Annotated in this window: 47 protein-coding genes (1 of these 47 running past the window's edge); 19 read left to right on the top strand and 28 right to left on the bottom strand. The window is 48.6% G+C overall.

What is annotated here, in order from left to right; all coding sequences use genetic code 11:
* Together BGO59_RS16425 and BGO59_RS16420 are read right to left on the bottom strand one after the other, a co-directional pair.
* A protein-coding gene (locus tag BGO59_RS16425; protein WP_293684715.1) for a xanthine dehydrogenase family protein molybdopterin-binding subunit crosses the window boundary here: on the bottom strand, positions 1 to 2025 show its 5' portion. Its footprint begins 138 nt before the window's first position; 2025 of the gene's 2163 nt are visible here — the first part of the coding sequence; the start codon lies at positions 2023 to 2025; the stop codon falls past the left edge of the window.
* Entirely contained in the window at positions 2022 to 2498 is a 477-nt protein-coding gene (locus BGO59_RS16420) for a (2Fe-2S)-binding protein (protein WP_293684714.1), read from the bottom strand. The genes BGO59_RS16425 and BGO59_RS16420 overlap by 4 nt, the downstream gene beginning before the upstream one ends.
* Before the next feature lie 260 nt (positions 2499 to 2758).
* On the opposite strand from BGO59_RS16420, the gene BGO59_RS16415 reads away from it, so the two are divergent.
* Positions 2759 to 3877, top strand: a complete 1119-nt coding sequence (locus BGO59_RS16415; protein ID WP_293684713.1) for a sensor histidine kinase — start codon at positions 2759 to 2761, stop codon at positions 3875 to 3877.
* Between the two features lie 2 nt (positions 3878 to 3879).
* Entirely contained in the window at positions 3880 to 4599 is a 720-nt protein-coding gene (locus tag BGO59_RS16410; RefSeq protein WP_293684712.1) for a LytTR family DNA-binding domain-containing protein, read from the top strand.
* Positions 4600 to 4646: 47 nt separating this feature from the next.
* On the opposite strand, the gene BGO59_RS16405 is transcribed toward BGO59_RS16410, so the two are convergent.
* The gene (locus tag BGO59_RS16405; RefSeq protein WP_293684711.1) at positions 4647 to 5012 is read right to left on the bottom strand and encodes a DoxX family protein; all 366 of its coding nucleotides are present in this window, start codon (positions 5010 to 5012) and stop codon (positions 4647 to 4649) included.
* Positions 5013 to 5165: 153 nt separating this feature from the next.
* Between BGO59_RS16405 and BGO59_RS16400 the strand changes: the two genes are divergently transcribed.
* Positions 5166 to 5549 carry a helix-turn-helix domain-containing protein gene (locus BGO59_RS16400; RefSeq protein WP_293684710.1) on the top strand — a complete coding sequence of 128 codons (384 nt, stop codon included), beginning with the start codon at positions 5166 to 5168 and terminating at the stop codon, positions 5547 to 5549.
* A gap of 69 nt (positions 5550 to 5618) precedes the next feature.
* Here BGO59_RS16400 and fbp read toward each other — a convergent pair whose 3' ends face one another.
* From fbp to BGO59_RS16365, 7 genes are all read right to left on the bottom strand, one after another.
* On the bottom strand, positions 5619 to 6620 hold the full coding sequence (fbp, locus tag BGO59_RS16395; protein WP_293684844.1) for a class 1 fructose-bisphosphatase: 1002 nt from the start codon (positions 6618 to 6620) through the stop codon (positions 5619 to 5621).
* 215 nt (positions 6621 to 6835) lie between these two features.
* Positions 6836 to 8155, bottom strand: coding sequence for an MFS transporter (locus tag BGO59_RS16390; RefSeq protein ID WP_293684709.1), 1320 nt, complete (start codon positions 8153 to 8155; stop codon positions 6836 to 6838).
* Complete coding sequence (locus BGO59_RS16385) at positions 8152 to 8811, bottom strand: bifunctional 4-hydroxy-2-oxoglutarate aldolase/2-dehydro-3-deoxy-phosphogluconate aldolase (RefSeq protein ID WP_293684708.1); 660 nt, start codon at positions 8809 to 8811, stop codon at positions 8152 to 8154. The genes BGO59_RS16390 and BGO59_RS16385 overlap by 4 nt, the downstream gene beginning before the upstream one ends.
* Positions 8812 to 8941: 130 nt before the next feature.
* Positions 8942 to 9964: a sugar kinase gene (locus BGO59_RS16380; protein ID WP_293684707.1), complete on the bottom strand. Its 1023-nt coding sequence runs from the start codon at positions 9962 to 9964 to the stop codon at positions 8942 to 8944.
* A gap of 119 nt (positions 9965 to 10083) precedes the next feature.
* Positions 10084 to 11514: a glucuronate isomerase gene (uxaC, locus tag BGO59_RS16375; protein ID WP_293684706.1), complete on the bottom strand. Its 1431-nt coding sequence runs from the start codon at positions 11512 to 11514 to the stop codon at positions 10084 to 10086.
* 87 nt (positions 11515 to 11601) lie between these two features.
* A complete protein-coding gene (locus tag BGO59_RS16370) occupies positions 11602 to 13257 on the bottom strand; it encodes a UxaA family hydrolase (RefSeq protein ID WP_293684705.1) in 1656 nt (551 codons plus the stop codon).
* Positions 13254 to 14783 (bottom strand): tagaturonate reductase, encoded by a 1530-nt coding sequence (locus BGO59_RS16365; RefSeq protein ID WP_293684704.1) that lies wholly within the window; start codon positions 14781 to 14783, stop codon positions 13254 to 13256. Before BGO59_RS16365 ends, BGO59_RS16370 begins: the two co-directional genes overlap by 4 nt.
* A gap of 294 nt (positions 14784 to 15077) precedes the next feature.
* On the opposite strand from BGO59_RS16365, the gene BGO59_RS16360 reads away from it, so the two are divergent.
* Positions 15078 to 16088, top strand: a complete 1011-nt coding sequence (locus tag BGO59_RS16360; RefSeq protein WP_293684703.1) for a LacI family DNA-binding transcriptional regulator — start codon at positions 15078 to 15080, stop codon at positions 16086 to 16088.
* 51 nt (positions 16089 to 16139) lie between these two features.
* Here the strand turns inward: BGO59_RS16360 and BGO59_RS16355 are convergent, their stop codons facing one another.
* The 9 genes from BGO59_RS16355 to BGO59_RS16315 all read right to left on the bottom strand — a co-directional run bounded on the left by BGO59_RS16355 (position 16140) and on the right by BGO59_RS16315 (position 24875).
* On the bottom strand, positions 16140 to 16841 hold the full coding sequence (locus tag BGO59_RS16355) for a hypothetical protein (protein ID WP_293684702.1): 702 nt from the start codon (positions 16839 to 16841) through the stop codon (positions 16140 to 16142).
* A gap of 361 nt (positions 16842 to 17202) precedes the next feature.
* Positions 17203 to 17976 (bottom strand): LytTR family DNA-binding domain-containing protein, encoded by a 774-nt coding sequence (locus BGO59_RS16350; protein ID WP_293684701.1) that lies wholly within the window; start codon positions 17974 to 17976, stop codon positions 17203 to 17205.
* A gap of 79 nt (positions 17977 to 18055) precedes the next feature.
* Entirely contained in the window at positions 18056 to 19240 is a 1185-nt protein-coding gene (locus BGO59_RS16345) for a sensor histidine kinase (protein ID WP_293684700.1), read from the bottom strand.
* Between the two features lie 193 nt (positions 19241 to 19433).
* Complete coding sequence (locus tag BGO59_RS16340; RefSeq protein ID WP_293684699.1) at positions 19434 to 20189, bottom strand: SDR family NAD(P)-dependent oxidoreductase; 756 nt, start codon at positions 20187 to 20189, stop codon at positions 19434 to 19436.
* Between the two features lie 131 nt (positions 20190 to 20320).
* On the bottom strand, positions 20321 to 21487 hold the full coding sequence (locus BGO59_RS16335) for a heparan-alpha-glucosaminide N-acetyltransferase domain-containing protein (RefSeq protein ID WP_293684698.1): 1167 nt from the start codon (positions 21485 to 21487) through the stop codon (positions 20321 to 20323).
* Positions 21488 to 21517: 30 nt separating this feature from the next.
* A complete protein-coding gene (locus BGO59_RS16330; protein ID WP_293684697.1) occupies positions 21518 to 22414 on the bottom strand; it encodes a DUF1080 domain-containing protein in 897 nt (298 codons plus the stop codon).
* Positions 22415 to 22444: 30 nt separating this feature from the next.
* Entirely contained in the window at positions 22445 to 23407 is a 963-nt protein-coding gene (locus BGO59_RS16325) for a kelch repeat-containing protein (RefSeq protein WP_293684696.1), read from the bottom strand.
* 198 nt (positions 23408 to 23605) lie between these two features.
* Entirely contained in the window at positions 23606 to 24322 is a 717-nt protein-coding gene (locus BGO59_RS16320; RefSeq protein WP_293684695.1) for a DsbA family oxidoreductase, read from the bottom strand.
* Positions 24323 to 24413: 91 nt separating this feature from the next.
* Positions 24414 to 24875, bottom strand: coding sequence for an Lrp/AsnC family transcriptional regulator (locus BGO59_RS16315; RefSeq protein WP_293684694.1), 462 nt, complete (start codon positions 24873 to 24875; stop codon positions 24414 to 24416).
* Positions 24876 to 25047: 172 nt separating this feature from the next.
* Between BGO59_RS16315 and ald the strand changes: the two genes are divergently transcribed.
* Positions 25048 to 26181 carry an alanine dehydrogenase gene (gene ald / locus BGO59_RS16310; protein ID WP_293684693.1) on the top strand — a complete coding sequence of 378 codons (1134 nt, stop codon included), beginning with the start codon at positions 25048 to 25050 and terminating at the stop codon, positions 26179 to 26181.
* Positions 26182 to 26338: 157 nt separating this feature from the next.
* Positions 26339 to 26821, top strand: coding sequence for a group II truncated hemoglobin (locus tag BGO59_RS16305; RefSeq protein ID WP_293684692.1), 483 nt, complete (start codon positions 26339 to 26341; stop codon positions 26819 to 26821).
* Between the two features lie 19 nt (positions 26822 to 26840).
* Here the strand turns inward: BGO59_RS16305 and BGO59_RS16300 are convergent, their stop codons facing one another.
* Positions 26841 to 28379, bottom strand: a complete 1539-nt coding sequence (locus BGO59_RS16300) for a hypothetical protein (RefSeq protein ID WP_293684691.1) — start codon at positions 28377 to 28379, stop codon at positions 26841 to 26843.
* Between the two features lie 140 nt (positions 28380 to 28519).
* On the opposite strand from BGO59_RS16300, the gene BGO59_RS16295 reads away from it, so the two are divergent.
* Positions 28520 to 29956, top strand: a complete 1437-nt coding sequence (locus BGO59_RS16295) for a glycosyltransferase (RefSeq protein WP_293684690.1) — start codon at positions 28520 to 28522, stop codon at positions 29954 to 29956.
* 28 nt (positions 29957 to 29984) lie between these two features.
* On the opposite strand, the gene BGO59_RS16290 is transcribed toward BGO59_RS16295, so the two are convergent.
* The 6 genes from BGO59_RS16290 to BGO59_RS16265 all read right to left on the bottom strand — a co-directional run bounded on the left by BGO59_RS16290 (position 29985) and on the right by BGO59_RS16265 (position 35525).
* The gene (locus tag BGO59_RS16290) at positions 29985 to 30272 is read right to left on the bottom strand and encodes a hypothetical protein (protein ID WP_293684689.1); all 288 of its coding nucleotides are present in this window, start codon (positions 30270 to 30272) and stop codon (positions 29985 to 29987) included.
* The gene (locus BGO59_RS16285; RefSeq protein WP_293684688.1) at positions 30269 to 31807 is read right to left on the bottom strand and encodes a hypothetical protein; all 1539 of its coding nucleotides are present in this window, start codon (positions 31805 to 31807) and stop codon (positions 30269 to 30271) included. Before BGO59_RS16285 ends, BGO59_RS16290 begins: the two co-directional genes overlap by 4 nt.
* A gap of 141 nt (positions 31808 to 31948) precedes the next feature.
* Positions 31949 to 32749, bottom strand: coding sequence for a DUF3298 and DUF4163 domain-containing protein (locus BGO59_RS16280; RefSeq protein ID WP_293684687.1), 801 nt, complete (start codon positions 32747 to 32749; stop codon positions 31949 to 31951).
* A gap of 82 nt (positions 32750 to 32831) precedes the next feature.
* The gene (locus BGO59_RS16275) at positions 32832 to 33566 is read right to left on the bottom strand and encodes a response regulator (RefSeq protein ID WP_293684686.1); all 735 of its coding nucleotides are present in this window, start codon (positions 33564 to 33566) and stop codon (positions 32832 to 32834) included.
* 81 nt (positions 33567 to 33647) lie between these two features.
* Positions 33648 to 34736 carry a sensor histidine kinase gene (locus tag BGO59_RS16270; protein ID WP_293684685.1) on the bottom strand — a complete coding sequence of 363 codons (1089 nt, stop codon included), beginning with the start codon at positions 34734 to 34736 and terminating at the stop codon, positions 33648 to 33650.
* Between the two features lie 150 nt (positions 34737 to 34886).
* Positions 34887 to 35525 (bottom strand): histidine phosphatase family protein, encoded by a 639-nt coding sequence (locus BGO59_RS16265; protein WP_293684684.1) that lies wholly within the window; start codon positions 35523 to 35525, stop codon positions 34887 to 34889.
* Between the two features lie 142 nt (positions 35526 to 35667).
* Here BGO59_RS16265 and BGO59_RS16260 point away from each other — a divergent pair, with 142 nt between their 5' ends.
* From BGO59_RS16260 to BGO59_RS16205, 12 genes are all read left to right on the top strand, one after another.
* Entirely contained in the window at positions 35668 to 36084 is a 417-nt protein-coding gene (locus tag BGO59_RS16260; RefSeq protein ID WP_293684683.1) for a hotdog fold thioesterase, read from the top strand.
* A 192-nt stretch (positions 36085 to 36276) separates the two neighbouring features.
* Positions 36277 to 37308, top strand: coding sequence for a hypothetical protein (locus BGO59_RS16255; RefSeq protein WP_293684682.1), 1032 nt, complete (start codon positions 36277 to 36279; stop codon positions 37306 to 37308).
* Positions 37309 to 37382: 74 nt separating this feature from the next.
* Positions 37383 to 39650, top strand: coding sequence for an NADP-dependent malic enzyme (locus tag BGO59_RS16250; RefSeq protein WP_293684681.1), 2268 nt, complete (start codon positions 37383 to 37385; stop codon positions 39648 to 39650).
* Between the two features lie 108 nt (positions 39651 to 39758).
* Entirely contained in the window at positions 39759 to 40736 is a 978-nt protein-coding gene (trpS, locus tag BGO59_RS16245; protein WP_293684680.1) for a tryptophan--tRNA ligase, read from the top strand.
* 107 nt (positions 40737 to 40843) lie between these two features.
* Positions 40844 to 41062, top strand: a complete 219-nt coding sequence (locus BGO59_RS16240) for a LuxR C-terminal-related transcriptional regulator (protein ID WP_293684679.1) — start codon at positions 40844 to 40846, stop codon at positions 41060 to 41062.
* A gap of 507 nt (positions 41063 to 41569) precedes the next feature.
* Positions 41570 to 42181, top strand: coding sequence for a sigma-70 family RNA polymerase sigma factor (locus tag BGO59_RS16235; RefSeq protein WP_293684678.1), 612 nt, complete (start codon positions 41570 to 41572; stop codon positions 42179 to 42181).
* A 138-nt stretch (positions 42182 to 42319) separates the two neighbouring features.
* On the top strand, positions 42320 to 43426 hold the full coding sequence (locus BGO59_RS16230; RefSeq protein ID WP_293684677.1) for a FecR family protein: 1107 nt from the start codon (positions 42320 to 42322) through the stop codon (positions 43424 to 43426).
* 114 nt (positions 43427 to 43540) lie between these two features.
* Positions 43541 to 46936 carry a TonB-dependent receptor gene (locus BGO59_RS16225; protein ID WP_293684676.1) on the top strand — a complete coding sequence of 1132 codons (3396 nt, stop codon included), beginning with the start codon at positions 43541 to 43543 and terminating at the stop codon, positions 46934 to 46936.
* A gap of 14 nt (positions 46937 to 46950) precedes the next feature.
* Positions 46951 to 48393 carry a RagB/SusD family nutrient uptake outer membrane protein gene (locus tag BGO59_RS16220; protein ID WP_293684675.1) on the top strand — a complete coding sequence of 481 codons (1443 nt, stop codon included), beginning with the start codon at positions 46951 to 46953 and terminating at the stop codon, positions 48391 to 48393.
* 128 nt (positions 48394 to 48521) lie between these two features.
* Positions 48522 to 49811, top strand: coding sequence for a polysaccharide pyruvyl transferase family protein (locus BGO59_RS16215; protein ID WP_293684674.1), 1290 nt, complete (start codon positions 48522 to 48524; stop codon positions 49809 to 49811).
* 3 nt (positions 49812 to 49814) lie between these two features.
* On the top strand, positions 49815 to 51101 hold the full coding sequence (locus BGO59_RS16210) for a polysaccharide pyruvyl transferase family protein (protein ID WP_293684673.1): 1287 nt from the start codon (positions 49815 to 49817) through the stop codon (positions 51099 to 51101).
* Between the two features lie 212 nt (positions 51102 to 51313).
* Positions 51314 to 54289 carry a DUF2723 domain-containing protein gene (locus BGO59_RS16205; protein ID WP_293684672.1) on the top strand — a complete coding sequence of 992 codons (2976 nt, stop codon included), beginning with the start codon at positions 51314 to 51316 and terminating at the stop codon, positions 54287 to 54289.
* A gap of 671 nt (positions 54290 to 54960) precedes the next feature.
* Here the strand turns inward: BGO59_RS16205 and BGO59_RS16200 are convergent.
* Complete coding sequence (locus tag BGO59_RS16200) at positions 54961 to 55986, bottom strand: M48 family metalloprotease (protein ID WP_366937056.1); 1026 nt, start codon at positions 55984 to 55986, stop codon at positions 54961 to 54963.
* 929 nt (positions 55987 to 56915) lie between these two features.
* Positions 56916 to 57374 carry a hypothetical protein gene (locus BGO59_RS16195; RefSeq protein ID WP_293684671.1) on the bottom strand — a complete coding sequence of 153 codons (459 nt, stop codon included), beginning with the start codon at positions 57372 to 57374 and terminating at the stop codon, positions 56916 to 56918.
* Positions 57375 to 57671 lie beyond the last annotated feature (297 nt).

Below are 57671 nucleotides of genomic sequence, written 5' to 3'. Positions count from 1 at the left end.
ATGTACCTCAATCTCCGGCGTATCGGTTATGCGGGGCATTTCGTACGTATTGAAATTCTGATGTACCGCTTTCCCGTCTTTGAATGTGGTGGCATGTTTAATCGCAGCGCCAAGCCCCATAATAATACTACCTTCGACCTGGGCGCGGATGATATCTGGGTTGACATACCAGCCACAATCCATCAGGGCAATTACTTTATCGATCTTAAGTTTACCATCTGACTTACGTGAAACCTGTACGATATGACCGCAGATACCGCCAAAACATTCCGTAATGGCTACACCCCAGCCTGCTTTTTTACCTCTTGATTTCCAGTGGCTAACGGCTTCCAATTGATCAAGAAGAGCTTGATAGCGTTTGTCGGGTAAATGAGCCCTACGGAAATCAATCGGGTCCTGGCCGGACAGGTGGGCGAGTTCGTCTATGAAACTTTCGCCAGCAAAGCCGGCCGTACAAGCCCCTGGGGCACGCCACCACATGACCGGGATGGGCGAACGGGTACCCACTCCTCCAAAACTGTAATGCGGAATAGCTTTACAATAAGGGCCAGGCATCCCGTCCAGGTTTCCCTTGTTATACTCCAGTGGTTTCGGGTCAGGATAGGGGTTAGGACTCCAATCTTCCCAAAACCATTGACTAGCGGTTATCGTTTGAAAAGCGTGTATACGCCCCTCGGTATCAAGCCCGCCTTTACAGGCATAAAAGCCTCCTGGACGAAATGGCCCCACGCTCATGTCGTCTTCACGAGTCCACATGACCTGGACGGGTGCTTTCATGGCTTTTGAGATCAAGGCCGCTTCGTGTGGATAATCGGGAAATCCTTTGCGGCCAAATCCGCCCCCCAGAAAGGTCATATTGACGGTGACGTTTTCCTTAGGAACGCCCATTCGCTCACTCAAATCGGCCTGTATCCAGTTTGCTTCCTGAATCGGCCCCCAAATATCGATGCGGTTGTCCTGCACGTGAGCAATGCAGTTGAGCGGTTCCATGCAGCTATGCGACTGGTAGGGTGTCTCGTATACGGCTTCCAGTTTTTGGGTCGCGGTTTGAAAAGCGGCTTCGAATTGGGGAGATGCCCCCGGTTTTTTAAGATTCTCCCGCATTTGGGTAGCAAGCTGTTCTGAATCAGGGTGATCAAAGTTCGAATCATCCCACTCGACCACCAAAACATGTCGGCCCTTCATGGCGGCCCAAAGCGAATCGGCAACGACGGCGACCCCTTCAAATAAACTGCCAAATACTGCCCGTTGTACCGTGAACACCCGTTTTACACCCGCTATGGTTTTCGTTTTGGAATCGTCGAACCGTTTTACTTTTCCCCGAAATCGCGGGTTTCGTTCGACGACAGCATAGAGCATACCCGGCAGTTTTTTGTCGAGACCGAACTGAGCCGTACCATTGATTTTTACCGGAATATCCTGTCGAGGTAACGACTTCCCAATGAGTTTATATGCCTGCCGACTTTTTAAGGGCACATTCTGAGGAGGTGTTAAGGTAATAGCCTCTTCGACCAGCAGGCCATAACTAAGCGTCTGGCCCGATGGCTTATGAATCACCTGGCCATTCGAAGCGTAACAGTCCGATGGAGCGGCATTCCAGCGCTTAGCGGCTACGCTGATGAGCATTTCTCGCGCCGACGCGCCAACCTGTAGCAGTTGTTTGTACCAGCCCCGAACGGAAAAGCTACCTTCCTGTGGCTGAGGACCATATTTTTTAGGATGAGATGGTGCAAATAAAATAGTGACCTGATTCAGATTGACTTCCAGTTCTTCGGCAATCATCTGCGGAATGGCCTGAAACGTACCCTGGCCCATTTCTGAACGGTGATTCATAATCGTCACTTTCCCGGACTTATCTATGGAAATCCAGGCCATCAACTCAGTACCTGTTTGGGCAGGCATATGGGCGTTGATAATGCTCACCTCGGATTTCTGATTCGGAGAAAACCCAAGGGTTAAGGCAATTCCTGAAAGACTCGCCTGCTGGATAAATTGTCGACGCGAAAGTCCCTTTCTGATTTTCATTGTCCGTTCGTTTTAGGAAGTGTACCAGCGGCTGTTTTGATAGCTTTGCGGATGCGTGGGTAGGTACCACAACGGCAAATGTTTCCCTGCATGGCGGCATCGATATCGTCGTCGGTCGGATGCGGATTATCTCTTAATAAGGCAACTGCCGACATGATTTGCCCACTCTGGCAATAGCCACATTGCGGAACCTGCTCGGCAATCCACGCTTTTTGCACCGGATGGGAGTTATCTTTCGAAATGCCTTCGATGGTAGTGATGGGTTGGTTCGACACGGCTGATACGGGGAATGAGCAGGAACGTATCGGGGGCCCTTTCAAATGCACGGTACAAGCGCCACACTGCGCTATGCCACAGCCGTATTTGGTGCCCGTAAGGCCAACCAATTCCCGAATAACCCAGAGCAGAGGCATCTGAGCATCAGCGTTAACTGTATATTTTTTGCCGTTAATCGATAAGTGGAATAGAGGCATAGCAGTTTTATGTTGACCGACATGCCAAAGAAAAAATGGGTGCAGCTACTAAAAAAACGGAATTGACGACTGACTCAATTTAGTTGACGAACGACGAAAAAAATAGCTGTATTCCAGAAATACCAATTCACATACGGGTTGTCCTTTCGGCCAGGTAACTGGTCAATTAGTTCCGGTCGTTTGTGTATTGGATCGGCATAGTTCCAGCTAATTCATGTAACTTGTGACAGTTGTTATCGAGCAAATCGTGCTGAGAGCCCATGCGTGCGTTATCCTATAATCAATTGAGTCAGAGCTGGCTCTTTCGATATAAGCTCCACCACCTGCCGTTCTGGTTCCTTTATCACTACATCTGGTGGGTAGTTACGCTGGGCAATCCGATCAAAGTGTTTCAGAGCTTGGTTGTTTTGCCTTACGCACTGAAATATAGCTTCTATGTCATTTTTCAGGCGCTGGCGGTCTATTTTAACCTCTATTTTCTGATTCCAAAGTACCTTGAAAAAAGTCGATATGCTCTGTATTTGACCTTTCTGCTTCTGACCGTATTGTGTGCTACGTTGTGTATTGTCGGTGGCTATTATTTCAGCGCCTTTGCCAGCGGTCAAACCATCTACGACCTATTCGGGCAATCGGCCTGTTTTAATACCTTTTTCAGTAACGCGCTTCCCTCGACCGTCGCCAGTACGACGCTGGCGATGAGCATTAAACTGACGAAAAACTGGATTCAGACCCGGCAGCGGCAGCAGTTGCTGGAGAAAGAAAAACTGGAAACCGAACTGAAATTCCTTAAGAATCAGTTTAATCCCCATTTTCTGTTCAATACCATCAATTCGATCTTTTTCCTGATTCATAAGAACCCGGATATGGCATCGAATTCGCTGGCTAAATTTTCGGAGCTGCTTCGTTATCAGTTGTATGAGTGCAACGACCAGCAGATTCCGCTTGGCAAGGAGATTGCTTACCTGGAGAATTTTATTGAACTGGAGCGATTACGGCAAAGCAATGTGACGGTTTCGGTTGATGTCGAACCGCTTTATGTCGATCACCTGGCCATTGCTCCGTTCATTGTGATGACCTTTGTCGAGAATGCGTTCAAGCACGTATCTCGGCACAGTGATTATCCCAACTGGATTATGATTAAACTAGCATTGGCCGGCCAGCAACTAGATCTTTTTGTTGCAAACAGCATGGCGTCAGAACAGAGTAATGAAGTCATTAAATACAGTGGTATTGGGTTACAGAATGTACAGCGACGACTTGATCTATTATATCCTGAACAACATACACTGGCGATTCAACAGCATATGGATAGTTTTGAGGTGAAGTTACAAATAACCCTAACCGAACGTGTCGCATCACCATCTTTACAACTGGCCTGATTATGTTGAACTGTGTGATTGTCGATGATGAGCCATTAGCGCGGGAAGGGTTGGCCAGTTATGTGCGGGAGGTCGATTTCCTGCAACTGACAGGCACCTGCGAGAATCCGCTGGAACTCATTACGTTATTGGATGTACAACCGATAGACCTGATTCTGCTGGATATTCAGATGCCCAAGATGAGTGGTATCGATTTTCTGAAAATCGTTCAGAAGCCCCCGATGGTGATCATTACGACGGCGTACCCCAGTTTTGCGCTGGAAGGGTTTCAGTTGAATGTGCTGGACTATCTCTTGAAACCCATCACGTTCGACCGCTTTTTTAAGTCGGCCAATAAAGCCAAAGACTATCATCGGCTCCTGAATCAGTCCGCTTCCTCAACCGCCCCAAAGACGGAGGACTATGTATTTATCAAGTGCGGCAATAAGTACGAAAAGATCCAGTTCGAAGATATTCTGTTCATTGAAGGGATGCAGAACTACGTGACCATTTTCACGACGAAGGGGAAGTACATGACCTTGCTGAACCTGAAAAACCTAGAACAGAACCTAACGAGTCCTGCGTTTATCCGGGTGCATAAGTCCTACCTGGTTGCTGTCGACAAGATTGATGGTATCGAGGGCAATGAGTTGTTCATTCAAACCTACCGCATTCCGATGAGTCGCAACTACCGCGATCAGGTGATGGCCAGCGTACTGAATGATAAACTATGGAAGAAGTGACTATCGATCAGCCCATGACTTCAGTAATGGGCTGATCGATAAGCATGCTATATGGTTGCGGGTGTGGATAGAAACATCGTTTTATCGCGCAGGAATGCACTAATCCAGACCAGAACGATGGGCATCAGTGCGTTTAATGGGACTCCGTGCGACAGTTCGGTCGCGATGGCTCCAGCGAAGTAGCAGGAGAGCAGGATAAAGCCCAACTTCATGGTTTTGGGGTACAGATACAACAGCGTAAAGCCAATTTCCATACAACCCAGCAGGGTCACATAAGGCCCAACGCCCACTTTGTTCAGGCTTTCCATAATCTGCGCTGACTGGGTCAGTTTCATAATTCCACTAAGAATAACCATCCCGGCTGCCAGTACGGTTATGACGATCGTGACGATGCGTTTGCTTTTCGGATTCATCGATAGAGTGATTTACTATGTAGTAGTTCGAACTGAATTACAGCAGCAAACCTACACAACCTCACTATCTATTTGTAAGCAGTATCCCAAAGGATACCACTATCCTTCAGGATAGCGCATCACTAATCCGGCGGAGAGCATTACCTTTAATCTATGACTACGATTGTTCAGAAAGGGCTAGCCCCTAAGCGATTGGGCGCCGACCATAAAGAATGTACGCAGAGTGTCCAGGCTGTACAGGATGCTTTGTACGTACTGAATGGAAAATGGAAGCTACCCATCATCATCGGGTTGAGCACCGGCCCCAAGCGATTTCGGGAGTTGCAGCGGGTCGTGAATGGGATTACGGCAAAGGTGCTTAGCAAAGAACTGAAAGAGCTCGAGCTGAACGAGTTCGTGGTTCGCAATGTATACACGACTACGCCCATTACCGTCGAATATGAACTAACCGATTACAGCCAGACGCTGGATAGCATTATCGATGCCTTAAGAAACTGGGGTATGCAGCACCGGGCGCGAATTTTGAAAAAAATGTAAGTAGGATCTATAAACGCAAACATCCCGAAAACTTGGAGCTTTCGGGATGCGGCATAAATTAATCACAAATTAGCCCAGCATGCCTACCAGATTCTCAACCATCAAAGGAGCCCCAATATAGAGAGGGGTACGCTGGTGGAGACTATAAGGCTTAATGTCCAGAATGGCCTGATGCCCGGACGTGGCCAGACAGCCCGCTTTTTCGGCCAGAAACGCAAGGGGAAAGGCTTCATACAACAGCCGCAGTTTTCCATCTGGCGCTTTTTGAGTAGGTGGGTACAGATAAATCCCTCCCTTTAGCAAATTCCGGTGAAAATCAGCTACTAGCGAGCCAATATACCGGGCTGTAAATTGCTTTTTCCGGCAACCGTTCAGAAACTGCTGAACGCCCTCTTCGTAGCCTTCCACATTCCCGTCATTATAGGAGTAAATCTGACCATTGGCCGGACTATGAATGTCAGGGTGCGACAGAATGTATTCGCCTAGCGACGCGTCGTAGGTAAAGCCATTGACACTGTGGCCGGTCGTGTAAACCATGATGGTCGATGAGCCGTACAGAATATAACCAGCCGCTACCTGCCGACGACCACCTTGTAGGAAATCGTCCAGTGTCGGTTCGGTACCTATAGGGGTTACGCGTCGATAAATGGAAAAAATAGTCCCGATCGAGACGTTTACATCGATGTTGGATGATCCGTCCAGCGGGTCGATGGCAACCACGTACTTGCCATGATTATTACCTGTGTAGATGATGTCCTCTTCTTCCTCTGAAATGATAGCGCAGGCTTCTCCACCGTTTTTCAGAGCGCGGCTAAACCGGATGTTGGCGATCATATCCAGCTTCTGCTGACTTTCGCCCTGTACGTTCTGAACGCCCATACCGCCGGTTAAATCAATTAATCCCGCTCGATTGACTTCCCGATGGATGATTTTTCCGGCCAGGGCTATATCGCGGAGTAGTTGGGATAATTCGCCGGTGGCATATGGGAAAGCCGTTTGACGGTGCATGATATACCGATCGAGCGTTACGCCTACCGGCAATGCTAATGGATGGGAAGCCGTGAGTTCCATTTGTTGGACATTCATCGCATCGAATAGTTAGAATGAATAGTTAGTTTCTAGAATTATCGTAGGCTTTTGTTTAGGATGGAAAATGATTTACGTTTTATAGATATAGGTTTTTCTTGTTTGTCATGCTGACGAAGGAAGCATCTTAAGGCTTCAAAATACATAAGAAGGGTATTTATAAGATGCTTCCTTCGTCTGCATGACAAATATTTTACTCACTAGACAACGGGCTCTGACTCCGTAATGTCGAGTTTGACCGGTTGCATTTTGGGGGTTAACAGGTGCATGACTGTCCAGGCCAGCAGGTAGGCCGAGCCACACATCAGGAAGATGATGCCGTAGCCGCTCTGTAGGTCGCCCGCCTTTTTGTAGCTGTCCAGAATCCGACCAACGATCTCCGGGAAAATAATTCCCCCAACTGAACCGGCCATGCTGCCAATACCTACCACTGAGCTAACCGCACGCTTGGGGAACATATCGGAAGCTGTCGTAAAAATGTTCGCGCTCCAGGCCTGGTGAGCAGCGCCCGCCAGCCCAATCAGCGCAACAGCCCCCCAGATACCCGGCCCAAACCGAACGGCCATAACAGGCAGCACAAGCAGAGCAAAGATGAACATAGCGGTTTTACGCGCTTTCCAGACACTCCAGCCCCGGCTAATGAGTGCCGACGACAGATAACCCCCACCAATACTGCCAATGCTAACCAGCGTATAGAGTACGGCCAGATACAGGTTCGGTTTTTTGGTGTCGAGGTGGAACGTGGTCGAAAAATAATCCTGTAGCCAGAACAGGAAAAACCACCAGATGGGGTCGGTCAGCATTTTGCCAAATACAAACGCCCAGGTCTGGCGTTTCCCCAGCAGCAGACCCCAGGAAACAGGTTTGCCATGATCGGCCACTTCGTCGGGTGTTGCTTCGCTGTCGCTGTGGATATAGTTGTATTCTTCTTTTGATAGCTTGGTTTGTTTAGCTGGAATCTCGTAGCCGACGTACCAGAAGATAAGCCAGATAAAGCCGACGGCACCTGTTACGATGAACGCCATTTCCCAGCCCCAAATGCCCAGAATCCAGGGCACCAGAATCGGTGCGACCACCGCCCCAATGTTAGCCCCCGAGTTGAAAATACCCGTTGCCAGCGCCCGTTCCTTCTTGGGAAACCATTCGGCTACCGTTTTGATCGCTGCCGGGAAGTTACCCGCTTCGCCCAACCCCAGGCCAATTCGAGCAAAAATGAATCCCATCGTACTCGTAGCCATGGCATGAGCCATAGCCGCAATACTCCAGAAAATGATAGCCACTGTATAGCCGACTTTGGTTCCGATCCGGTCGATAACACGCCCAAAAATCAGCAAACCAATGGCATAGGCGGCCGAGAAAACCTGTACAATGCGGCTGTAATCCAGCTCCGACCAGTTGAATTCTTTTTCCAGCGTAGGTTTAAGGAGGCCCACTACCTGCCGGTCGAGGTAGTTAATGGTCGTAGCGAAAAAAAGGAGCGCTACGATAGTCCAGCGGTAGTTTCCAACGGGTTTGCTCATGCGGGTTGCGGAATAAAGGGTGTAACAATCTGAACTAATGAGGCTATGCGGTCACGAAGGGCCGATGGGTCGGCACTGTCGCCGGAGAATAATTGAGAGCCAATCCCAACGGCTGTTACACCCGCTTTGAACCAGGCTGTTAGGCTTTCGCTGGTTGGCTCTACGCCCCCGGTCACCATGAGCTTGAGCGAAGGCATTGGCCCTTTGATCGCCTTGATAAAACCGGGCCCGACCACATTGCCCGGAAACACTTTCACCAGCTGGGCACCCAGCAGCGTGGCCTGGTAAATTTCGTTCAGCGTTGAACCGGCAGGCATCCAGGGGACACCTCGTTCCCGGCAAACGTCACCAACTGAAGCGGTTATAACGGGCTGTACGACAAAAGCGGCACCAGCATCAATGAACTTGGTCGCATCTTCGGGCGTCAGAATGGTGCCGATACCCAGTGCCATTTCGGGGCACTTGTCTTTCACATAGCTCGCTAACTGGGTGAAAACGGCCAACGCTTTATCGCCCCGGTTGGTGAATTCAAATACGCGAAGGCCACCATCGTAACAAGCCTGTAAAATAGATCTGGCATGGTCGACATCGGGATGATAGAATACCGGGACAATCGGGTGGGTGATGACTAAATCAAGGATTTTATCAGAGGACATAACTGGGGTCATTTAGAGCCTTAATAGAACCGCATAGGCGGCCCCGGCAGATTGTTATGATGATTATGATTGACACGGATAAAAATCATCATGACAATCCGTCGGGGCCGCCCGTGTGGTTCTATTATTTTTAGAGTAAGGATGTTATCATCTGTTGGCGTTTGGTAATTTCATCGACGGTCTGATTAGTCGCATCCCCGAGCTCCTGCAATTTGCCGAAGGCAGCTTCAGCGGCAAAATTGACAATCTGTTGCGGATCATGCTGGTTGTAAAGGCCATAAATCAGCCCTGCCATAAAGCAGTCGCCACTACCGACCCGATCAACCACAGAATCCGTCAGCAATTCGGGTGACACGTATTGCTGTCCATCCGTATACAGGGTAGTATAGTACCGCAACCCCGTCGGAACCTTGTCGAATCGGAACGTATTAGCAACAACCGTACAGCGCGGAAACCGCTCCTGGATTGCCTTTGAGGTTTCCAGAGCATGATTCAGATAATCGGCCTGCTGGTCTTTGACGTGGATGTCGGCATCGACTGGTATGCCTAGCAAAGCATCCGCAGCCCAGATATTACCCATGACAACATTGCAATGCTCCACAATTCCGGGCATGATATCGACGGGCGAAATGCCGTATTGCCACAGCCGCGCCCGGTAATTCAGGTCTATCGATACCGTTATGCCTTTAGCCGAAGCCGCAGCAACCAGCTCAGTACAGGCGGCAGCCACGTCGGCATTTAGAGCCGGACTAATGGCACTGACATGCAGCCAGCTCGTCTGTTGCAGAACAGCATCCCAGTCCACTTTGCCAGGGGCCAGTTCTGAAAAGGCCGAATGCGCTCGATCATAGATCACCCCCGCATTTTTCAGATCTGAACCCTGCGGCAGAAAATAGCTACCGACACGTTGCCCAAACCGGACAATGCCCGACGGGTCAATCCCTTTGCTCGACACGTACCCGATAATGTCATCGGCCAGCGAATTTTCGGGGAGTACGGTGCTGTATTTGACGGGAACGTTCCATTTGGCCAGCGCTGTAGCCACATTCAGTTCGGCTCCTCCCACATAAACAGGCATAACCGTCTGCCGAATCCATTCTCCATTGGCAACCGGGGAAAACCGTAACAACAACTCACCGAAACAACAAACCATTTGATTTTAATTGAAATGTATAATGGTTAATGTACAATGGGTAATAGGTAATGAAAAGCGTCTCATTGCCAGTCGTTTATTTATTGTGCATTAACCATTATACATTGTACATTATCCAATTACACAGCCAGCGACATGGGCTTGCTACTGAAGCCGAAATAGGTTTTAGCGTTACCGTAGCAGATGTTTTGTACAACCTGACCCGTCCAATCTATATCGTCGGGGAGTTCACCGTTTTCAATGTCGTTACCAAGCATGTTACACAGAATCCGACGGAAGTATTCATGCCGTGGATACGACAGGAAACTGCGCGAATCGGTCAGCATACCTACAAAGCGACTCAATAGCCCCATGTTAGAAAGAGCATTTATTTGCCGCTCCATACCCTCTTTCTGATCTAAAAACCACCAGCCTGAGCCAAATTGTACTTTTCCAGCTACCGATCCATCGTTGAAATTGCCAATCATGGTGGCGATCAGCTCGTTGTCGGCGGGGTTCAGGTTGTAAATGATGGTCTTGGCCAGTTTATCGTTGGTGTCGAGCCGGTCGAGGAAGCGGGCCATGGCATGTGCCTGCGAGAAATCACCGATGCTGTCCCAGCCCGTATCTGGCCCCAGTATACGCAGCATCCGGGAGTTGTTGTTCCGAAGCGCGCCCAGGTGGAACTGTTGCGTCCAGCCTTTCTCCCAGTCCATCTCGGCCAGATACACCAGCATAGCCGATTTGAATTGCAGAATTTCTGTGATACTAAGTGAATGCCCTGAACGGAGTTGATGGAAGATGTTCTGGACTTCTTCTTCGGTATAGTCTTCAGCATAAATCTGCTCCAGACCGTGGTCGGAGAGTTTACAGCCCATAGCGGCAAAGAAGTCATGGCGTTGACGGAGCGCTTTCAGAAAATCGGCCAGATTACTGATCGATACATTGCTGGCAGCTTCCAGGCGGTTTACATAATGATTGAACGCTACGACATCTTCAACGGCCATCGCCTTATCGGGCCGGAAGGTGGGCAATACACCAATCTCGAATCCTTCTTCGGCTAATTTCTTATGGTGTTCCAGCGAATCCACTGGATCGTCGGTTGTACAAACGGTTTCGACGTTCATCCGACGCATCAGGTTTCGGACCGAAAAATCGGGCGACTGCAATTGCTCCGTACAGGCGTCATAGATCTGCCGGGCGTTGTTGCCGTTGAGGGTTTCTTTAATGCCAAAATACCGTTGCAGTTCGAGGTGAGTCCAGTGATACAGCGGGTTTCGAAGTGTGTATGGAACCGTTTCGGCCCATTTCTGGAACTTGCTGAAATCATCGGCATCCCCTGTGCAGAACCGTTCATTCACGCCATTAGTCCGCATGGCCCGCCATTTGTAATGGTCACCATAAAGCCAGATTTGCGTAATGTTCTCGAACTGTCGGTTTTCGGCAATCTGATCGGGCGGCAGATGGCAGTGGTAATCGATGATGGGCATCGGCTTCGCAAATTCGTGGTAGAGTTGCCGTGCCGACTCCGTTTGCAGCAGAAAATCTTCGTTCAGAAAGGGCTTTTTCATGTATTAAAGAGCGAAAGAGTGAATGAGTGAAAGAGCGACCGACCAAAGAGCATGAGTCGCTCTTTCAGTCTTTCGCTCTTTCACTCTTTAAAGAGAAACTCCCCGTTTCCAGGGTATAAAATCGTCCTGACCGTGACGAACGGCGGCTACGTCGACCTCACCACTGGCTACCCGAATGATCTGATCAAGGATTCGTTCGCCAGCCTGTTGAATTGTCTCGTCGCCGTCGATCACTGTACCGGTGTTGATGTCGATAATATCGGGCATCCGGTTAGCCAAAGCGGAATTAGATGCAATTTTAACCACAGGAGCGATAGGATTTCCTGTTGGCGTACCTAAACCAGTCGTAAATAATACGACTGTAGCGCCTGAGCCGACTTCAGCGGTGGTCGATTCGACGTCGTTGCCGGGCGTGCAAAGCAAATTCAAACCGGGTTTGGTCACCAGTTCGGGGTAATCCAGTACCGCTACCACAGGGGAAGTGCCACCCTTTTTCGAGGCCCCTGCCGATTTCATGGCGTCGGTGATGAGGCCATCACGGATATTACCCGGCGAGGGGTTCATATCGAAGCCCGAACCCACTTCCTTAGCACGCTGTGCGTATACGTTCATCAGTTCCCGGAATCGGCCGGCGGTTGCTTCATCGACGCAGCGGTCGCACAGTTCCTGTTCAACACCACAGAGTTCGGGGAATTCTGACAGGATAACCATACTGCCCAGCGCGACCAGCAAATCGGAGGCATGCCCAACCGCCGGATTGGCCGAAATACCTGAAAAACCGTCTGAACCACCACATTCCAGACCAACCACCAGTTTGCTTAAAGGCATTGGTTGCCGAACGCAGGTATTGGCCTGCATCAATCCGGCAAACGTCTGGCGAAGGGCCTGACTGATGAGCGATTCTTCGGTGCCAATGGCCTGCTGTTCCAGTATGAACAGGGGTTTGTCGAACTGCGGACTGCGCTTCTGGATTTCTTCCTGAAGCATGGCCACCTGCGCATTCTGACAACCCAGACTCAGGACGGTGGCTCCCGCTACATTCGGATGCGTGATATAGCCTGCCAGAAGCCCGCACAAGGCCTGTGCATCCTGACGGGTGCCCCCGCACCCCATATCGTGCACAAGAAATTTCACCCCATCGACATTCGGAAACAACTTGAGCTGGCCACCCAGCGACTGCTCGGCCGTTTGCAGATCGGCCTGTAAAATCTCCTCGACCGATCGGCCTGCCTGTACCAAAGCTGCCAACTCCTGGGCCTGTTGCTGGTAGGTATTCCGACGGCCGTAGCCCAGATCGTGTACGAGGGCATCTTCCAGAACCTGAATGTTTCGGTTCTCGCAGAAAACGAGCGGAATCACTACCCAATAGTTGGCCGTTCCGACCCGCCCATCCGAACGAGGGTAACCCATAAAGGTATGACCCTGCCAGCGGTCAACAGAGGGCGCTGCCCATTGATACGATGACCCGTGCAGGTCATAGCTGTTGGTTGCGTGCTGGACATTAAAGGTCGTGAGCCGACCACCCATCGGAATCGCCTGTTTTGCTTTGCCGACCAGTACGCCATACATTGTGATGTCATCGCCCGGCTCGAATGCGTGCAAAGCTACTTTATGCTTGGCCGGTACGGCTTCCGTTACAATTAAATTCGTATGTTCCCATTGCACCCGGTCGCCCGGTTCCAGGTCAGTAAGAGCGACAAGGACAGAATCATCAGGGTGTATTTTCAGAACGTTCTGTTTCATTTTGTTATCGTTTCAAGGTGATCGAATTGGCTCGATACTGTAGAGAATACGCCGGTTTCGATCATTTGTACTAAATAGTGGCTTACCGAATCCGCAAATCCGGCTAATAGCGTCAGGTCGTGACCCCACAACGCGGTATTTTGCAGAACGGTTGTTGTCAATTCCTCTGGGGAGAGTCGCGCCCATAGATCGGCGAAGTAACCAGCCTGCGCGTCGTAGATCGGGTATTTTACTCCTTCCCGTTCGCCATACCACACTTCATTCTCCTGTATGGTGGCCTTCATGAATAGCAGATAAGCCGCAAAGCCGAGGGTAATGTAGCGGGGCGTTACGTCCAACTGCTTATAATAGTGGAGTAGGGTTGGTATATTTCGCATTTGCATTTTAGCCGAATACTGCATCGTAATGGCCAGCCAGCGGTGCTCAATGAATGGGTTTCGGAACCGATCGAGAACCTGAAAACCAAAGCGCTGGGCTGCTTTCTCATCAACAGGATAGGGGATGCCCGGAATGAGTTCGCCCAGCATAACTCCGCTGATAAAGGCCGACAGAATCTCGTCTTCCATAGCTTCGCGAACCGTATCGAAACCGCTCAGGAATGCCAGTCCGCAACTGAGGGTATGCGTGCCGTTCAGCAGCCGAAGTTTCAGCTCACGGAACAGGTCGATATTCGGACGAATAAAAATGTTCTCGTCGGCCTTATGAAACGACAGGACGTTTTGTACCTGCTCGTCCCCTTCGATGGCCCACAATCGGTATACTTCCGAAATGGTCAGTAAGTCATCTTCGTAGCCAAGTTGCTCGGTCAGGGCGTGCTGTGTGGCTGGGTCAGGGCGGCCGGGTACAATACGGTCGACCAGTGAGTTGCAGCAGGTATTGGCACTTTCGAGCCAGTCGATGAAGGCGCCTTCCAGCGCGTTGCGATGGGCCAGTTCGAGCAGAATGGCTTCGAGTTTGGTGCCGTTGTCAGGAATCAGTTCGGTCGGCACAATGACCAGCCCTTTGGTCGGGTCACCGTTGAAGGCTTTATAGCGAGCGTACAAAACCGCCAGTAATTTGCCCGGAAACGATTCGGGGGGCGATTGCCGGATGTCGTCCTGAACAAGTTGAATACCTACCTCGGTTGTATTCGAAAGAACGATTTGCAGATCGGGGCTGGTAGCTACCTGTAAAACCTCACTCCACTGTTGTTTGGCCGAAAGAACCCGGCTGATAGCTGAGCAAACGATGTTCTGCTCAACCAGTTCGCGATTCTCGACGCCCCGTATACACAGCGTATATAAATTATCCTGACGGGCAAAGGCCGTCATATCACCGCCATCGGTCGACTTTACAACCACAATCCGGCCATTGAAGATACCCTGACGGTTGGCTTTATCGATAAAATAATCGGGAAGGCCGCGCAGCAGAACCCCCGTACCAAACTGGAGCACGCGTTCAGGCAGTTGCTGATGATTGGGCAGTGGCCGCGTAAGCGCAAGTTGAGACTGAATGGTTGGGAGCGATTGAACAGATAATGGTTGCATAAGAATGTCTTAGATCAGAAAGCTGTAGGCGATGCTAAAAATTGTCTTTTTTATGGAAAGCGTCGAAGCGAATCAACTGACATGTAAGTAAGTTGGTGAAGTAAGATTAAGTAGGCTGTTTTTTATATTTAAACTTTTAAAGATATTTATTCACGCAATCGTTATCGGGAACGTTGCCAATTGGCGGGTTTGTTGGCTACAGACCAGGAAATGGCGAATTGGCGGTTGACCCGATCATGGGTAAAGGACGTGTTAATGGGTGCGTGTATTTTTGTATTTTACGAATAATCTACTTTGGATACCATCACAATAAAAGATATTGCCCGCGCCCTGAATCTCTCGACATCGACGGTGTCACGGGCGCTGCGCGACAGCTACGAAATCAACCCGGAGACCAAGCGTCTGGTCATCGAATATGCTGAGCGGCTCAATTACCGGCCCAATCCTATTGCGCTGAGCCTGAAAGAAAACCGGAGCCGTGTTATTGGCGTCGTTGTACCGCAGATTGCGAATAATTTCTTCTCGCAGGTAATTAATGGTATCGAAGCAATCGCCTACAATCGAGGGTATCACGTTATCATTTTTCAAAGCCACGAATCGTTTGAGCGAGAGGTGCTGACGGTTCAGCAGGCCGTAGCCCGGAAGGCCGATGGACTTCTGATTTCGTTGTCGAGTAGTACGTCGGATGTGTCGCATATTCGGGAGCTTCAGGAAAAAAAGCTGCCTATTGTTCTCTTTGACCGGGTGGCGCAAGAACTCGATTCGATCAGTGTGACGGCCGATAATTTTGAAGCAGCATTCGCAGCCACTGAGCACTTGATTCAAACTGGCCGTCGACGGATTGCCCACATTACAATTCCGCCCTACATTTCCATTACGCAGGAACGATTGGCAGGGTATAGGGCCGCTTTGGAAAAATATGGCATTTTCTACGACGAAAGCCTGTTACGCTATGCCGGTTTTGGGCAGAATGAAGTCGAACCAATTATTGACGACCTGTTGAGTCAGTCGCCCGATGCGTTTTTTGCCGCCAGCGACCGGCTGGCTTTGGGCACATTAGCCGCCTTGAAAAAACGGAATATTGCCATTCCGGGGCAGGTGTCGTTAATTGGGTTTACCAACACACCTGTAGCCGATCTGCTGGCTCCGCCTATGAGTACGGTCGAACAACCCGCTTTGGAAATCGGTCAGGTAGCTGCTGAACAATTGATCAATCTGATTGAGGGGAAATACAAAGGACTTCAGCCTGAACGCATCAAAATCCCCACGCGCATGGTCATTCGCGAATCGTCGCAAATAGACTAGAAGGTGTTATTTTACCGACGTATTAGTTGGCTTCTGGAAGCCCATATGTATCTAATCCTTTTGTAATTCATTATCAACCTTTTTTAGAAGTTTTATTGCTATTTTTTTAGTAGTAATAAAACTATTTATGCCTTCTTTTTTATAAACGGCGTTTGCTAGAAGCAAATTTCTTAATTTTTTTAACCTTAATGCTTTGGTTATTTCTTGTGAAGAAATAATCTTCAATGAGTCAGCCACGACTGGGAAATAGTTACTCATCTCAGGGATCAATTGTGTCATTGTATGAGTTTCATCTATTTTACACCATTCTGTACAATAAGGTATTGTTGATGTATAATAGGATAAGAATAATATTTTTAAAGAATCATTTTTGATCAAATTTGTATGTGCAGTTTGTCGGATCTCTTCATAAGCCATTTGATTTGGTTTAAAAAATAAATAACTAGCTGCGTTGTCAATGTGAAAATGAATACTGTCTTTTATCTCTGTATCAGATCTGAAATAAGTTAATTTGTTGATACTATTCACTAATTTACTGCTATGTTTAATTCTACTCGTTAGATTTAGAGTGTCTTCTACTAAATTTGTTCTTAAAAATTCTAAATGTTTCTTTATTGTTTCATCATCTCTTCTGCCTTCTCTCCACTCATCAAAGAAAAAAGAAATAGATATGCCAATAAAAATAACAAGAATTTCAGAAATGTATTTTTCGAGAATAACTTTAAACGGATGTTTTTCTTCTTTTTCAGACATAACCACAAAACGGTGTTTGACTAGCTAAATTGATGATTTCGGTTTTAATATAATTATACTTGATTTCTGAATCAAATTGAGTTCACTAAGTCGATTTAACAGCTCTTCTGGGTTCACTAGCCCGCGAACATGGTGGCGGTTGGGTTGTACACTTCTCTGAGGATGATCGGCCTGCCGTCAGACAAGTGTATGGATATACGATTATAAATAAATGAATTGGTCGATACAATAACATCAGGGTGAAAGATTATATAACGTCCTTGCCGAAATAAGTCGCAAGCGAACTTGACTAACTGTGGCTGCTTCGGTCAATAAAAAAGCCCGCGAAAAGGCGGGCTTTCTGATAAGTATGCTGCGAGTGTTATTTCCCCAGCCATTCTTTAAATTCGGTCATGCGGTCGCCACTGACGAAGACTTCCTGACGGGATTTAGGCTGCAAGTCGAGTTTGAGCTTACCTGCCGAAAACGTATGGATAGTCTGGATGGCTGGCAGCGACACCAGAAACTGGCGGCTGATACGAAAAAACTGACGTGGATTGAGCAGTTGCGTAAGCTTATCCAGACTGTAGTCGACGGGTAAGTTCAGTCCGTCTTTCGTAACCAGAAAGACCACTTTCTCTTCCAGAAAAAAGTAAGCGATTTCGGAGGTCTCGATGCTGCGAATCTTGGTACCCACCGTGATCATGAACCGATCTTTGTAGTCCGTCTGCCGCGATCTGCCAATGAGATTGAGCAGCGTTTCGATATCGGGAGCCGAACTCGCCTGACCAAACTGCTTTTTCAGGGCTTTAAATTTCTCAATGGCCGCTACCAGTTCATCATAATTGATGGGTTTCAACAGGTAGTCGATGCTGTTGACTTTGAACGCCTGAATCATGTATTCGTCGTAGGCCGTGGTGAAAATAACGGGCGTACTCAACGATGTTTGCTCGAAAATACGGAATCCGAGGTCATCTTCAAGGTGAATATCCATGAAAACCAGTTCGATGGGCGGATGTGACTCATTGAACCACTCGACCGCTTCGGCTACAGAGGGCAGTTTAGCCAATACGTTTATGGATGGATCGTATTTCTGGAGTAGGCTTTCGAGCCGCTTTGCTGTCAAGCTCTCGTCTTCAATAATTAGTACATTCATAAAGAGCGAAAGAGCGAAAGAGCGAAAGAGTGAAAGAGTGAATCAGTAAAAAAGCGAGAAATTGTCGTAAGGACATTTTTCACTCTTTCACTCTTTCGCTCTTCACTACCTCGCTCACTAAACCTTTTTCATTAATCAGTAGTGGTACTCTTACCACAAAATCGCCATTACTCTCACCCACCCAAACCGACTGTTCCGTCAGGAGGGCATAGCGGGTAATGATATTCTCCAAGCCAACACCCGTCGAATTTTCTGATTTTGGACGGGGTTGTAAATTGTTGCTAACGACCAGATAATCACCGTCGAGTAAGATATGCACGCGAAGTGGCTCTTTGGTCGACATGCGGTTATGCTTTACAGCATTCTCAACAAGAAGCTGCAGGGTCAGAGGGGCTATACTATAGCGGTTCTGCTCCCATTCGGGTACGTCGATAAATACATCGAACTTGTTCTCGAATCGGATGTTGAGCAAAAACCGATACGCCTGAATAAACTCCAGTTCGGTTTTCAGTGAGACGCGTTCGTTATCCTTCTGTTCCAGTATGTAGCGATACGCCCGCGACAGTTGGTCAATAAACTTCTCCGACAGATCGGCATCGGCATGCACCAGCGACGATAATATGCTTAGGCTATTGAATAAAAAGTGCGGATTTACCTGGCTTTTCAGGGCCGCAAACTGGGCCTGCACGTTCTCTTTTTCTAATCGCTCAGCCCGCAGCTGTACATCTTCCAATCGCCGAAAGGCGCGCCGGTTAGCTGATAGATAAAAGGCTGAAAGCATGGCCATCACCATCAGCGAGTTGTTGGTGCGCTGGCGTCGTTCACGGATACGTTGCCGTTCTTCGGGTGAGCGCGGGGGTGTTGGAAGTCGCTGCTGACGAGGATCAGGATCGCGCGATACGCCGAACCGTTGTTCCATTACCTCGTCCAGATTATGCCACAGTACAGCAAAAGCACTGTTGAAACCAACCGCTAGGGCACTGGCAATGAGCAGTGTGGCAATCTGGGCGGGAATCTTGAACTCGATCAGGAACCCCTCGCCAAAGTGCTTGAAAAAACGCTGCTGTAGCCATTCTGTTACCGTAATCCAGGCGTAAAAGAACAGAATCGTGACCAGAAACTCTAGCGCCCAGAACGGTATTTGCCGAGCTGAAAAAATCCAGCTAAAGCTTGCTCCATTGGCATACATTCGGATAGGCCAGTAGATAACGAACACGCTGAAGGCGAGTTGCCACTTTTGCGAATTCGTCAGACGGTAGGTCATAGCTCGGTTGGTTTATAAACAAAGCTACTAATTCTGATTAGCCGACAAAAAAGAAACCGGCGGAATGCCGATTTCGGATGTGCGAGTGACCCAATTGAGTCGGTGAGCAGGCCGGAATTGTTAAAAACTGGTTAATTCATGCTTAAAACCAGGCTAAGATAGGCTTAGTCACTGCCAATTAGTGCTCAATCTGTCAGTAGGTGGCCCGTCCACCCGACAAATCGTAAATGAATCCGGTGGTAAAACTAGCCTCTTCCGAAACTATCCAGGCCGCCAGCGCAGCCACTTCTTCCACCGTTCCGAGCCGTTTCATGGGAATTTTAGCCGTCATATAAGCGAGTTGTTCGGGAGCTGTATCGTTGTTCAGAGCGGTTTTGATAACGGCCGGGGCAATGCCGTTGACGGTGATGCCCGTTTCGGCATACTCTTTCCCAATGCCTTTGACCAGTCCGATTACGCCCGCTTTCATCGACGAATATCCGGTCATAAATGGATTGCCTTCTTTGCCCGCAATGGAAGCCAGGTGCAGAATGCGGCCATAATTGGCTTTTTCCATCGCCTTCAGGGCAAATTTCGTCATCAGAAAAGCCCCCCGCAGATTGGTATGGTATACGCGGTCGTAATCGGCTACCGAAAAGTCGGTAATTTTTGTATTGGTAGGCCCGACAATACCCGCCGAATTGACCATAATATCTAATCGACCGAACGACTCTTCGACTGTCTGAACCGCTTTTTCAACCGAACTCTCCTGCGACACATCGACTACATGACCCGATACACTATGTCCCTGCTTTGTAAATTCGGCTACCGTTCGTTCAAGGGTAACGTGATTGATATCGAACAGGACAAGGGTCGCTCCCTCCGAAGCCAGCCGTTTGGCAATGCCTTTTCCGATGCCATCGGCTCCTCCCGTTACAATGGCTACCTGTTTTGAAAACCGATTTGACATAGTTTATGCGTGGTTTAGGATACTAGGATCGTTATTTTTAAACGTTTACCTGAAAATGAAATTCGTTGGTAAGGCTACTGAGCCCACTAGGTTTAATGAGTTGTTTTAATCGGAAATTAATCTTGAGGCTACTATATATACCGGAGCCATTTTATGCTTGAATGCTCCGATTTGTAGCGCCCATACCAGCGACAAAGCGGATACAGAAAAAGGACAATGCTGATCCAGACCAGATAGACGTATTCGAGCGAAATCCCTGCATTAGCCGGTCTTCCGAAATTCATCGGGCCCGATGGCAGATCGGCCAGCGAGTATCCTAGCCCTAAGGCCATTCCGATCAGGGAGAGATGGACCAGATACCAGTGCAGGATGTAATAAAACATAGGCACCTTACCATACACGCTCATCCAGCGGGTAAATGCATTGTTGGCACCATCTATGATCGCCAGAAAGACGAACATCAGGCCCAGTGTGACCAGATCGTATAGTAACGAAGGTGGGTACTTGGTAACGTTAATGAACGAGAAGAAGGTAAACAAGGGACTTTTCTGCGATGACCAGGGAGCCGGGTCGCCGTAGATATTCAGAAAACGGAGTAGGATAAATAAGGCCAGAGCACCGAGGCCGATGCGTAATAGAAGCAGTTTTCGGTTTTCAATTGGGCGTTCCAGCAATTGGCCGCAGGCAAAACCAACCAGCATAATCCCCAGCCAGGGTATGACCGGGTAAGCAACCAGCAAGGCAAACGTTGGACTGACTGGAAAAAAATCGGTTCGGAACAGTAAGGCCCAGATTAATCGAGCTGCCGGATTCGTAAAAGAGGGAACCAGTTGCAGGATGTTGTGCCCCAATACAATCACAAGACCAATGATGCCAACTGTTCGGACTGGTAGCTTGGCCAGAAACGACAGGATAACCAGCCCGAAGCCAATGGCATAAATCACCTGTAACATTAGCGACTGGAAATGCAAATCGAACCAGAAGGCGAAGTTGATAATGGTTAGTTCGAGTAACAGCAACACCAGCCCCCGGCTCCGTAAAAATCGCAGGGCGTCGTTCCGGCTGCTATCTGCCTGTCTGCGTAGCGATAAGTAGGCCGATGTGCCCGACAGAAACACGAACGTAGGGGCGCAAAGATGGGTGATCCAGCGCGTCAGGAAAATAGCGGGCGTCGTTGTGGTCAGGTCGGTTGGGTTTTGGGTCAGGGCCGGGGTGTGGAGTAAATCGCGGACATGATCCAGCGCCATAATGACCATCACTAAACCACGCGTTACATCAATGGCAGCGACTCGTTTCATTCAGGATGTAGTTAGTCGAAATCTCAAATACTACTTTTTATAGCGGCACAACGTGTTATCGGACTTGATAAAATAGGATTTATAGTTGAGGGCTTTGGGATCGGTGCAACCCTTTAAGTCAAGCACTTCGACGTTGCGGAAATCAATGGCGTGGCTTTCGGCCTGTAAAGCAATGAACCCCTCTCCAAGAGCGGTATTGGCCAGACTATTCCAATGGGCAGCTGCCTGACTATCGAATCGACCAGCTTCCCAGTTATGGTCTTTACTCACAAACCCGCCACCAACCTGTGGACGTTCGTAAGTAAGCACCGTATCGCCTTCAATAAGGTGATGCACGATCGAGTCGCCCAGTACAATGGCCTCCGCCGTTATCCAGCGATCTCCGTCGTATGTTTTTGAATCGGAATCCGTACAATGCTCCGGCCGAAGTTTTTCGCTCATGTATACCTGTGTACCGGGCGTACACAGATTGCCCGTATGACGTGGGCCATCGCCCAGCCCACCGAGCAGTTGCATTTCCAGCGATACCGGGAACGTCTGGTTAAGTGATAAGCTCTTTGCCGATTGCGAATGAAGCATAATACCACTGTTTCGCACGTTCCAGGGATCGCCACCCGGTGTTTGTTTGCCCAGAAACCGATAGGAAAAACGAACCCGGTAATAGGAATACGGCTTGTTGTAGTAGATATGTCCGTATTTGCCGTCGAAGGTTTTGTACTGATCGTACATGACCCGGAGCATACCATTTTCGACACGGAAGGTATTTTTGTAGTTGTCGTTCAGGGGCTGTCCGGCAATTTTGATGTCCCAGCCAGTAAGGTCTTTGCCGTTGAAAATCCGAACCCATTCTTCCCGGTTGGCTGCGGATTGCGCAAACGATGAAAGTGTAATAAACAGACCCGTTAATGTGCGTAAAACTTGTTTCATAAGTAGGAGTTTCAAACGTTTAACGCCAAACTATTTTAACACCTCCACTGTATTTAGCTCTGGGCCGCCACCATGGTTGGCTGATCCGGCAACAATGTAGATGTTTCCTTTATAGACGACGGCCTGCGTGCCATGACGCCCCTGGTTGAGTCGGGGGCCAGATGTCCAGGTGTTGGTTTTCGGGTCGAGGGCTTCGGCCTCATTGTGTGCCTTTAGTTGTACCGTTTCGCCCCCAATAATCCATACTTTGCCGCCCTGGGTAACGGCAGTGCCACCCGCCCGTTGCGTCGGAATGTTCGAGGTAGAAGGCAGTGTGCTCCAGCGGCCGGTTTTAAAATCGTAAACATCCACTTCGGCGATGGTCGTTTCCAGCACTTTATTGATCCGGGCCGTTGAATTGCGCCCACCCGCCAGGTACAATTTATCATCGACAACAGCCGCGCTGATGTGGTCGCGGGTGCGGGGCGCATCAGCCAGTTTTTTCCAGGTGTTGGTTTTGGGGTCGTATTCATCGAGCCACGCTACATGACCATCGTAATGCCCATCGATGATACCGCAGGCCATGTAGATTTTGTTTTTATACACGACTACACCAGCCGAACCCCGTAGCCGATCTTTCGGAATTTCGGGACCAACCCGCCATTTACCTTGCTTTGGACTATAGATATAGATGTTTGGAATGGGGGTCTCGTGTGGGTATTGCCCCTGAAAAGCGCCCATCACATATAAGTCACCATTGTAGGTAATGGCCTGAAAATGATTCATTTCGACGGGTGGTGTGGGCAGCGTTTGCCAAACCAGCGTTTTTAGATTCAGGGCTTCCAGTGGTTTGATGCCCCGCCCACCAACGGCATATAAACTGTCGCCAATAAGAGTAGCTGCATTTTCATGACGGGCCGAGCAACTGTTCTGGGTGCTAACGGGTTGCCAGCTTTGCGCCTGTACCAGACCGCTTAACAATACACCTAAACTACTGGCTAATACGATTTTCATAGAGGAAAGGAAACGTAAATACATGTATATGGTTGATAAAGGCCCAACGGTTCATTTTCTCCTAAAAGCAGGTTGAACTTTCCACAATCAAGTCAGAAATCAAACGTTCAGACAGGTTCCAAACAGTGAGGCACGGATTGCACAGAGCTTTACATTAATAGCTCTGTGCGATCCGTGCCTCACTGTTCCTGACAATTATTACTCTGGCAATACGCAGCCATCTTCTGGGGTACAGGCAGCTTCACCAGCGGCCACTTCAGTAAGTTTAGGATGTTGTTGGTCCCATTCAGTCCAGGCTGTTTCGAGGGCGCCTAAAAACGTTTCCGGAGCCTGAGCGCCCGAAACGGCATATTTCCGGTTCAGAACAAAAAACGGAACACCTCGTATGCCCAGTTGCTGGGCTTCATACAGGTCATGATTCACCTCGTCGTTAAAGGCTGTAGAAGCTAACATCTGGCTAACCTCCGGCGCATCCAGGCCAATGTCGGTGCCCAGCTCAATCAGCGTTGTATGATCCGACGTATTTTTTCCTTCGGTAAAATAGGCCCGAAACAGTCGCTCTTCGGCGGCATCGCCCAATCCCTTTGTTTTCGCTAACTGAACCAGCCGGTGTGCATCCCAGGAGTTGGCAACAATGGCCTTGTCGAAATGATACTCCAGACCCACCTCGCGGGCCATGTCGGTCACCCGGTCGTTCATTTGCTCGGCCTGTTGAAGGCTCCAGCCCTTGATATCAGCCAGATACTGGTTTACATTTTTAGAGGGGTCAGTTTTTAAACCCGGATTGAGCTGAAAACTTTTCCAGACGACTTTGACATCCTTATTATGGGCAAACTGGTCCAAACCAGCTTCGAATTTCCGTTTACCGATGTAGCAAAACGGGCACATTACATCACTCCAAATTTCAATTTCCATATCGTGGGGTATTCTGGTATGATCACAGAACAACAGTGGCCCAAAATTCCTTCCTGAACGGGTTAATTTCTGATTCGGGGTGATGTCGACTCTATAGCGGAACTACAGTCGAATTTTTGATCTCCGACATCACAAAGAAGCTGCTGATATGCAAGGTGCCAGGAATGACCGACAGTTTTTCCTGATAGAAATGATTGTAGGTATCCATATCCTGGCTGATAATCTTGATCAGGTAATCGAACGTGCCCGATACCCGATTGCATTCGAGCACTTCGGGGAGTTCGCGTACGTCGATTTCAAAAGCGGTAAACGCATCGCGGGTTTGTCGATCGAGCGTTACCTGGCAATAAACCATCAGTGAATTACCGAGTTTTTTTTTATCGACCAGGGTTACATAACGCTCGATAACACCCTCACGTTCGAGCCGTTTGATGCGTTCATGGACGGGCGTTTTAGACAGATTGATCTTCCGACCAATATCCTGAATGGTCAGATGGGCGTCCTGTTGGAGTAAGTCCAGGATTTTGCGGTCAGTTGCGTCGACAAGAGCCATAAGCGGAATTTTTACGGCAAGAGTTCCTGATTTATTTTCTTAGTAGGAAATAGTTCTACAAAAACATAAAGGTAATGCCACTTTTCCTGAAAAAATAAAAACTACTAGAAAACGTTTATAGCCGCTTTACCTTTGTGGTATCGACGTACAACAAACCTTCGTTTAAGCCGCTATGGTCATTGGTGTTCCTAAAGAAATCAAAAACAACGAGAATCGCGTTGCGCTTACACCAGCTGGTGTTACTGAACTCCGTAAACATGGACATACTGTTTATGTGCAGGTGAATGCGGGTGAGGGAAGTGGTTTTGAAGATGAGGAATATATTGCGGCTGGGGCGGTTATGTTGCCGACTATCGAAGAGGTGTACGGGATCGCCGAGATGATTATGAAGGTCAAAGAGCCAATCGCTCCTGAATACGACCTGATTAAAGAGAATCAACTGCTGTTTACCTACTTCCACTTTGCCTCGTCGGAAGAACTGACCCAGGCCATGCTGGCGAAAGGTGCTGTTTGTCTGGCCTACGAAACCGTTGAACGCCCTGACCGTAGCCTGCCCCTGCTGGTGCCTATGTCGGAGGTTGCGGGTCGTATGGCAATTCAGGAAGGTGCCAAGTACCTCGAAAAGCCCATGAAAGGCCGGGGTATTCTGCTCGGTGGCGTACCGGGTGTAAAACCCGCTAACGTATTAATTCTGGGTGGAGGTATTGTGGGAACACAGGCGGCTAAAATGGCAGCTGGTCTGGGTGCGCACGTAACCATCATGGATGTGAGTTTGCCCCGGTTACGGTACCTGTCGGATATTATGCCCCCAAACGTACAGACCATGATGTCGAACGAATACAACATTCGGGAGATGATCAAAGTTTGTGACCTGATCGTAGGAGCTGTTCTGATTCCAGGCGCTAAAGCGCCCCACCTCATTACCCGCGAAATGCTGAAGCAAATGCGGCCGGGTACGGTGTTGGTCGATGTAGCGGTTGATCAGGGCGGTTGTATTGAAACCTGCCACCCAACAACGCACGAAAATCCAACCTATGTGATCGACGGCGTAGTACATTATTGCGTAGCCAATATGCCGGGCGCTGTTCCTTATACGAGCACTGTAGCGTTGACCAATGCCACATTGCCGTATGCCATTCAACTCGCCAACAAAGGCTGGCAGCAAGCTTGCCGCGACAACGCCGATCTGAAGCTGGGTCTGAACGTGGTAGAAGGTAAAGTGGTTTATAAAGGTGTAGCCGATGCATTTGGGCTCCCATTGACTGATGTGAACGCGTTTCTTACGGAAGAAGAATTAACGCATTAAGATATTACTAATTCATCGACAGACGCAGGCCGCACTCTTCGGGGTGTGGCCTTTTTTTGTAGTTTGCTATGCATCTACTTCTGAAAACAGTAGGAGTCAAGCAAGTAAACAAATCTAAATTTGCTTACTTGCTTGACTAACGAACCCCAACCATTGCATGGAAACTCAACCGAAAGCACCGATCCCTACTTTATACGAGTGGGTAGGAGGGATGGAAAACTTTGAAAACTGGACTAGTCTGTTTTATCAGCGCGTACGTCAGGATTCGATTCTTGAGCCGGTATTCCGAAATATGGCGCCCGAACATGCCCAGCATGTAGCCCATTTTATTGCTGAGGTATTTCGCGGCCCTGCCCGATATAGTAACGAGGAGGGAAGCCACTACCAGATGATTCGCAAGCATTTGGGTAGACACCTGACCGAAACCCAGCGTCGGCGCTGGATTGAGCTGATTCTGGATACGGCCGATTCCGTTGGCATGCCAGATGATCCTGAGTTCCGTTCGGCATTGGTGGGTTATCTGGAGTGGGGCTCCCGGCTAGCCGTTATCAATTCAAACGCTGACTCAGTAAGTGAGGAACTGGACGCGCCCATGCCAACCTGGGGATGGGGCGAAACAGGCGGTCCATACGTTCCCTAAAACTCCAAAAATCAGGCAATTAGTTTGGGCCCGTGTCAGACAGGCAGCGACCGATGTAAGGGGCGTAAGCACGACTGGTATAAATCGTATACGCATTCAGTCGGAACGTCGTGTCGGCTTTGGGCATGGCTGACGTCTGCGTTAAGTGTTGCGGATCGGTCGTTGGAATGATCGCAATATCGGCAGGACGATAAGCATTACCTGTGGGCCATATGCCATAATGCCGATGAAAAAAGGGCATTACATAATCGAACGCAAAGACACTGGACCGGGGAGGGAGCTGAGCCGCGATGCACTTTATAGCCGCCAGATCAGCCGACTGAATGAGGGTTGGGTTTTTGTCTTTCGCGGGTCGATAGCGTATCAGGGTCACCCAATCTTTCAAAGGAGGAATATCGGGACGAGCTATGTATACAATAGGAATTTGGAAGAGCCACAATCCTACCAAAGCCATTATTGTACCCGATGGTGCACGCTGAGGGATTCGATCGCTTGACATGAGTAGGCAGGCAATCAGGAAAGCGGCTACAAACGCCCACAACAGCACAAACCGGGGAGGCCAGGTCAGCGATACCAGATAAAAAAGAGGCTGACCATAATACAGTACACTCTGCACAAAATTCAGCGCTACTAAGGCCGTTAAGCCAACTCCGGCTATCGTTACCCAACTCCAGACTACGTTGGCACGTTGTTGCCTTGCCAGTAAAGCCAGAAATCCCACGGCTGGCAGTAGCAATACAATAACGGCCCCTAGTAAGAACAGCATTTCTTTCCAGAATGCCTTTGTGGCAATATTTTGAGTTAATAAAGCAAGGGCTTGTTGGAGCCTTGGTTCCGGTTTTGCTGCGTGATTTTTCCAGGATAGCCAGAACATCCCTAGCAGGAAGATAGCTACCCAGGTACCGGCAATGCGCCAGAATGCTCCCTGGCTCAACAATTTTATCAACGGTTGATCAGATTCCTGCCGAAATGTAAGGGCTAACCAGCTCAGGTGAATTAAAGCCGCTACCACGGCGCCATCTTCTTTGATCAGTACCAGAAGCAAACCCGTCAGTGGCACCCAGTACTGTCGGGATGCAGATCGACTGGTCAGCGCCAGAATAAAGAAAAGAGCAAAGGGTAGGTACGTTAGTTCGGTATGCCAGCCAATGTTAGGATGATCGTTGAGCCAGAACGCTACCGGGCCCAATAAAATCACAAGCAGTAAGCCTTGCCGGGCCCAGACAGGTATTTGGCGGTACTGTAAGCGTCTGTATACCAGCGTATAACTGATGGTCAATAAAAAGGCTTGTACAGCAAATAAGCCATAAGCACCCCACAGGTAGCAAAAAGGTCCCCAAAAAAGTACCGTATAATAGTTGTGGATACGGTGGTGAAAGCCCCAGATGTTATCGTACATAAACGGCCGACCGTCCATATAGCTACAGGACATCTGGATAAAGGCATACATATCGTTGAATGTATAGCCGAGGGTCTGAAATCGAATCAGTTTAAACGCGAAAAAAAGTAAACCTGCGAACAACGCAAGGAGTAATAGCCTGTTGGTTTTAGGCATCATGGATGGGGGCTGTATGGTAAAAAAGCGACTCAGTATGAGTGACTGAAAAATAAAATAACTTTATTTGTAGGTAGGAATGCACATGATTTTTGTCTTTTTAACGCTAACCCCCATAATCACCCGCTTCCTGACGTAATAGTATGAGTGAATTCAGGCATGTTGAAGATCTATCGGTAAATAGTACACAATCAGACTTACAAGGTTCTAAGCGGGAACATTGGATCAAGCGAAACAGCTATTATTATCGCATTTTAGTAAATTTTCTGAGATATAACATTCCCGCCAACCAATCAATATTGGAAATAGGCTGTGGAACAGGGTATGTGTTGAATCAGTTGCAGCCATCCTTGGGAGTGGGCATTGATAGCACTGCGGAGCTAATCCACTATGGCCAGCAAAAGTACCCAAATCTGGATTTGCGCACAGCCGATGCCAAAGAACTGGACCTGAATGGGTTGGTGTTCGACTTTATCCTTATCTCCGACACGATTGGCTATTTAGATGACGTTCAGCAGGTTTTTAAGCAATTACATAGCGTTTGCCACGCCGACACGCGGATCATTATTACCTATCGAAACCAGCTTTGGACCCCCCTGCTCTCGGCAGCAGAAGCCATTGGCCTGAAAATGCCCGAACATCGGCAGAACTGGCTCGATCGGGGTGATATTGAAAATCTGCTCGATGTAACCGGATTTGATGTCGTTCGCGAAGGGCGCAAGTTTTTGATGCCACGATACATACCGCTCCTGTCCGGCCTGCTCAATAAGTATATCGCTAATCTTCCTCTTTTCAATCGGCTCGGCTTATGTACGTTTATTGTGGCCCGTAGTATGCAGGCCAATAAATCGGTTGATCTGCCGTCGGTGAGCGTTATTGTTCCGGCTCGCAACGAAAAAGGAAATATTGAAACCATTGTGCAGCGACTGCCTGCTATGGGAAGTCATACGGAGCTGATTTTTGTGGAAGGTAACTCGACCGATGATACCTGGTCCGAAATTCAGCGTGTAACCGCCGAGTATACCCCTGAGTATGATATTAAATGCGTACAACAGGAGGGTAAGGGCAAAGGCGATGCGGTTCGGAAAGGATTTGGTATGGCTACGGGCGATATCCTGATGATCCTGGATGCCGATATGACCGTTCCCCCCGAAGATCTTCCCAAGTTTTACGAAGCCATTGCCAACGGAAAGGGTGAATACATCAACGGTACCCGCCTGGTGTATCCGATGGAAAAGGAAGCCATGCGTACGCTGAACCTCATTGGTAACAAATTTTTCTCGATTGCCTTCTCATGGCTATTGAATCAGCGGATCAAAGATACCCTCTGCGGAACCAAAGTGCTTACGCGGGCCAATTACCAGCGACTAAGCGCGAACCGGGCTTATTTTGGGGATTTCGATCCGTTTGGCGACTTCGACCTTATTTTTGGATCGGCTAAGCTGAACCTTAAGTTTGTCGAAATACCGATTCGTTACCGGGCTCGCACCTATGGTGAAACCAACATCTCGCGGTTTAAGCATGGCTGGCTCCTGCTGAAAATGACCTTCTTTGCCTTAAACAAAATCAAGTTTATCTGAGTCCTTGGGTGTGGCTGAGTTGTCCTGTTTATAAATACTGCCGGACGAGTACGGCCCACTCTTCATCCAGTGTGCCCGTAAAAAACGAAGCCCCCGCTCGCCGATACCAGTAATTGGCATTAAATCGGTCACCTTCTTTCCTATGAAGATAGGCATGCAGACGGTCGTACGCTTGGGTGCCTTCACGGCTCTGGGCTATTGAATGGGCCTGTTCCCAATCGTCGTTGGCATCGTACCAAAGCCCTTGTAATACCGGATGTAAGTCGGTTGGAGGCTGCGGTTGGGTCAGGGTTGCTGTAAACTGGTCGAAGGTCATTTTGTGTTGGCGTTAGGCGTAAGGACTGCGTTTATGTAAGGTTCGTAGGCCGGGGTGACGTAAAGGGTATAAGTACTGAGCCGAATGGGTTTGTAAGGTCGTTTCATCACCCGAGGCAGACGATCACTAAGTTTCTGAAAATCATTGGACGGGATAATAGCCAGGTCTGCATTTTCCCACTGCTTTTCAGTAGGCCAGATGTTGTAATGCTTGTGAAATAAAGGAATCAGATAATCAAACACAAATACGTTGGAGTGAGAAGGAATGGTTTGGGCCAGTTTCTTAACAACGGTCACATCATCATCCGGTAACAGAGGTTCTTTTTGGGGGTCGAAACGGTGCGTAAAACTGTCGTGCAGGATGGTGAGCAACCGAAAGTCTGGGCGGGCATACTGTACGAGCGGTAGTTGAATAATAACTAATAGTAAGCCAGTATATACGGGTTGCCAGCGTGGAACCGATGACTGATCGGCTTCATACAGTAGCCAGAAGGCAATCGTATAAACGGTCGAGAAGGCATAAACCAGCACAAACCGGGGAGGCCAGGTCAGCGATACCAGATCGAAGAGGGCATTGGTGCCGTAATACGTAGCCCCCTGCACCCAGTTCGACAGTAGAATAGCCAGTAACGCAGCACTGTATACCAGTAAAATACTACCAGCCTGTTGCCACCCCAGGCGATATAAACCATACGTTAATAAGCCAATCGGGGGCGCTAAAAGCAACAGCGTCTGAACGAACAATAGCAGGTTAGTACCAATAAACTCGCGGGAATTCAGGCCGGTGCGAATGGCGTTGAGGGCCTGTTGTAGCCGTGGTTCCGGTTCGGCAGCATGGTTTTTAAAGGATAAAAAGGCCATACCGGCTATAAACAGCAGAGCCCAGCCTGCGAGCACCAGCCAGAATCGGGATTTCGTCAGAATGCCAAAGATGGATTGCTGTCGGTTGGTAACCAGATAGTGAAGACACAGGAATGCCAGATGAATGGAACCTGCCAATAAAGCCCCATCTTCCTTTACCAGAACCAGGAGCGTAGCTGTCATAATGAACCAACCTGTATGTGCGTGTAATAACGCTAACAGAAAGAAGATCGATAACGGAAAGTACGTTAACTCGGGATGCCAGCCGATATTAGGGTGTTCATAAAACCAGAACCAGACCGGACCCAGCAGCACTACAGTCAGCATCAACCATACAGCCCAGTTCGCTAATCGAATGGCCAGGTGGCGCAGGAGCAATACATAACTCAGCAGGGTGAGCCCAAACTGAACGAAAAAAGCGCCATAGGCTCCCCAGATGTAGATAAGAGGCCCCCAAAGGAGCATGGCGTAATTATTATGGATTCGATCGTCGTAGCCCCAGATATTTTCGTACAAAACAGGGCGCCCATTCATCCAGCTATGCGATTCCTGAAGGAAAATGTACATATCATTGTACGTATAATACAACGCCTGAAATCGAATGACCTTAAAGCAAAAGAAGAGGATCAGAAAAAGGCTACTGACAGCAACGGGGCCAATCCAATGTGGTCTCATACAATACGGAAACGAACCTCCATCGAATGGGGTGCGATTCGTTGTAAGGGCAAAAATACGGAATAATGGCGCTAATTGCCCACTACAGCTAGAAGCCGAATGGTATTGTTGTCGTAAATTGATTAATTGGGAATAGCTTGTTTATTGCCAGTCGTCGCGCAGAATACCATTCAGTTTTTCGTACGGAACTGTCACTTGAATGGGGCCAACCGCATAAGCCGCTATTTCATACGGATTGTAATAAAAAACCAGTCCTTCCCGGCTAGTGCCTATATTGGCAGGTAGAAAGAAGTGACCATCGCGCAAAAAATAGCCCTGTTCTTCCAGGCTAGTTTGGGGCAACAGGTGCTGCTGCTGCCGGAAAGCCGATTCCAGAACCCCAAGTAGAGCAGTCGTATCGGCAATCATATCGTTTAGCGTAAGTGTCCGGCCCGTTTCCCGGTCGAATGTATAAAAGGACAGGTTTGAGTTCGGATGTGCTCCTCCCGTATAGGCTCTGGTTTCGACCCGTACTGTTAATGCTCTGGGGCTAACATGCACCGTATCGGCACTGGTTTCCAATTCCCAGCATCCGCCCAGGCTTCCCATGTCTTTGCGCATCACTTCGTAGTCTTTGGCAAAAAGTGATGCGGCTTTTTCCAGGTTACTATGTACGTCGGGGTGGCTGGCAATGGTGGCACTGTCTAGCCAGTTGACTACACTGTTCACCGCCAGTAGTCGTAAACTATCGTTGATTTTGCGAGCGCCTTCCGTATCGTCTTTCAACTGGATATACGATACGGATACATCTACGCCCGTATTAGTTGTCGTGTCGCAGGGATTAGGGCTTCCGAGGGTATACTGCTGACGATCTAAGACTGGTGGATCGCTTTGGGTAGTATGGCAAGCGGCAAATGTGCTGGCTAAACCAGCCAGCAAAACGATATATAGGATAGGCTTCATGAAGCGTCAATGGCTAATCGAGAAAGCACTACGAACTCGTACCTGGTCTTTCGATTAACCATTCACGTTCAGGTAGCTGCTATTACAAACTTAACAAATCTTTAAACCGAATAGCCTGTCGGCGGCTAATTTCGATTTTATCGCCACCACGTAACGTAACCAGCAATCCACCACTGAACCAGGGCTCGATTTTTTCGATCCATTGAAGGTTAATAATATGTTTGCGGTTGGCCCGGAAGAAGGTGGTTGGGTTAAGCCTGTCTTCAAGTGCATTTAATGATTTGAGAACCAGTGGCTTCTGATCGTCGAAATAAAGCCGGACGTAGTTGCCCATCGACTCGAACAGGCGCACTTTGCCAAGTTTGACGAACCAGCATTTTTCGCCATCTTTCACAAATACCTGGTCATTTTCGCCCAGAATTTTTGTAGAGATACCTGCTGCCTGGCCCGTTGCCTCAGGAATATGCTGTTCTTCCTCAACCCGATGGATCGCTTCCGACAGCCGGGATAGTTCGACGGGTTTGAGGAGGTAATCGAGCGCATTGAACTCGAATGCTTTAATGGCATATTCGTCATAAGCCGTCGTAAAAATCACTTCAGGAGTTTTGCCTTCGATCGACTGGAGTAATTCAAAGCCGTTTTTTCCTGGCATCTGAATGTCCAGAAATAGGAGTTCGGGTTCCAGTTCTTCGATCATAGGCAAGGCTTCGTCCGCGTTGGCAGCTTCACCAATAATCTGAATCTTGGGGAAATTCTCGAGAAGCCTGCGGAGTTCGTTGCGGGCTAAGCGCTCGTCGTCAATAATAAGGGTCTTCATAGTTTAGAGGGGTAGGAGCCAGGAGTTGGGGGCGAGGATTGAGAATGCTGACGCAGGAAACGGCATTCTCAATCCTCGTTCCTAGCTTCTGGCTCCCAGTGGCTGTTTTTCACGTCGGAACATACCCTCCGACTGGGCAGGGATGGTAATTTCGGCACACACAATGGGCCCGTCGCCTTGGGTATCGTTTTCCTGATAAATCTTGAAGTGGGCTTCGTGGCCGTATAACAAATCAAGTCGCTGGGACGTATTGGCTAGTCCGAAGCCACCCGAAGCTTCTTTGTCGCCCAGAACGCCAGTATTGCGAATGGTAATATGCAACTTGTCGCTTTCCAGACTCGACCGAATATCAATGAATCCACCCCCAACGGCTTTTGAGACACCATGCTTGATCGCGTTTTCGACCAGCGTTTGCAACATCATGGGGGGAACCTGCCAGAAAAGAGTCCGGCTATCGAGGTCGATGTAGGATGTAAGCCGGTCTTCGTAGCGAACTTTTTCGAGCGATAGATAATCCTCTACGGTTTTGATTTCTTCGCGCAGTTCCACCGTTTTCCGTCGGTCGGCGAGTAGCGAGTTGCGAAGTAAATTGGACAACTGCGTAATGCCCTGCTGCGCTTTGGTTGGGTTTTCAAAAACCAGTGCCCGGATGCTGTTGAGGGCATTAAAGACGAAGTGCGGATTTAACTGCGAACGCAGGACTTTGGCTTCTGTTTCGCGCACACTGGTTTTGAGCAGTAGTTTCTCAATTTCGTCGTTCCGGTTCTGCTCAACGTAGTGGTAGGCTGTGTAAGAAAGAACCCAGGCTAGCATCGTTTTCCCCCATATGACCAGGTATCCAAAAATGTAATTGGGTTCGTTGACGAATATATCGGCGTATAATTCTTTATCGAATGGAATGTTTACCGCGCTCATAACTGCAGCAAGTACAATCACTGAGATGGCCACTCGTGGTACTAAGCGAATCAGCGGGAGTTTAACCCAGTTCCATCGTTTTATGATTAATCGATAGAGGTGCGTTAATGAAATGCCTAAAATAATATTTGCAATCCCTAACCAAAAGACTTCTTCGCCGAAAAGACCTTGTAACCAATAGCCGATCCACTCGACAATGATTACCAATGTCCAGCCGGCTATTTGGCAATACCAATATATTTTCTGTTTTGACATGCTCACTTCATTCTCCACTAATTACTGGACTATTGACGAATATACGTGTTTCAGAACAGAATTGGTTTCCGGCAATTATTAATGGAAATATACGTGGATTATCGGCCGATGATGATTGTTGACTGGTAACCACTAAAGTCAGGCAAATTCTTACTGGGTCAGCGCCAGCGACAGTAGGTGAGCCGTATCGTTGGCCTGCGTAATGGTAAACGTAGTTGATTCGTAATCGTAGAGAAGTTTGTACAGGCAGACGTTGCTGTGTTCAAACTGATCCATGTGTGAAAGGGGCTGGTTGGTGATCCAGCTAAGCAGAATACGCATCGCCCGACCATGCATGGCAACAAGAACCGTTTCTTCGTCGGGGTGAGACAGGATCACGTCGATGGCTTCTTTTTGACGGGCTGCTACCTGGTCTGGACTTTCGCCACCTTCGGTAGGCTGGTCCGTACGTCCCGATTCCCAGGCTTCGATGAGAGCACGGTAGTATTCATTATCCAGGTTGCCAGGGGCTTTGCCTTCCATAATGCCCCAGCTAATTTCGTTGAGGCCAGTGAGCTTTTCGTAGGGAATCCCCAGTTCAATAAATGGTTCGGCTGTCTGATACGTGCGTTTTAAGCCGGAGATGTAAATTTTCTGGAATGGCACATGCTGATACGCCAGAAAAAAAGCCATTGCCTGGGCACGGCCCATTTCGTTGAGATCCGCATCGACGCCACTTCCCTGAACGATACCGCGTCGGTTGAAGTCTGTTTCGCCATGGCGAATCAGATAAATTGTTTTTTGTGTCAAGCTGCCCCCTTGCCTATCGGCAATTTTTGTCAAATTTGAGCCGCAAAATTACGAAAAAACAGGTTATAAATTGTTTCAGATTTTAAGTTTTGGGTTACCACAGCTTAGTAAACCTGAAATCTTGACATTAAACCAAAACAACATGAAAGCTGGCTTTGATCTGAATGCACTCGATTTTATTCATAATGACTCTATCGCCAAACACCTTGGTATAGAATTCCTTGAAGCAGGTGAAGGATATCTAACCGCCCGAATGCCCGTCGATAAACGAACCCATCAGCCCTTTGGTATTCTTCATGGAGGAGCTTCCGTTGTACTGGCCGAGACATTGGGCAGTGTAGCATCTTATATGCTGCTGGACGATCCGGTAAAGCAACGGGCTGTTGGGCTGGAAATCAATGCCAATCATATTCGCTCCGTACGTGAAGGCTGGGTCTATGGTCGTTGTACTCCCATTCATGCCGGACGTACTACCCACGTTTGGGATATTCGAATTACTGACGAACACAATAAACTCGTTTGCGTGAGTCGGTTAACAGTAGCAGTGATTGGTGCATAAGGATACATGTTCAGCCATCAGAGCTTAAGTAGCTACAGTGGTTCCTAACAGGTAATTGTAGGCGGGGCTAAGTACTTATGGATGCCTTATACGTCTGTGCCTATGAGGAGTAAGGAGATTGCGTCATGAGGATTGGCTATTTCCATAGGGGAACGGTAGTCTCAACAGATTTAGGTTTTAGACGAAAATACAATGATTACACTTACTCAACATGAAGAAACGTTTCGAATCAGGAGTCGCTGGCTATGGTTGCACCGGTTTCTGTTTGGGCTTTTGGTCGCCCTTCTGTACATCCCTTATAAAGTGGCAACAAATGGTCAGGTTTACCCCGACCTGAGTCAGGCACCGATTTGGTTGGTACTGTTTGGATTTGTCTGGGTTATTTGTCTGGCTGAAGCCTGGAAACAAACCATAGTGGTCACGCTAGGCCCTTATCAATTTACTGTAAAAAAATGGACGCAATCTGCCCGACAGTTCCCTTACGACTCGATCGAAGGTTATCATGAATATTTGGATCAGGATAGGAGAGGCCCCTATCAGACGCTGGTGATTTATCTTCCTGAGGACTATTTCACGATCCGATCCATTGATTTTGAGGCTTATGAACAACTGAAAGCCCGGCTTACCGAGCATAAGGCCATAGTGCCCCGTAAACGGGTAATCACAAGGATAGAACGGAATCGGTTGCGTTGGCTGATTGGTAGTCTGAGTGTGCTGATTGTGGCCAACATTGTATACGGGTATCTGGCTCATAACCCCGAAACTAAGCAGCCCGCGCAACTAATATCCGTGACGAGCACACTGGATCGTATAAGACCGGATGCCGATCGGGGTATACTGAAAGGATTTACGATTCGACTAAGCAACTGGCCTGATTTTGAATTCTATATCAGCCGGAAAGCCTACGCGGATGATCTGCGTAGGTTGCAACAGGAAATTACTTTAAACCGATCGGTTCGGGTACTGATTCGGGACAGCGATTTCCGAAAGAAATTGCTAAAGACCGAACCACTGACGTTGGGCGATAAGTACGATAATTTCAAGCATATTCCAGTCTTCGGGGTTGAGCAGGTGAATGGTCTCCGGCTGCGGGCTGCCATAACTGCCCTGGAGCCTACCCACACTAAACCCGGACAGCGAACGGCTTTTTTAGGTGTACTGCTCCTTTTCTGCTGGGCAGGCTGGGTATACACAACTCAGACGAAAGTATTAGGCCGATCGTGATACACCACTCCGCTTAGTTTCCGTACCTTCGCGGTCCCAAAGGGTACAACAAGCTCATCAACTACACAATCCGTATGCAGCAGAAAATTCGTCGCGAAGATGCGCTCGATTACCACGCCAAAGGGCGCCCTGGTAAACTGGAAGTGATTCCTAGTAAAGAATACAACACCCAGCGCGACCTTTCGCTGGCTTATTCGCCGGGCGTAGCCGAACCTTGTCTGGCTATTGAAGCCAACCCCGACGACGCCTTTAAATACACGACCAAAGGCAATCTGGTGGCTGTTATCAGCAACGGAACGGCTGTGCTGGGGTTAGGCGATATAGGTGCTGCAGCCAGCAAGCCCGTTATGGAAGGCAAAGGGCTATTGTTCAAGATTTATGCCGACATCGATGTATTCGACATCGAGTTGAATACCAAGAATATCGACGAATTTGTTCGTACGGTTAAAATTCTGGAGCCCACCTTCGGGGGTGTTAATCTGGAAGACATCAAAGCACCGGAGTGTTTCGAGATTGAAGAACGGCTGAAGCGCGAGATGAACATTCCTGTCATGCACGACGACCAGCATGGCACCGCTATTGTGAGCGGTGCCGCGTTGCTGAATGCGCTGGAACTCGTTCATAAGTCCATCGAATCGGCGAAGTTCGTTATTCTGGGAGCGGGAGCCGCAGCTATATCCTGTGCTCGTCAGTACATCGCGTTGGGCGCTAAACACGAGAATATAGTCATGTTCGATGTGAATGGCCCATTGACAACCGATCGCACCGACCTGAGCGACATCATGCGCCCGTTTGCCACGTCTCGGCCTGTGAAGTCGCTGGCCGATGCATTCGCCGGAGCAGATGTGTTTGTCGGGCTATCGAAAGGTAACATTGTCAGTCAGGATCTGATTCGCTCAATGGCGCCGGATGCCATTGTATTCGCGATGGCAAACCCGAATCCTGAAATCAGTTATGACGATGCGATGGCCGCCCGACCCGATATTATTATGGCTACGGGCCGTTCTGATTACCCCAATCAGGTGAATAATGTACTTGGCTTTCCATACATATTCCGGGGGGCGCTGGATGTACGGGCCACCGAAATCAACGAAGCCATGAAACTGGCAGCCACCTATGCGCTGGCTGACCTGGCAAAAAAACCTGTGCCTGACTTGGTTAACCTGGCCTATGGTGAGTTGAATCTGATTTTTGGCCGAAATTATATCCTGCCTAAACCTGTTGATCCCCGTTTGCTGTCAACGGTGGCACCGGCAGTCGCTAAAGCAGCTATGGAGTCTGGTGTGGCGCGCCTACCAATTACCGACTGGGAAGGGTACGAGCAGCAGTTGGCGCGTCGGTTAGGGCAGGACAACCAGATCTCGAGGGTGATTCTGAGTAAAGCCAAGGCGAATCCGAAGCGGGTTGTCTTTGCCGATGCCGAAAACCTGAAAGTATTAAAAGCGGCTCAGCAGGTGCGCGATGAGGGAATTGCGTATCCTATATTACTCGGCGAGAAAGCCAAGATTGAACAGCTCATTCGCGAAAACAGCCTGGATTTGGGTGATACGCCCATTCTGGATCCACGGTCGCCAGAGCAGGAAGCACTCATTCAGCGATTTGGTGATCTGTTTTTTGAAAAGCGGAAACGCAAAGGAGTCAATCTGACCGAAGCGCGGAAAATGATGAACGTCCGCAATTACTTCGGCGCCATGATGGTCGAAACAGGCGAAGCCGATGCCTTGATTTCAGGCTTAACTCGCTCGTATCCAGATACGATTCGTCCGGCCTTACAGATCATTGGCAAAGAGTCCGGGGTTAAGAAAGTAGCGGGGATGTATATCCTGCTGACGAAACGGGGACCGCTGTTTTTCTCAGACACGACGGTTAATTTTAACCCTACGGCTGAAGAAATTGTCGAAATCACTGAATTAACGGCCCGGACGGTTGAGCGATTCAATATTAAACCGCGTATTGCCTTAGTTACGTACTCCAATTTTGGCAGTGCGAAGGGCGAAGACGCTGAAAAAATGAACCAGGCTGTCGAAATTTTGCAGAAAAAGCATCCTGATTTAGTCGTGGATGGCGAAATTCAGGCTCACCTGGCGTTCAATACGGAGTTACTCCAGCAGAATCATCCGTTCAGTAAGTTGGTGGGCGAGGGCGCCAATACGCTTATTTTTCCGAACCTGTCAGCCGCAAATATCGCCTATAACCTGATGAGTGAAGCGGCTGGGTTCGACGCGATTGGGCCTATTTTGCTGGGTATTCGTAAGCCCGTCTATGTATTGCAGTTGGGCTCCTCCGAACGTGAAATCGTCAATATGGTTGCCATCGCCGTTGTGGAGGCACAAGGAAAGTAAAGTACTAGAAGCGAGGAGCGAGGAACGAGAAGTGAGAATGCTGACGCACCTAAAAAAATATGCGTCAGCATTCTCACTTCTCGCTCCTCGCTCCTAATACTCATAATTATGTCACGTATCTTAACCGGTATTCAATCCAGCGGCCGACCGCATTTAGGCAATATTCTGGGGGCTATCAAACCTGCCATTGAGCTGTCGAAACAGCCTGATAATGAATCATTTTTGTTTATAGCTGATCTACATTCGCTGACAACCATCAAAGATGGCGATATGCGTCGGGAGTTTACGCGGGCGGTAGCCGCTACCTGGCTGGCGTTTGGGCTGGATACCGAAAAAAACACATTCTGGCGGCAATCGCGGGTGGCCGAACATACGGAGCTGGCCTGGCATCTGAGCTGTTTCACGCCCTTCCCGATGCTCAACAACGCCACCTCGTTTAAAGAGAAATCGGATCGGGCATTGTCGGGGGTGAATGCGGGGTTGTTTGTTTACCCGGTGTTGCAGGCAGCAGACATTGTGTTGTATGATGCAGAAATTATTCCGGTCGGTAAAGATCAGCGGCAGCACATCGAAATGACCCGCGACATCGCCAGCGCATTCAATCATCAGTATGGCGAAGAGGTATTCGTGCTGCCCGAAGCGCGTATCGACGATCGACTGATGACAATACCCGGTATCGATGGGGCTAAAATGAGTAAATCGTATAACAACTACATCGATATTTTCCTGCCTGAAAATGAGTTGTGGAAAGTCATTAAAAAGATCAAGTCGGACTCAACGCCTTTGGAAGACCCCAAAAATCCAGATACAGACATAACGTTTCAGTTGTATTCGCTATTGGCCTCTGATTCGCAGATTGCCGAAATGCGGAGCCTGTATGAGGGTGGAAATTATGGGTATGGCATGGCCAAAAAGGCGTTTTATGAATTGATCCTGAGTCAGTTCGCCACAGAGCGGGAGCGGTTCAATTACTACATGACAAACAACGATGCGCTGGAAGCTGAACTAAAAGCTGGTGAAGAAAAAGCGCGCTTAGTGGCTCGTCGGACCATTGAACGGGTACGCAAAAAGCTGGGATTCTATTAAAAAAGACCAAAAAGCTACCGTTAACTCATGTGATTTGGAGTTAGTGTTTCTGTTTGGTTAGATTCAGTCCATTAATAGGTAAACCATTCATAAACTCACTCCATACTATGCATGTTCAATCCAATTCTGTAAAACTAAATCAGCGCGAAACACAGTTTGTGCAATTGGCCTGCTCTGAACTGACCTATGTTCAAATTGCTGATCAAATGTGTGTCAGCCCTCGCACCGTAGATGGGTACCGTGAATCATTGTTCGATCGGCTACAGGTAAAAAGCCGGGTTGGCCTGGCATTATGGGCTGTACGCACGGGTATTGTGGCGTTATAAGAAAAGAAAGTGTTTTAATAAAAAGCTATTTCTGAAAAGCACCTTCCAGTTGGTGTTTCAGAAATAGCTTTTTTTTGGGGGTAGCGTTTAAAGCCGCCACTTATCGTAGTTGTAAAGTAAGGTTACTTCTTTTATGCGATGGCGAGTCTGTTATCAGCTGTCTTTTCTTAATCTGAACTACATTGAACTGGCTGAATTCCTAGATATAATTCCCGGTTTTAGGGGCAAAAAGCAAAACCATGCTCGGTTTGGCTCTCTCACCAAAGCTCTATCACAACTATTTTGTCTGTCACTGAAATAGTATTGTTCGGTTTTAGGAATAAATATTGAACAGGCTGGTAGTTGGGTAGAAAATAATTAACTCCGCTTTTTTAGTTGATCGTTGATCGATCTGTTTCCTGTTATCACGACAGGCAAAGCGGCAATCTGGTAGTAGCCAACACTGCTCTGCCTGCGTTTGCCCGATTCCACCATAGTTCCCAACTCGTCACTAAATCGGTCTTTTCGATGAAAACGCATGTACAAACTCAGGCCAGCCTGGATTTACTGTACTGGCAACAGCTACAAGGGGGTAGTGAATTGGGCTTGAAAAAACTCATCGAGCGTTATTTCAATGCATTGCAGAACTATGGCTACAAATTCGTGCGGGATGAGGATTTTGTAAAAGACTGTGTTCAGGAAGTATTTATCGAAATCTGGAGCCGTCGGGCGCGTGTTAGTACGCCGGAAAGTGTTCGGGCTTATCTGCTGGGGTCGGTACGGAAACGGGTGTTACGGGAAGGATTTCGACAGCGAATCAATCGGGATGATGAATCCACCGATCTCGAAAATGATCTGACCTTTGTCGAGTTCTCTCCCGAGTGGTCCGTAATCGAACAGGAAAGTCTGGCAGAAACTACGCAGCGCATTTCAGATTCGTTGAATCAGTTGCCCAAACGGCAGCGTGAGGTCATTTATCTGCGTTATTATCAAAATCTGGATCGGGACGAAATTGCTGAAATCATGGGCGTCAATCCGCAGTCGGTTTCGAACTTGTTGCAGGCTGCCTTTAAGACTTTTCGGGAAAACTGGGCTGGCGCTGTGTTGCTGGCAGCCTGGCTGGGCGACGTAACGTTCTGAAAAAAGCCTTAATTGATGAGTATCCCAATGGCTGAACTGCCATCTGTTTACAACAGGCCACCAAACCCATAGGATGTAAATAGGTCACTAATCCAGTTTCGATCCGGTCAGCGGGTCAGTTCCACCCAATATTCTCTCATGAAAAACGCCCATTATCGAGACTATAGCGTTGATGACTTCACGCAGGACGAACTGTTCCGGGACTGGGTAATCAATCGTAACAGCCTGAGTGAAGTGTTTTGGTTGGAATGGCTGGCCGAAAATGTGGACTGTACTGATAAAGTGCAATTGGCCAGGGCATTTTTGCTGTCCCTTGAAGAAAAAGATACGGGTCTGTCGCCAATGGAGCTGGAAGATATCTTTACCAGAATCGTTCAGGATAGTCAGCCGATTGTCATTCCTTTCTGGCAAAGGCCTACTTTTCGCGTAGCCGCTGCAATTTTGCTGATGCTGGGTATGGGCTACGCTGCCTTTACCTATGTATGGAAACCAAATACCGGGCAACTTACCCATCAGGCCCCGGCTTCACTGGACGATATCAGCCCAGCCCTGGTGAGTGATGTTGTCGACATTACCAACGAAACTACTCAGCCACGCACACTAATCTTACAGGACAGTAGCCGCATCGTCCTGTATCCAAAAGGAAAACTGCGGTATCCAAAGCAGTTCGATAAGGCTAAGCGCGAAGTGTACCTGACCGGACAGGCTTTCTTTTCAGTAAAACGAAATCCGAAGAAACCGTTCTGGGTGTATACCGATCAGATTTCGACTCAGGTTTTAGGAACCAGTTTCCTGGTAACAGCCGATGCCAGCCACGCAAAAGTAGCTGTTCATTCGGGTCGAGTTTCGGTGTATATGCGCAAGGATGTACAGCACGAACAGAAGCCCGGAAAGCATGAGTCGGCCGGTGTTGTGCTGACACCCAACCAGCAGGTATTGTTCTCGACGACCGAAAAACGGCTGGTAAAATCGGTAGTCGAAAAGCCTATTGTGATCCAGAAAGTACCGGTAAACGATTATATTTTTGACGAGGCTCCCGTTACCGAAGTGTTCACTCTCCTCGAGAAAACGTACGGATTACCCGTAGTTTATGATGCCTCGAGTTTGGAAAACTGCTACCTGACGGCCAACCTGACGGGCGAATCCCTCTTTGACAAACTCAACCTGATTTGTAAAATTACCCGCTCTTCGTACGAACTGGTTGATGGCCAGATTGTCATTTATAGTAAAGGGTGTGAAAAGTAAATGATTGATAGTAAGGGTATTATAGTGATGTAGTAAATTTTTTCTAAAAATAATCACAAAAAAACAGTATCTACCCCTCGTTGCCGCTATCCATGAGCAAACCCCTTATATCTCATGGATCGATGTTCTAGAAATTTACTTCCCTTTCAGGAGCTTATGAAACTCTCGGTTATTCAGTTGCTGATAACCATCCTGTTCATGGGTGCAACCTATGCACACCATGCACATGGACAGGAAGTGCTCAACCAGCGCATCACACTGAAAACCGAAAAAACGAATCTGAAGAAGGCACTGGTCACGCTGGAGCGATCGACTGAAGTACTCTTTGTCTACAATCCCAGAGAGATTCCGGTGAATCAGAAAGTTACGCTGGACTCCCGCTACGCTACGTTGAAAGAAGCCCTCAATGAGCTGTTGACGCCATTGAACATTCGGTATGAAGTGGCCGGAAAACAGATTATACTGTTTAAAAATGACGGCCAGAGTGCCAGCCCATCCGTGAGCCCATTGAACCCTGCTGAATTGCTGGCCGATTTGACAATATCGGGTACTGTGACCGATGAAAAAGGAGAAGGGTTGCCTGGGGTGAGCGTACTGGTAAAAGGGACCCAACGGGGAACGTCGACCAATACGGAGGGGAAATACCAGATTGCCGTGCCAGATGAATCGGCGGTATTGGTTTTCAGTTTTGTCGGTTTTCAAACCCAGGAGTTGATGGTCGAAAAGCGCAGCCGAATCGACATCACACTCAAAACCGACAACAAGAATCTGGACGAAGTGGTGGTAGTGGGGTATGGTACCGTTAAAAAAAGTGACCTGACCGGGGCGGTAGCCAAAGTAGGAGAAGCCAACATCAAAGCTACGCCAATCCCTTCGCTCGACAGGGCTATGCAGGGCCGGGCAGCTGGGGTACAGGTCATTACCAATTCGGCCCGTCCGGGCGGCAGTGCTACCATTCGTATTCGGGGGTCTGGGTCGGTTAACGCCAGTAATGATCCACTCTACGTCATCGATGGGTTTCCAACAGGGAACCTGAACTCCATCAACACCGACGATATTGAAAGTATTGAAGTGCTGAAAGATGCTTCGGCAACCGCTATTTACGGTTCGCGTGGCTCGAATGGCGTTGTTCTGGTCACGACCAAGCGGGGCAAAGCCGGTAAAACGGTTATCAGCTACGATGGCTATTATGGGGTTCAATCGGTACGTCGTACGATTCCGTTGCTAAACGCGCAGCAATTTGCCGATTTTGTCAACGAAGCGCGGGTGAATGGAGGGGCCAAGCCTTATTTCGATGGCTCTACCGCCGACCAGCCCCTGCCGACTACGCTGGGAGCAGGTACCGACTGGCAATCCTTAATTTTTCAGAAAGCCCCTATTCAAAGTCACCAGATTTCGGCATCGGGTGGTTCGGATAAATCCCGGTATGCGGTTTCGTTTGGCTATTACGACCAGCAGGGAATTATTCTCAATTCGAACTTTAAACGATACACCCTACGCGCCAACCTCGACAATAACCTGACCTCGCGCTTGAAAGCGGGGCTGACGATGCAGGGGGCGTTTACTACAGGCAACAATGCCAAAACAGAAGTGGATGGTAACAATGGGGGTGGGGTAACCAGTGCTGCGCTGAGTTATGCGCCTAATTTCCCGGTTTACAATGCCGACGGAAGTTACTACAAAAACACGGGAGCACTGAATGGCTATGGGGTTGATAATCCGTTAGCTGTTGCGAACGAAATCACGAATACGGCCACTACGATTCGATTACTGGCCAACTCGTTCTTGGATTATACCATTATCGACGGCCTGAATTTTCGGGCGAGCTTCGGAGCTGATCTCCAGAATACAAAAACCAATTATTACGCAACCCGACTTACCACTGCCGGTGCCACGTTGGGAGGAAGTGCTTCGGTGGGGAATACGCAAAGTATTGGCTGGCTGAACGAGAATACGTTGAATTACACCCGGCAACTGGCTCCTCGTCACAGTCTTAATGCTTTACTGGGCTACACCATTCAGGGCCTTGCCATCGAAACCGTTGGCGCCAACGCCAATACCTTTTCCGACGATTTTGCCGAGTTTAACAACCTGGGAGCGGGTTCATCGCTGGTAGCACCGAGTTCGGGGTCCAGCGACTGGCGGCTGATTTCCTACATTGCCAGGGTCAATTATGGTTTCGATGACCGATTCCTGCTGACGCTGACAGGGCGTCGGGATGGCTCCAGCCGATTCGGGCCAAACCGGAAATTTGGTTTTTTCCCTTCGGGAGCGCTGGCCTGGAAATTGGCTAATGAGAAATGGATGAAAAATATGACGGCCATTTCTGATGCCAAGTTACGGCTGAGCTATGGCTTGTCGGGCAATCAGGAAATTGGGAATTACCAGTATCTGGCCAATATCAGTTCAAACGCTTACATTCTGGGTGGCGCGCTCAACACGGGCGCTGCAACAGCCGGTGTTGCCAATCCAGATCTTCGTTGGGAGAAAAATGCGCAGTTCGACGCAGGGGTTGATTTCGGACTGCTCAACAACCGCATTCAGGTAACGGCCGATTACTACATCAAGACTACCTCCGACCTGTTGTTTAGAGTTGGGATTCCAACCTCGTCGGGCTTTTCGACAACACTTAAGAATATCGGAAGTGTCCAGAATAAAGGATTTGAACTTTCCCTGAATACGATCAATGTCGATCGGGGCGGCTTCCGCTGGACATCGGAGTTCAACATCACCTTTAACCAGAACAAAATCCTGACCCTCGATGGGCGACAGCAGTTTACCACCGGCACCGATGCCCAGATCTTTAATACGACGGTCAACCCAATCCTGTTGAAAGTAGGAAGTCCACTGGGTAATTTCTACGGACGCGTGACGGACGGTATTTTTCAGAATCAGGCCGAAATTGATGCATCGGCCCAAAAAGGCAGCGCCAAACCTGGCGACATCCGCTACAAAGACCTGAATGGCGACGGGGTCATCAACGATAATGATCGCGATATTATTGGTAATTCAAATCCGAAGTCGTTTGGTGGGTTCAATAACACCTTTTCGTACAAAGGGTTCGACCTGAATGTGTTTGTTCAGGGTACGTACGGGAATCAGATTCTCAATTACGGTAATTTCGATTTGCTCAACCTGACCGGCGGGAATAATCAATCGGCTCGTGTACTGGACCGCTGGACACCTACAAACCCCAGCAACGAAATACCCAGGGCCAACAGCGCCGGTGGTTCGCGGATTCTATCGAGCTTCCAGGTTGAAGATGGCTCCTACTTACGCGTCAAAAATATCTCGCTGGGCTATACAATCCCCAAAACGCTGCTCAGCCGCCTGTCGATGACCTCAGCCCGAATTTATGTGACAGCGCAGAACTGGTTTACCATCACAAAATACTCGGGCTACGACCCTGAAGTGAACCGGTATGGGAGTTCGTCGCTGAGCCAGGGGCTGGACTATGGTGCGTATCCGGCTGCTAAAACGGTACTGGTCGGCTTGAATCTGAAATTTTAACCCACTGCCTAGCCATGAAATTCAAATTCCTAGCCCCTGTTGTGGCGCTTTTTCTGACGGCCTGCGAAAACCAGCTGGACCTTTCGCCCGTTACCAATCTGACCAACGTCACCTATTACAAAACCGCCGACGATGCCAAAGCGGCCCTGGGTGCCTGTTACGCCCAAATTGGCGGTACCGATCCGTTTCTGGACCTGGTGACAACCGATGATGCCATTCCTTTTCTGACCGGATCGGCCGACCGCCCTCTGCTTTGGCGGTATAACATTACGCCCTCCAATACGTTCGTGTCGCAATTTTCGGGTGCTTACAACGGCATCAACCGATCCAATATTGTGATTAATCGGTTGCCTGGTATTTCGATGGATGAATCGTTGAAAAGCCGGTACATCGCCGAAGCGAAATTTTTGCGGGCCCTGCATTATTTCAACCTGGTTCGTCTGTATGGCGATGTTCCCATTGTAACCACCGAAACGACATCGCTGGAAGGGCTGGGCGTTACCCGGCAGCCAGTCGATAAGGTGTATGAACTGATTGAAGCCGATTTGAAAGATGCGGAAACAGTACTGCCTAAAAGCTACCCCGCCAGTGAATCGGGCCGGGCTACGCTGGGAGCTGCCAAAGGTATTCTGGCCAAAGTGTATCTGACACGTGCCGGTACTACGGCCGGTTCACCGTATTGGGCGCAGGCAGCTGCTAAAGCCAAGGAAGTGATGGACCTCGGTGTACATGATCTGTATGCCAATTTTGCCGATGCATTTGCCCTGACCGCACGGGGAGGGAAAGAGAATATCTTTGAGATTCAGTACCTGACCGATGTGAAAGGACATGGTGACGGGCGCGGGTATGGGGTTCGCTCAGCGCCTATTTATCCGGGTACGGGTTCGGGAATCGCCCGACCTACGGCCCAGCTATACAACCTGTATTCGGATAAGGACACGCGCAAAGCGGTTACGTTCCTGACCTCGTACGTATACAATGGTGTAACGACCAATCTGTCTATTTCAGATCCCGATTTCACCAAGGCTATATCGTTTCAGAAACTGTGGGATAAAACGTCCAAAGTGGCTGGTGGAGAAGGTACCAGTAAGCCCATTCTGCGCTATTCTGATGTACTGCTGATGTTTGCAGAAGCCACAAACGAAGCCAACAAAAACCCTACGGCCGATGCCTATGCGGCTGTGAACAAGGTCAGAACGCGGGCGGGTCTTGAGCCCTTGGCAGGACTGACCTATCAGCAGTTTAAAGAAGCCGTCTGGCTGGAACGTCGTCTGGAACTGGTTTTCGAGAACAACCGTCGCTTTGATCTGCTTCGAACCGGGCGTCTGCTCGATGCCGTAAAAGCCGAGACCAGTTTCGCCCGAAACCCAACCATTCAGCCCTTTCATGTCTTGATGCCCATTCCGCAGAGCGACATGGACGCCAACCCAAATCTGATACAAAATCCTGGTTATTAATACATCTCGTCATTCCGCTGTCATTGGCTGTGCGTCAACTGGTTGTTATTGATTGGGTTGCAGCCGTTACAGAACAACTACTGCCGACAGGCGACAAGTAAATGCCGTAATGCAAACGATTAAAAACGATGGCAAACCGAAGAGATTTTCTTAAACAGACCCCTGCCCTTATTGGTCTTCTGACAAGCCTTCCAGCCCTGGCGCAAGCTGCCGGAAACAACCTGGCTGCTAAAAAATCGATCATCCTGCGTTCGTCCTGGCAAACGGTCAACATTGGCGACATTGGTCATACGCCCGGTGTATTGGCCTTGCTGGAAAAATACCTGCCCGATGTTGAGGTGCGCTTGTGGCCTTCCAGCGTGGACAATGGCGTAGATGAACTACTACGTCGACGCTTTCCGAAGGTGCCTATCATCAAAACACCGGAGGAAATTGCCCTAGCGATGAAAGAATGCGTGTTTTTGCTGCATGGTTCTGGCCCTTCGCTGGTGGCTCGCAACGACGTAAAGCGATGGGATAAAGAAACGGGCAAGCCTTTTGGCGTTTACGGGATTACGTTTCCTGGCGTCTATAGTAACGATCCCAAAGCAGCGGTGACCCCCAATCCCGTCGATGTAGAGTTACTGAGTAAAGCCCGTTTTGCTCTTTTTCGCGATTCGGTTTCGCTGGAGTTTGCCAAAACGAACGGCGTAACGAGTCCCGTTATGGAGTTTTGCCCGGATGGAGCGTTTGGAGTGGATTTGCGAAACGACCAGGCCGCCACAACCTTCATGAAAGAACATGGCCTGGAAGAGGGGAAATTCATGTGCGTTATTCCACGCACTCGCTTTACGCCGTATTGGGAAATCCCGGCCAAGAAAACCCCCTTCGACGAGAAACGGGATGCCCGAAACAAGGAAATGCGCGAACACGATAACGCACCACTCCGCGAAGCGATTATTGCCGTTGTACGCCAGACACCGATGAAAGTTCTGATTTGTCCGGAAGATGAAACGCAGGTGAAACTGGGTAAGGAAATTCTGCTGGATAAACTCCCCGATGATGTCAAAGCGAAAGTGGTCTGGCGCGATCATTACTGGCTAACAGACGAGGCTGTGAGTACCTATATTCGTTCGGCGGGGCTGTTCGGCTTAGAAATGCACTCACCCATTATGTGTATCGGCAACGGTATACCCGCCATTGTGGGTCGGTTTTTCGAGCAAACCAGCAAAGGGTTTATGTGGCGGGATATTGGCCTGGGCGACTGGCTCTTCGACATGGATAATGAAAAGGACATCGCTCGTTATGCGCCGACCGTACTGGCGATGGCTAAAGACCCTAAGGCGGCCAAAGCGAAGGCGGCCAAAGCCCGCAAATTCGTGGAGCAACGCCAGCGCGAAACCATGGGTTTAGTGAAAAAGAACGTAACGGCCGTCTGATCCATGCAAGACCGTAGAACGTTTCTGACTCAATTCCCGGCTTGGGTTGGATTACTGGCACATGTTCCGGCAATGGCTCAAGGAATGGCAACTGGCACGCGCGAGAAAAAATCAATTATTCTTCGCTCGTCCTGGCAAACCGAAAACATTGGCGACATTGGTCACACGCCTGGTGTATTGACCTTACTGGAAAAATACCTGCCCGATGTTGAGGTGCGCTTGTGGCCTTCCAATGTTGCGAATGGAGTAGAGGAGATGCTGCGAAAGCGCTTTCCGGCCGTACCTATTATTCGAACCCCCGAAGAAATTAGCCGTGCCTTCGCGGAGTGCGTGTTTTTGCTGCATGGTTCCGGCCCTTCGCTGGTGGCTCGGAAAGACGTAGAACGCTGGGTGAAAGAAACAGGTAAGCCTTATGGTATTTACGGGATTACGTTCCCCGGCGTTTACGGATTTCCCGAAGAGCGACAGCAGGTAAACCCAGTTGATATTAACCTGTTGACCCACGCTACATTCGCCTATTTCCGGGATTCGGTTTCGCTGGAGTTCGCCAAACAAAAAGGCGTTCGCTGTCCCATTATGGAATTTTGCCCCGATGGTGCGTTTGCGGTCGATGTGAAAAATGACGAAGCGGCTACCGCTTTTCTGAACGAACATGGTCTGGAAACGGGTAAGTTTTTATGTGCTATTCCACAGTATCGATTTACACCCTGGTGGGAGCTTCCCAGTAAAAAACAGGTGCCCAACGAGGTCCGGCGAGCCTACAATGACAAAATGAAAGAGCAGGACAATGCGCCCATCCGCGAAGCGATCATTGCCGTTGTTCGACAGACGCCTATGAAGGTGTTACTAATTCCTGAAAACGAAACCCAGGTTCGGATTGGGAAAGAAATGCTCTACGATCCGCTCCCCGACGATGTTAAAGCGAAGGTAGTCTGGCGCGATCATTACTGGCTGACCGACGAAGCCGTCAGTACCTACATTCGCTCGGCAGGGCTGTTCGGGCTTGAGATGCACTCACCCATTATGTGCATTGCCAACGGTATTCCGGCTATTGTCTGCCGGTTTGATGAGCAAACGAGTAAAGGCTATATGTGGCGGGATATTGGTCTGAACGACTGGTTGTTTGATATGGATACGCCGAAGGATGTGGCCGGGATTGTGCCTGCTGTTCTGGCGATGGCGAAAGATCCTAAAGCTGCTCAACGGAAGGTGGCTAAGGCCCGTAAATTCGTAGAGCAACGCCAGCGTGACACCATGAGTGTGTTAAAGAAAAACGTATGGTCAGCTTAACGCGCTGGTCTTATTGCGTGAGATGCACTAATAAAACCTAATGAATTGGTAGCTGAACTATTTTTTGTTTGTATTCTTTTTAAATGTTAAATATCTATAAAACAGGTATTTATTAACACTTCTTAACAGGTGCATTGAGCAAAATAAACGGATAAGCCCTGTAGTTTTGGCGAGTTCTTACACAAAATTCATGTGGCTAAATCTACCGTTTTATGCGCTCTTTCAAACGACTGAATCGGCTTACGGGCTGGCTCGTATTCGCCATTGCTCTGGTAACCTATACCATGACCGTCGAACGGACGGCCAGTTTCTGGGACTGCGGTGAGTTCATTGCTTCTTCGTTTAAACTTCAGATACCTCATCCACCTGGCGCACCATTGTTTCTTATGCTGGGCCGGATTTTCTCCATGCTATCGCTTGGAGAGGTAACGCGAGTGGCCTACTGGATCAATATGGTGTCGGTCGTTGCTAGTGCCTTCACGATTCTGTTTCTTTTTTGGACAATTAGCTTGCTAACCCAAAAGCTGCTAGCCTCCCGAAACACCAGTCAACCCACCGGCGAGTATAGCCCTGTCGATAGCGCGTTGATTGTTGGCACCAGCGCCGTGGGGGCATTGGCATACGCTTTCTCCGATACGTTCTGGTTCTCCGCCGTTGAAGCTGAAGTGTATGGTATGTCTTCATTTTTTACGGCTATTGTGGTATGGGCTAGTTTCAAATGGGAGCGTATTGACGATGAAGCAACAGCCAATCGCTGGCTTATCCTGATTGCCTATCTGGTAGGGCTGTCGATTGGGGTTCACTTGCTCAATCTGGTCATTTTACCGGCACTAACCCTCCTGTACTACTTCCGCAAAAGGGCCACCCCAACGTTCTGGGGCGGGCTATTGGCAATGGGTGCCGGGTTGGTGATGCTGGGAATGATCAATGCCGCTATTCCTGGGCTTCCGGCCATGGCTTTTGTGGTTGAGCGATTTTTTGTTAACACAATAGGGCTACCCTTCAACTCCGGTACGATTTTCTTTACGTTGGGAGTATCTGGAGCGTTGGCCTACGCTATTGCCTGGTCTATACGTCGGCAAAAGGTGGTGTTGAATACATCACTGCTAGCCATTGCTTTCCTTCTCATTGGCTACACTTCATACATGCAAGTGCTGGTTCGGGCAGGCTTCAATCCACCGATCAATGAAAACGATCCCAGCGATATCCTAAAATTTCGGGCGTATCAGAATCGGGAGCAGTATGAAAGCCGCTCATTGCTTTACGGTCCTATTTTTACGGCACACCCTATCGGCTCAAAAAAGGGTGCCCCCATCTGGAAGCGCGATAAGGATCAGTACGTCATTGTCGATTACTACCCCGAATACATATACGCTCCCGGCGATGAAATGCTGTTTCCCCGCATTTATAGTACGCACCTCAACCATCCTCAATTGTATCGGCAGATGCTGGGGCTGGCCGAGGGGCAGAAGCCAACCATGAAAGATAATTTGAAGTTTCTGTTTACTTATCAGCTCAATCATATGTGGTGGCGCTATCTGATGTGGAATTTTGCCGGGCGTGAAAGCGACGTGGAAGGCGCTAATTATCTGCTCCCCTGGTCGTCGAATCAGAACCTGCCCGACTTATTAAAAACCAACAAAGCCCACGATAACTTTTACATGCTTCCGTTTCTGCTAGCTCTGTTGGGTATGGTGGTTCAGTTCCGGTATCGTCGCCACGATTTTTTTACGGTTGGCGTGCTCTTTCTACTGACGGGTGTTGCGCTCCAGGTATTCCTGAATTCGCCCCCATCCGAACCCCGCGAACGCGACTATATATACGTTGGGTCTTTCTACTTCTTTGCTATCTGGCTTGGTCTGGGCGTGGTGGCCATTTTCGACTTTATCCGTGTGTTTATCGCACGTTTTCAGTCCCAAGCCTTTCGTTACGAGTTGGTATTGGGTATGTGCCTGCTGATTCCAGTCATGATGTGTGTTAAAAGCTGGGATAATCACAATCGGGATCACCGCTTTCACTCAGTCGATTTTGCCAAAAATATGCTCAATTCATGCGCTTACAATGGCATTCTGTTTACCGAAGGCGACAACGATACGTTCCCTCTCTGGTACGTCCAGGAAGTAGAGGGCTTTCGACGCGACGTACGGGTTTGCAATCTGAGTCTGTTGGGGACCGAATGGTATATTCAGCAGATGAAGCGGAAAACCTATGAGTCAGATGCTGTTCCGATGTCGTTGGAGTTCGATCAATTTAGCAAAGGCAAAAATGATTTTGTGCCGTTCTACGAGATTGCAGGGGTAAAAAATGGAATCGATCTGAAACAATACATCAATCTGGTAAAAGCGAACAGTCCGGCCATTCAGGTGCCCTTGACGACGGGGGAGATGACTACTATTTTACCTTCATCGGTGCTGTTTCTACCCATCGATAAGCAAGGGGTTGATCAGGCGAAATTCGTTCCGACTTCGCTACGCCCACTCCTGAAAGACACCATGCAATGGACAATTGGTGAAAAAGACCTGTTTAAACCAGAGTTGATTATGCTCGATATGATTGCCACTAACAATTGGAAACGGCCCATTTATTTTTCCAGTACGCTGGCCACTGAGCATTATCTGAACCTGAAAAGCTACATGCAATTGGAGGGATATGCTTATCGGTTGATGCCGGTAGCGGTACCAGGAGCCACAGACGGCTATGTCAACTCCGAAGTGATGTATGACACCATGATGCACAAGACGTTCTGGCGTGAGTTTGCTAACCCTGGTGTGTACTATGATGAAACCTACAAAGGTCCCCCCGTTATTTCAGCTCGCCTGGCGTTCCTTCGGCTGACGGACCAGCTTTTGCGCGAAGGAAAACTTGATAAAGCGCGGCAGGTGTTGAATTATTCGCTGCAGGTGATGCCCGACAATAGCATTCCCTACGACCAGATATCAGCGAACTATGTGCCATGTCTGTTTGCGGTAAACGACTCTAAAAAAGCCTTATCACTTGCGGATACAATGGCTCATCGTGCCGATCAGAATTTAACGTATGCCAAAACGAGCCAGAGCACATTCAGTAACCCTAACAGCGACTTATATGTGCTGCAAACGATAGTTGAGGCCTGTAAACAGGCAAATCAGCCTGTTGCCATGGCAAAGTACGATGCTATTTTTCAGAAGCATCTTCAGGCTTTTAATTAGGGTGTTCAATCAGATGGGCATCACGAGGAAAAGCAGCTCCATCAACCTGTGTGAGCGAGTAATCTGAACTCGTTTCGTTATTGGTGGATTTGAAGCTCTTCAATCCTCTAAACCCTTGAAGGGTAGCTTGTTAAGGTTCGCCTTCAAGTGGTTTAGAGGATTGGTAGATTTATTTGAAAGCGTCGAAAAGAAAACGTAAACGGATTCAACATAAAAACCTCTTTTTGCAGGATAGATAAGTGCTCATTCAGGAGGTTATGCGTAGGGGTAATCCAGTTACTTACCCATCTATCTAACTGTTAGGATGCGGCCAAATGTTTAATTGAAAATCGGATTCATATATGCCTCTACAAATGGAGTCAAGTAGAGGGGCCCTACAGGCCGTTGAATGGATTCACAGCTACAAAAAAACAACCCAGTCGAATTGACTGGGTGTTGTTCGCTCTCCTAATGATAAAGCCTTCCCACTCTATCATACTACTTTGACTTAGAAGTAGTAAAAAGTAACAAAAAGTTAAGCTATTAATCTTATGATGACCATTAGGTTTGCTACTTAAAGGCCAAATCAATACGCTATAAAACCAAAACGTGATGCTTTATCAGTAGTGGAGCTACATCTATTTGTTCCGAATGGTCTGATGACCGCCCCCCCCAATAGGGCAGCTTAACCCTCATTTCGGCTTTTTTGTGCTTGTTCCTTGTTTCCTTTTTTTATCAAGCGTTTGCGATGAAACCTTTTTTTGTTGATTCTTAGCCGAAGTTGTTGGTTTTTTTGACCGATTTCGATTCTTAGTTTTTGCCTTTGGTACTCTCTGTACTATGTCAATGTCATTTGTATCTGCCGCCATAATTTGTTCAGAATCGTCTTCATGGTGTAAACTAATTGGGTCGGGTTTGGGGGCAACGTAGTATTTCATAGCTTCAGGCATCTCTCTTTGCAAATCCCGAACCCGACGTTCGTCGGATGGGTGCGTACTCATAAATTCGGGAGGCTTTTGCCCACCATCACTAGCCATACGTTGCCAGAAGACAACAGCTTGTTGGGGATCGTAACCTGCCATGGCCATAAAAATTAGACCGAGGTGGTCAGCTTCCGACTCATGCGCCCGGCTATGCGGAAGGGCTAATCCGTAACGGTACCCTATCCCTACAGCCTGTAACAACAGCAGATTTGCCTGCCGTTTTTTTTCAGGCGAGTAAGCATTAATAAGAATTTGCCCACTCTCCATGAGTCCATTGGCAAGTAACGCTTCACTCAGACGCTCTGCACCATGAGCAGCAATGGCATGAGCAATTTCGTGGCCCATTACCGTTGCTATACCTGATTCGTTTTGGGTATAGGGTAAAATCCCGGTATAAAACACTACCTTTCCACCGGGCAAACAGGTGGCATTAACATCCTTTTTGTCAATGAGATTAAATTCCCATTGAAACCCCTTGATTCGATCACCATAGCCGTTGCGGTTGAGGTAATTTTCCATAGACACTCGTAGCCGATTGCCCACTCGCTGAATCATCTGGTAATTAGAGCCGCTACTAATCACCTGACTCCTGTTCAACTCTTCTCTGTACTGACCAGCACTCAGTGCGAGCAGCTCATTACTATCAACCATGATAAACTGCTTGCGACCTGTGAGCGGGACGCGCTGACAAGCTATCACCAAGCAAATAATTAGTAGTAAATGTGATTTTTTCATCGCTTAGAGAGGAATGAACCGCTACGTTTAGTGCTTTATATTTTTATTCCTACTAAGCCTGCATAGGTAACAGGTACAAGAAAATAATTTTACTCTACTAGGGTGGGTGTGGAGTTTGCACGGTTAGCCGATACCCACCTCCTCAAAGTAGCTGTTCTTACGGGTGCCTTATCGTCCGGAACACCGAAATGGAAGTCCACGAATTTCCCACCCCATGTTTTCAATTTTTTATTTTCCTTCAAGGGGCGTTTCTCAGGTCACACGAAATATGCCGAACTGATCTCTAGGACCCGCTGCCTATCAGTTTGAACCTGGAAATGGGAGCACTACCTGGTCTGTTTACCCAATATCTATGAGGGCTAATGGTCAGCAGTTATCCATAGATTGAGTCCTGTTAGAGCGTCAAATTGGTGTTCAATTTCAGAAAACGGTGGTATGCCTGAGTCAAACTGTATCTTGTATGTTATAAGCCCCATACTACTATAAAAAGGATTTTTTGAAGGGGGAATTCTATTAAATTGTCGGTCTTTAGAAGCGTTTACCTTGTCGCACGCTAGGTAGCAAATTCACTCTTTTGATACTCTCGCCGGTGCATTCCTCGTGTCGGCTGGAGCGACCTGACGAGCTTAAACCGCCCTGTTACGGGAAATGCCGCCTGTTACGCGCGATCCCACCACTACGTTACATGCTGTTCTCTCCACCCAACACCCCTGAGGGTTGATGGATGAGGAAGCTACGTAAAACTACGAACGTAACCCCAACCTTTACACCCTTATTTGGATGTGCTGTAAGTTTATAACACACTGATAATCAACAATCATAAACTTACAGCTTTTCGGGGGTTTGTTCGCCAGAACACGGTGGTGGTTGGGCTGCAAACTTTCTTAACAGGCGAGCGTCCTGTCACAGGTAAGCGACCCTAGCCGAAGCTAATAGCTCAGAACCACTTTTAAAAGCTCGGCATTTTCAAAGATTGAATCTACAAGCTCTGTTGTGTCAGTGGCCGACAAATGGGAATGTCCTATGCCGACTAATTGGGCATTTATACCCTCAGTTGGTTTTATAAAAGTTGAGTAAGCATGGTCTACCAACCCACTGACATATTTTTTGCCAGCCCCTAACCCAACCAACTTATCTTCCACAAAAGAATTAATGTCGGCCGGTTCAAGAAAATACATCATTCTCCCAAGGCCGAAGCAGTAGCCATAGAAGGTCATCCCAAAAACGCTGAACAATAACTCGTTATTTAAATCCCATCTTTTATCAGAAACTATCTTATTGAATACCTGCCCAGCCTGTTCTTTAAAGGATAAAAGCAGTTGATTCGTGGTTTCAGATTGGGGTTTATCTGATTCAGACTTGCCAAAAAGGTTTTTGAGAAAACTCATGTATTTGTGCAATTGGTTTGATAGTACTTTTCTTGGTTATTTATTCAGACGTATCCTTTGTCGGACACTACGTGGCACATGTACTTTTGGGTTATCATAACCGGAGCGATTCTCGTGTCGACCGAGGCTGACTAACGAGCCAAAGCCGCCCAGCTACGGGGCGTGCCTCTTGTCGCACGCGAGCCAGACTTTGAAGCACTATCTGTTTGGCTGTTCACCCAACCGTTAGATTTGGGTGCTGTAACAAAACCAAGATCAGATTTTGTCGCAAAAGGCAAAATCAATAGCTTTCAAGGG

The organism is Spirosoma sp. 48-14, from assembly GCF_001898575.1.
Taxonomy (GTDB): domain Bacteria; phylum Bacteroidota; class Bacteroidia; order Cytophagales; family Spirosomataceae; genus Spirosoma.
This window is presented reverse-complemented; position numbering and strand designations above follow the sequence as displayed.

Excerpts from the sequence above, each read along its gene's own strand:
- BGO59_RS16420 (WP_293684714.1), bottom strand. The coding sequence starts at position 2,498 with ATGCCTCTATTCCACTTATCGATTAACGGCAAAAAATATACAGTTAAC.
- BGO59_RS16415 (WP_293684713.1), top strand. The coding sequence starts at position 2,759 with ATGCGTGCGTTATCCTATAATCAATTGAGTCAGAGCTGGCTCTTTCGA.
- BGO59_RS16410 (WP_293684712.1), top strand. The coding sequence starts at position 3,880 with ATGTTGAACTGTGTGATTGTCGATGATGAGCCATTAGCGCGGGAAGGG.
- BGO59_RS16405 (WP_293684711.1), bottom strand. The coding sequence starts at position 5,012 with ATGAATCCGAAAAGCAAACGCATCGTCACGATCGTCATAACCGTACTG.
- BGO59_RS16400 (WP_293684710.1), top strand. The coding sequence starts at position 5,166 with ATGACTACGATTGTTCAGAAAGGGCTAGCCCCTAAGCGATTGGGCGCC.
- fbp (WP_293684844.1), bottom strand. The coding sequence starts at position 6,620 with ATGGAACTCACGGCTTCCCATCCATTAGCATTGCCGGTAGGCGTAACG.
- BGO59_RS16390 (WP_293684709.1), bottom strand. The coding sequence starts at position 8,155 with ATGAGCAAACCCGTTGGAAACTACCGCTGGACTATCGTAGCGCTCCTT.
- BGO59_RS16385 (WP_293684708.1), bottom strand. The coding sequence starts at position 8,811 with ATGTCCTCTGATAAAATCCTTGATTTAGTCATCACCCACCCGATTGTC.
- BGO59_RS16380 (WP_293684707.1), bottom strand. The coding sequence starts at position 9,964 with ATGGTTTGTTGTTTCGGTGAGTTGTTGTTACGGTTTTCCCCGGTTGCC.
- uxaC (WP_293684706.1), bottom strand. The coding sequence starts at position 11,514 with ATGAAAAAGCCCTTTCTGAACGAAGATTTTCTGCTGCAAACGGAGTCG.
- BGO59_RS16370 (WP_293684705.1), bottom strand. The coding sequence starts at position 13,257 with ATGAAACAGAACGTTCTGAAAATACACCCTGATGATTCTGTCCTTGTC.
- BGO59_RS16365 (WP_293684704.1), bottom strand. The coding sequence starts at position 14,783 with ATGCAACCATTATCTGTTCAATCGCTCCCAACCATTCAGTCTCAACTT.
- BGO59_RS16355 (WP_293684702.1), bottom strand. The coding sequence starts at position 16,841 with ATGTCTGAAAAAGAAGAAAAACATCCGTTTAAAGTTATTCTCGAAAAA.
- BGO59_RS16350 (WP_293684701.1), bottom strand. The coding sequence starts at position 17,976 with ATGAATGTACTAATTATTGAAGACGAGAGCTTGACAGCAAAGCGGCTC.
- BGO59_RS16345 (WP_293684700.1), bottom strand. The coding sequence starts at position 19,240 with ATGACCTACCGTCTGACGAATTCGCAAAAGTGGCAACTCGCCTTCAGC.
- BGO59_RS16340 (WP_293684699.1), bottom strand. The coding sequence starts at position 20,189 with ATGTCAAATCGGTTTTCAAAACAGGTAGCCATTGTAACGGGAGGAGCC.
- BGO59_RS16335 (WP_293684698.1), bottom strand. The coding sequence starts at position 21,487 with ATGAAACGAGTCGCTGCCATTGATGTAACGCGTGGTTTAGTGATGGTC.
- BGO59_RS16330 (WP_293684697.1), bottom strand. The coding sequence starts at position 22,414 with ATGAAACAAGTTTTACGCACATTAACGGGTCTGTTTATTACACTTTCA.
- BGO59_RS16325 (WP_293684696.1), bottom strand. The coding sequence starts at position 23,407 with ATGAAAATCGTATTAGCCAGTAGTTTAGGTGTATTGTTAAGCGGTCTG.
- BGO59_RS16320 (WP_293684695.1), bottom strand. The coding sequence starts at position 24,322 with ATGGAAATTGAAATTTGGAGTGATGTAATGTGCCCGTTTTGCTACATC.
- BGO59_RS16315 (WP_293684694.1), bottom strand. The coding sequence starts at position 24,875 with ATGGCTCTTGTCGACGCAACTGACCGCAAAATCCTGGACTTACTCCAA.
- ald (WP_293684693.1), top strand. The coding sequence starts at position 25,048 with ATGGTCATTGGTGTTCCTAAAGAAATCAAAAACAACGAGAATCGCGTT.
- BGO59_RS16305 (WP_293684692.1), top strand. The coding sequence starts at position 26,339 with ATGGAAACTCAACCGAAAGCACCGATCCCTACTTTATACGAGTGGGTA.
- BGO59_RS16300 (WP_293684691.1), bottom strand. The coding sequence starts at position 28,379 with ATGATGCCTAAAACCAACAGGCTATTACTCCTTGCGTTGTTCGCAGGT.
- BGO59_RS16295 (WP_293684690.1), top strand. The coding sequence starts at position 28,520 with ATGAGTGAATTCAGGCATGTTGAAGATCTATCGGTAAATAGTACACAA.
- BGO59_RS16290 (WP_293684689.1), bottom strand. The coding sequence starts at position 30,272 with ATGACCTTCGACCAGTTTACAGCAACCCTGACCCAACCGCAGCCTCCA.
- BGO59_RS16285 (WP_293684688.1), bottom strand. The coding sequence starts at position 31,807 with ATGAGACCACATTGGATTGGCCCCGTTGCTGTCAGTAGCCTTTTTCTG.
- BGO59_RS16280 (WP_293684687.1), bottom strand. The coding sequence starts at position 32,749 with ATGAAGCCTATCCTATATATCGTTTTGCTGGCTGGTTTAGCCAGCACA.
- BGO59_RS16275 (WP_293684686.1), bottom strand. The coding sequence starts at position 33,566 with ATGAAGACCCTTATTATTGACGACGAGCGCTTAGCCCGCAACGAACTC.
- BGO59_RS16270 (WP_293684685.1), bottom strand. The coding sequence starts at position 34,736 with ATGTCAAAACAGAAAATATATTGGTATTGCCAAATAGCCGGCTGGACA.
- BGO59_RS16260 (WP_293684683.1), top strand. The coding sequence starts at position 35,668 with ATGAAAGCTGGCTTTGATCTGAATGCACTCGATTTTATTCATAATGAC.
- BGO59_RS16255 (WP_293684682.1), top strand. The coding sequence starts at position 36,277 with ATGATTACACTTACTCAACATGAAGAAACGTTTCGAATCAGGAGTCGC.
- BGO59_RS16250 (WP_293684681.1), top strand. The coding sequence starts at position 37,383 with ATGCAGCAGAAAATTCGTCGCGAAGATGCGCTCGATTACCACGCCAAA.
- trpS (WP_293684680.1), top strand. The coding sequence starts at position 39,759 with ATGTCACGTATCTTAACCGGTATTCAATCCAGCGGCCGACCGCATTTA.
- BGO59_RS16240 (WP_293684679.1), top strand. The coding sequence starts at position 40,844 with ATGCATGTTCAATCCAATTCTGTAAAACTAAATCAGCGCGAAACACAG.
- BGO59_RS16235 (WP_293684678.1), top strand. The coding sequence starts at position 41,570 with ATGAAAACGCATGTACAAACTCAGGCCAGCCTGGATTTACTGTACTGG.
- BGO59_RS16230 (WP_293684677.1), top strand. The coding sequence starts at position 42,320 with ATGAAAAACGCCCATTATCGAGACTATAGCGTTGATGACTTCACGCAG.
- BGO59_RS16225 (WP_293684676.1), top strand. The coding sequence starts at position 43,541 with ATGGATCGATGTTCTAGAAATTTACTTCCCTTTCAGGAGCTTATGAAA.
- BGO59_RS16220 (WP_293684675.1), top strand. The coding sequence starts at position 46,951 with ATGAAATTCAAATTCCTAGCCCCTGTTGTGGCGCTTTTTCTGACGGCC.
- BGO59_RS16215 (WP_293684674.1), top strand. The coding sequence starts at position 48,522 with ATGGCAAACCGAAGAGATTTTCTTAAACAGACCCCTGCCCTTATTGGT.
- BGO59_RS16210 (WP_293684673.1), top strand. The coding sequence starts at position 49,815 with ATGCAAGACCGTAGAACGTTTCTGACTCAATTCCCGGCTTGGGTTGGA.
- BGO59_RS16205 (WP_293684672.1), top strand. The coding sequence starts at position 51,314 with ATGCGCTCTTTCAAACGACTGAATCGGCTTACGGGCTGGCTCGTATTC.
- BGO59_RS16200 (WP_366937056.1), bottom strand. The coding sequence starts at position 55,986 with ATGAAAAAATCACATTTACTACTAATTATTTGCTTGGTGATAGCTTGT.
- BGO59_RS16195 (WP_293684671.1), bottom strand. The coding sequence starts at position 57,374 with ATGAGTTTTCTCAAAAACCTTTTTGGCAAGTCTGAATCAGATAAACCC.